The 54489-nt window shown below is 49.3% G+C and carries 55 protein-coding genes (1 of these 55 cut by a window edge); 6 read left to right on the plus strand and 49 right to left on the minus strand.

Annotation, left to right across the window (positions count from 1 at the left end; all coding sequences use genetic code 11):
* The 7 genes from trmD to DWZ76_RS08105 all read right to left on the minus strand — a co-directional run.
* Window positions 1-550: the 5' portion of a tRNA (guanosine(37)-N1)-methyltransferase TrmD gene (trmD, locus tag DWZ76_RS08075; protein ID WP_118472369.1), read on the minus strand. It extends 209 nt beyond the left edge of the window; 550 of the gene's 759 nt are visible here — the first part of the coding sequence; the start codon lies at window positions 548-550; its stop codon lies off the left edge, out of view.
* Window positions 551-615: 65 nt separating this feature from the next.
* Window positions 616-1128 carry a ribosome maturation factor RimM gene (gene rimM, locus DWZ76_RS08080; protein ID WP_106999918.1) on the minus strand — a complete coding sequence of 171 codons (513 nt, stop codon included), beginning with the start codon at window positions 1126-1128 and terminating at the stop codon, window positions 616-618.
* 203 nt (window positions 1129-1331) lie between these two features.
* Complete coding sequence (locus tag DWZ76_RS08085; protein WP_022360235.1) at window positions 1332-1559, minus strand: KH domain-containing protein; 228 nt, start codon at window positions 1557-1559, stop codon at window positions 1332-1334.
* 32 nt (window positions 1560-1591) lie between these two features.
* Window positions 1592-1831 (minus strand): 30S ribosomal protein S16, encoded by a 240-nt coding sequence (gene rpsP / locus DWZ76_RS08090; RefSeq protein ID WP_106999919.1) that lies wholly within the window; start codon window positions 1829-1831, stop codon window positions 1592-1594.
* 81 nt (window positions 1832-1912) lie between these two features.
* A complete protein-coding gene (gene ffh, locus DWZ76_RS08095) occupies window positions 1913-3280 on the minus strand; it encodes a signal recognition particle protein (RefSeq protein WP_118472370.1) in 1368 nt (455 codons plus the stop codon).
* Between the two features lie 15 nt (window positions 3281-3295).
* Entirely contained in the window at window positions 3296-3637 is a 342-nt protein-coding gene (gene ylxM / locus DWZ76_RS08100; RefSeq protein ID WP_118472371.1) for a YlxM family DNA-binding protein, read from the minus strand.
* A 121-nt stretch (window positions 3638-3758) separates the two neighbouring features.
* The gene (locus DWZ76_RS08105; protein ID WP_118472410.1) at window positions 3759-5123 is read right to left on the minus strand and encodes an MATE family efflux transporter; all 1365 of its coding nucleotides are present in this window, start codon (window positions 5121-5123) and stop codon (window positions 3759-3761) included.
* Between the two features lie 218 nt (window positions 5124-5341).
* Between DWZ76_RS08105 and DWZ76_RS08110 the strand changes: the two genes are divergently transcribed.
* The gene (locus DWZ76_RS08110) at window positions 5342-6421 is read left to right on the plus strand and encodes a Xaa-Pro peptidase family protein (RefSeq protein ID WP_118472372.1); all 1080 of its coding nucleotides are present in this window, start codon (window positions 5342-5344) and stop codon (window positions 6419-6421) included.
* Window positions 6422-6591: 170 nt separating this feature from the next.
* Here DWZ76_RS08110 and gatB read toward each other — a convergent pair whose 3' ends face one another.
* The 4 genes from gatB to aspS all read right to left on the minus strand — a co-directional run bounded on the left by gatB (window position 6592) and on the right by aspS (window position 11247).
* Window positions 6592-8028 (minus strand): Asp-tRNA(Asn)/Glu-tRNA(Gln) amidotransferase subunit GatB, encoded by a 1437-nt coding sequence (gene gatB / locus DWZ76_RS08115; protein ID WP_118472373.1) that lies wholly within the window; start codon window positions 8026-8028, stop codon window positions 6592-6594.
* A gap of 1 nt (window position 8029) precedes the next feature.
* Window positions 8030-9505 carry an Asp-tRNA(Asn)/Glu-tRNA(Gln) amidotransferase subunit GatA gene (gene gatA / locus DWZ76_RS08120; protein ID WP_118293516.1) on the minus strand — a complete coding sequence of 492 codons (1476 nt, stop codon included), beginning with the start codon at window positions 9503-9505 and terminating at the stop codon, window positions 8030-8032.
* A 41-nt stretch (window positions 9506-9546) separates the two neighbouring features.
* Window positions 9547-9840 carry an Asp-tRNA(Asn)/Glu-tRNA(Gln) amidotransferase subunit GatC gene (gene gatC / locus DWZ76_RS08125; protein WP_106999925.1) on the minus strand — a complete coding sequence of 98 codons (294 nt, stop codon included), beginning with the start codon at window positions 9838-9840 and terminating at the stop codon, window positions 9547-9549.
* 75 nt (window positions 9841-9915) lie between these two features.
* Window positions 9916-11247 carry an aspartate--tRNA(Asn) ligase gene (gene aspS / locus DWZ76_RS08130; protein WP_022360244.1) on the minus strand — a complete coding sequence of 444 codons (1332 nt, stop codon included), beginning with the start codon at window positions 11245-11247 and terminating at the stop codon, window positions 9916-9918.
* Window positions 11248-12157: 910 nt separating this feature from the next.
* On the opposite strand from aspS, the gene DWZ76_RS08135 reads away from it, so the two are divergent.
* Both DWZ76_RS08135 and purF read left to right on the plus strand, forming a co-directional pair.
* Window positions 12158-14257 carry a glutamine synthetase III gene (locus DWZ76_RS08135; RefSeq protein ID WP_118472374.1) on the plus strand — a complete coding sequence of 700 codons (2100 nt, stop codon included), beginning with the start codon at window positions 12158-12160 and terminating at the stop codon, window positions 14255-14257.
* A 174-nt stretch (window positions 14258-14431) separates the two neighbouring features.
* The gene (gene purF, locus DWZ76_RS08140; RefSeq protein ID WP_117795463.1) at window positions 14432-15856 is read left to right on the plus strand and encodes an amidophosphoribosyltransferase; all 1425 of its coding nucleotides are present in this window, start codon (window positions 14432-14434) and stop codon (window positions 15854-15856) included.
* A 244-nt stretch (window positions 15857-16100) separates the two neighbouring features.
* Here purF and codY read toward each other — a convergent pair whose 3' ends face one another.
* From codY to DWZ76_RS08170, 6 genes are all read right to left on the minus strand, one after another.
* On the minus strand, window positions 16101-16898 hold the full coding sequence (codY, locus tag DWZ76_RS08145) for a GTP-sensing pleiotropic transcriptional regulator CodY (protein WP_022360247.1): 798 nt from the start codon (window positions 16896-16898) through the stop codon (window positions 16101-16103).
* Window positions 16899-17041: 143 nt separating this feature from the next.
* Entirely contained in the window at window positions 17042-19111 is a 2070-nt protein-coding gene (topA, locus tag DWZ76_RS08150) for a type I DNA topoisomerase (RefSeq protein ID WP_118472375.1), read from the minus strand.
* A 9-nt stretch (window positions 19112-19120) separates the two neighbouring features.
* Window positions 19121-20353, minus strand: coding sequence for a DNA-processing protein DprA (dprA, locus tag DWZ76_RS08155; RefSeq protein WP_243017794.1), 1233 nt, complete (start codon window positions 20351-20353; stop codon window positions 19121-19123).
* A 278-nt stretch (window positions 20354-20631) separates the two neighbouring features.
* A complete protein-coding gene (locus DWZ76_RS08160) occupies window positions 20632-21306 on the minus strand; it encodes an ATP-binding protein (RefSeq protein ID WP_347561285.1) in 675 nt (224 codons plus the stop codon).
* Between the two features lie 363 nt (window positions 21307-21669).
* Window positions 21670-22365 (minus strand): hypothetical protein, encoded by a 696-nt coding sequence (locus tag DWZ76_RS08165; protein WP_118472376.1) that lies wholly within the window; start codon window positions 22363-22365, stop codon window positions 21670-21672.
* Between the two features lie 45 nt (window positions 22366-22410).
* Window positions 22411-22734 (minus strand): helix-turn-helix transcriptional regulator, encoded by a 324-nt coding sequence (locus DWZ76_RS08170; RefSeq protein ID WP_118472377.1) that lies wholly within the window; start codon window positions 22732-22734, stop codon window positions 22411-22413.
* Window positions 22735-23025: 291 nt separating this feature from the next.
* Between DWZ76_RS08170 and DWZ76_RS08175 the strand changes: the two genes are divergently transcribed.
* Window positions 23026-24210 (plus strand): recombinase family protein, encoded by a 1185-nt coding sequence (locus DWZ76_RS08175; protein ID WP_182431293.1) that lies wholly within the window; start codon window positions 23026-23028, stop codon window positions 24208-24210.
* Window positions 24204-24629: a hypothetical protein gene (locus tag DWZ76_RS08180; RefSeq protein WP_118472379.1), complete on the plus strand. Its 426-nt coding sequence runs from the start codon at window positions 24204-24206 to the stop codon at window positions 24627-24629. Before DWZ76_RS08175 ends, DWZ76_RS08180 begins: the two co-directional genes overlap by 7 nt.
* A 51-nt stretch (window positions 24630-24680) precedes the next feature.
* Here the strand turns inward: DWZ76_RS08180 and DWZ76_RS08185 are convergent, their stop codons facing one another.
* The 19 genes from DWZ76_RS08185 to DWZ76_RS08270 all read right to left on the minus strand — a co-directional run bounded on the left by DWZ76_RS08185 (window position 24681) and on the right by DWZ76_RS08270 (window position 42617).
* Complete coding sequence (locus DWZ76_RS08185) at window positions 24681-26084, minus strand: recombinase family protein (RefSeq protein WP_118472380.1); 1404 nt, start codon at window positions 26082-26084, stop codon at window positions 24681-24683.
* Window positions 26085-26089: 5 nt separating this feature from the next.
* The gene (locus tag DWZ76_RS08190; RefSeq protein ID WP_118472381.1) at window positions 26090-27307 is read right to left on the minus strand and encodes a recombinase family protein; all 1218 of its coding nucleotides are present in this window, start codon (window positions 27305-27307) and stop codon (window positions 26090-26092) included.
* A 139-nt stretch (window positions 27308-27446) separates the two neighbouring features.
* The gene (locus DWZ76_RS08195) at window positions 27447-28241 is read right to left on the minus strand and encodes an N-acetylmuramoyl-L-alanine amidase (RefSeq protein ID WP_118472382.1); all 795 of its coding nucleotides are present in this window, start codon (window positions 28239-28241) and stop codon (window positions 27447-27449) included.
* Window position 28242: 1 nt separating this feature from the next.
* Window positions 28243-28656, minus strand: coding sequence for a phage holin family protein (locus DWZ76_RS08200; RefSeq protein WP_118472383.1), 414 nt, complete (start codon window positions 28654-28656; stop codon window positions 28243-28245).
* A gap of 73 nt (window positions 28657-28729) precedes the next feature.
* Window positions 28730-30139, minus strand: a complete 1410-nt coding sequence (locus tag DWZ76_RS08205) for a hypothetical protein (RefSeq protein WP_118472384.1) — start codon at window positions 30137-30139, stop codon at window positions 28730-28732.
* 2 nt (window positions 30140-30141) lie between these two features.
* On the minus strand, window positions 30142-31251 hold the full coding sequence (locus DWZ76_RS08210; RefSeq protein ID WP_118293530.1) for a hypothetical protein: 1110 nt from the start codon (window positions 31249-31251) through the stop codon (window positions 30142-30144).
* Window positions 31244-33373 carry a hypothetical protein gene (locus DWZ76_RS08215; protein WP_207663645.1) on the minus strand — a complete coding sequence of 710 codons (2130 nt, stop codon included), beginning with the start codon at window positions 33371-33373 and terminating at the stop codon, window positions 31244-31246. Before DWZ76_RS08215 ends, DWZ76_RS08210 begins: the two co-directional genes overlap by 8 nt.
* Window positions 33374-33508: 135 nt before the next feature.
* Window positions 33509-33871: a hypothetical protein gene (locus DWZ76_RS08220; RefSeq protein ID WP_118293532.1), complete on the minus strand. Its 363-nt coding sequence runs from the start codon at window positions 33869-33871 to the stop codon at window positions 33509-33511.
* Window positions 33872-33885: 14 nt separating this feature from the next.
* Window positions 33886-36810 carry a phage tail tape measure protein gene (locus DWZ76_RS08225; protein WP_118472386.1) on the minus strand — a complete coding sequence of 975 codons (2925 nt, stop codon included), beginning with the start codon at window positions 36808-36810 and terminating at the stop codon, window positions 33886-33888.
* Between the two features lie 14 nt (window positions 36811-36824).
* Complete coding sequence (locus tag DWZ76_RS15055) at window positions 36825-36989, minus strand: hypothetical protein (RefSeq protein WP_176833757.1); 165 nt, start codon at window positions 36987-36989, stop codon at window positions 36825-36827.
* Window positions 36986-37366 carry a hypothetical protein gene (locus tag DWZ76_RS08230; protein ID WP_118472387.1) on the minus strand — a complete coding sequence of 127 codons (381 nt, stop codon included), beginning with the start codon at window positions 37364-37366 and terminating at the stop codon, window positions 36986-36988. Before DWZ76_RS08230 ends, DWZ76_RS15055 begins: the two co-directional genes overlap by 4 nt.
* A 19-nt stretch (window positions 37367-37385) precedes the next feature.
* Complete coding sequence (locus DWZ76_RS08235; protein ID WP_118472388.1) at window positions 37386-38009, minus strand: major tail protein; 624 nt, start codon at window positions 38007-38009, stop codon at window positions 37386-37388.
* A 2-nt stretch (window positions 38010-38011) separates the two neighbouring features.
* Window positions 38012-38329, minus strand: a complete 318-nt coding sequence (locus DWZ76_RS08240) for a hypothetical protein (protein WP_118472389.1) — start codon at window positions 38327-38329, stop codon at window positions 38012-38014.
* Entirely contained in the window at window positions 38326-38706 is a 381-nt protein-coding gene (locus DWZ76_RS08245; RefSeq protein ID WP_118293537.1) for an HK97 gp10 family phage protein, read from the minus strand. The genes DWZ76_RS08240 and DWZ76_RS08245 overlap by 4 nt, the downstream gene beginning before the upstream one ends.
* Before the next feature lie 4 nt (window positions 38707-38710).
* Window positions 38711-39055, minus strand: a complete 345-nt coding sequence (locus tag DWZ76_RS08250) for a phage head closure protein (protein WP_118293538.1) — start codon at window positions 39053-39055, stop codon at window positions 38711-38713.
* On the minus strand, window positions 39055-39327 hold the full coding sequence (locus tag DWZ76_RS08255) for a head-tail connector protein (protein ID WP_118472412.1): 273 nt from the start codon (window positions 39325-39327) through the stop codon (window positions 39055-39057). Before DWZ76_RS08255 ends, DWZ76_RS08250 begins: the two co-directional genes overlap by 1 nt.
* 59 nt (window positions 39328-39386) lie before the next feature.
* Complete coding sequence (locus tag DWZ76_RS08260) at window positions 39387-40562, minus strand: phage major capsid protein (protein ID WP_118472390.1); 1176 nt, start codon at window positions 40560-40562, stop codon at window positions 39387-39389.
* A gap of 14 nt (window positions 40563-40576) precedes the next feature.
* Complete coding sequence (locus tag DWZ76_RS08265; protein WP_118472391.1) at window positions 40577-41368, minus strand: head maturation protease, ClpP-related; 792 nt, start codon at window positions 41366-41368, stop codon at window positions 40577-40579.
* Window positions 41259-42617, minus strand: coding sequence for a phage portal protein (locus DWZ76_RS08270; RefSeq protein WP_118472392.1), 1359 nt, complete (start codon window positions 42615-42617; stop codon window positions 41259-41261). Before DWZ76_RS08270 ends, DWZ76_RS08265 begins: the two co-directional genes overlap by 110 nt.
* A 156-nt stretch (window positions 42618-42773) precedes the next feature.
* Between DWZ76_RS08270 and DWZ76_RS08275 the strand changes: the two genes are divergently transcribed.
* Window positions 42774-43130: a hypothetical protein gene (locus DWZ76_RS08275; protein ID WP_147353129.1), complete on the plus strand. Its 357-nt coding sequence runs from the start codon at window positions 42774-42776 to the stop codon at window positions 43128-43130.
* Here DWZ76_RS08275 and DWZ76_RS08280 read toward each other — a convergent pair.
* The 13 genes from DWZ76_RS08280 to metK all read right to left on the minus strand — a co-directional run bounded on the left by DWZ76_RS08280 (window position 43120) and on the right by metK (window position 54206).
* Window positions 43120-44712 (minus strand): terminase TerL endonuclease subunit, encoded by a 1593-nt coding sequence (locus DWZ76_RS08280; RefSeq protein WP_118472394.1) that lies wholly within the window; start codon window positions 44710-44712, stop codon window positions 43120-43122. The genes DWZ76_RS08275 and DWZ76_RS08280 overlap by 11 nt on opposite strands.
* Window positions 44712-45185 (minus strand): phage terminase small subunit P27 family, encoded by a 474-nt coding sequence (locus DWZ76_RS08285; protein WP_118293545.1) that lies wholly within the window; start codon window positions 45183-45185, stop codon window positions 44712-44714. The genes DWZ76_RS08280 and DWZ76_RS08285 overlap by 1 nt, the downstream gene beginning before the upstream one ends.
* A gap of 108 nt (window positions 45186-45293) precedes the next feature.
* Window positions 45294-45533: a hypothetical protein gene (locus DWZ76_RS08290; protein ID WP_118293546.1), complete on the minus strand. Its 240-nt coding sequence runs from the start codon at window positions 45531-45533 to the stop codon at window positions 45294-45296.
* A gap of 176 nt (window positions 45534-45709) precedes the next feature.
* Window positions 45710-46141, minus strand: coding sequence for a hypothetical protein (locus DWZ76_RS08295; RefSeq protein ID WP_118472395.1), 432 nt, complete (start codon window positions 46139-46141; stop codon window positions 45710-45712).
* Window positions 46142-46283: 142 nt separating this feature from the next.
* Window positions 46284-46502 (minus strand): DUF4314 domain-containing protein, encoded by a 219-nt coding sequence (locus tag DWZ76_RS08300; RefSeq protein WP_118472413.1) that lies wholly within the window; start codon window positions 46500-46502, stop codon window positions 46284-46286.
* Window positions 46483-46998, minus strand: coding sequence for a gamma-glutamylcyclotransferase family protein (locus DWZ76_RS08305; protein WP_118472396.1), 516 nt, complete (start codon window positions 46996-46998; stop codon window positions 46483-46485). The genes DWZ76_RS08300 and DWZ76_RS08305 overlap by 20 nt, the downstream gene beginning before the upstream one ends.
* 86 nt (window positions 46999-47084) lie before the next feature.
* Entirely contained in the window at window positions 47085-48029 is a 945-nt protein-coding gene (locus tag DWZ76_RS08310) for an amidoligase family protein (RefSeq protein WP_118472397.1), read from the minus strand.
* A 137-nt stretch (window positions 48030-48166) separates the two neighbouring features.
* Complete coding sequence (locus DWZ76_RS08315) at window positions 48167-48958, minus strand: hypothetical protein (protein ID WP_118472398.1); 792 nt, start codon at window positions 48956-48958, stop codon at window positions 48167-48169.
* Window positions 48959-49043: 85 nt separating this feature from the next.
* Complete coding sequence (locus DWZ76_RS08320; RefSeq protein WP_118472399.1) at window positions 49044-50783, minus strand: DNA cytosine methyltransferase; 1740 nt, start codon at window positions 50781-50783, stop codon at window positions 49044-49046.
* Window positions 50776-52008, minus strand: a complete 1233-nt coding sequence (locus DWZ76_RS08325; RefSeq protein WP_118472414.1) for a site-specific DNA-methyltransferase — start codon at window positions 52006-52008, stop codon at window positions 50776-50778. Before DWZ76_RS08325 ends, DWZ76_RS08320 begins: the two co-directional genes overlap by 8 nt.
* 2 nt (window positions 52009-52010) lie before the next feature.
* A complete protein-coding gene (locus DWZ76_RS08330) occupies window positions 52011-52490 on the minus strand; it encodes an RNA polymerase subunit sigma-70 (RefSeq protein ID WP_118472400.1) in 480 nt (159 codons plus the stop codon).
* Window positions 52491-52793: 303 nt separating this feature from the next.
* Window positions 52794-53153, minus strand: a complete 360-nt coding sequence (locus DWZ76_RS08335; RefSeq protein WP_118472401.1) for an HNH endonuclease — start codon at window positions 53151-53153, stop codon at window positions 52794-52796.
* Window positions 53154-53156: 3 nt separating this feature from the next.
* A complete protein-coding gene (gene metK / locus DWZ76_RS08340; protein WP_118472402.1) occupies window positions 53157-54206 on the minus strand; it encodes a methionine adenosyltransferase in 1050 nt (349 codons plus the stop codon).
* Window positions 54207-54489: the final 283 nt, after the last annotated feature.

A 54489-nucleotide genomic window follows, 5' to 3' on the forward strand; every position in this document is an offset into this window, starting at 1 on the left:
GGCGGGTGTATTGTGGATATTCCAGCAGATTGTCGTGAAATGACTCAAATTCCGCGGATACGTCATTATTTAACACACCAGGCACCAGACGGGAAATGCAGTCGATCATAACCATCGCCGGAAGCTCACCGCCCGTCAGGACATAATCGCCGATGGAGAGATAGTCAGTTACAACCAGCTCTAACGCGCGCTCATCGATCCCCTCATAATGCCCGCAGAGGAACACCAGATCCTCTTCTTCCGCCAGTTCTTCCGCGATTTTCTGGTTGAAAACCTGCCCCTGCGGAGTCAGATAGATCACGCGCGGACGTTTTCCGGTGCGCGCCGCCAGGTCTTCATATGCATCGTAAATCGGTTCCGGCTGCATCACCATACCGGCGCCGCCGCCATAGGGCGCATCGTCTACATGATGGTGTTTGTCCTTCGAGTAATCGCGGATATTGACCGCCTCAACCGAGATCAGCCCTTTGTCAATCGCACGCCCCGTAATACTTGTGTTCAGTCCCCCCATTACCATCTCCGGAAACAGGGTCAGAATATGAAAATTCATCCGTTTCTCCTATATTTATACAGCACTTTCACAACGGTACTTTCATTTTAGGATTTTCATTCCATTTACAGATCCAGCAGACCGTCCATGATATGAACCGTTACAGTGCCAGCCTCCAGATCAACATTCAGGATGCATTCCTTGATGGATGGGAAAAGGTATTCTTTGCCCTCAGGTCCTTCGATCACGTATACGTCGTTAGCCGCTGTCTGAAGGATATCCTTCACCGTACCGAACTCCTCACCCTCGTCCGTCAGCACTTTCAGACCTATCAGATCGGCAATGAAATTCTCATCCGGATTCAGTTTCACCGCCTGATCGCGGGTGATCAGAATATCCTTATTACGGAACGGCTCGCAGTCCTCAATCCGATTCATCTCTTTAAATTTAAGAATGACCATATTTTTGAAAAAACGCACCTGTTCCACGGTCACCGGCATTTTTTCTTTTCCAGTGTCGATATACGCTTTTTTTAATTTTTTAAAACGATTCACATCATCGGTGGTAGGAAATACTTTCACATCTCCTCGCAGGCCATGCGGGGACGTAATCACACCAACTCTCAGATAATCAACCATTCTGTAATCCTCCTGTATAAAATACATGAAAAAGAATGTGCCTTGGCACATTCTCGCGCCGAGCGCGGTCGCTTGCGACATGTTTCTGCTTCGCGCGAGTGCGCATCCTCGCGGAGCGTTTTTTATTTCATAGGACGCAATTTCCTATGAAATAAAAAAGCCGGACACCCTTTCAGGCAGCCGGCTTTTCAGCTTCGTCTGTATTACTGAATCTCTACAATAACTTTCTTGTCTTCCTTGGATGAAGCCGCCTTGACAACCGAGCGAATCGCTTTCGCGATACGACCCTGTTTTCCAATTACCTTACCCATATCGGCCGGTGCAACGGAAAGCTCGATTACAGTCTCGTCGTCTTTGACCGATTCTGTAACCACTACCTCGTCCGGGTTCTCAACAAGTGCTTTCGCGATAACTTCTACTAATTCTTTCATACCTTTGCACCTCACAGGTCAGTATGCTTGATTTACTGGATACCAGCGATCTTTAAGAGTTTACCAACAGTCTCTGTCGGCTGAGCGCCTGTTGCTAACCATTTCTTAGCAGCTTCCTCATCGAATTTCAGAGTGCTCGGCTCTGTGTTCGGATCGTAGATACCGATCTCCTCGATGAATCTGCCATCTCTCGGGGATCTGGAATCTGCAACAACGATTCTATAGAAAGGAGCTTTCTTCTGACCCATTCTTCTTAATCTCATCTTTACCATTTTAAATTACCTCCTGAAATTTTCCTTATTTCCTTAAATTATAAAATATAGCTAATGCACACTGCATCTACTAACACTTGTTTAAAACGGCAGCTTCATCTTTCCAAGCATACCGCCGAGTCCGCCAAGACCCTTGCGTTTTCCGCCGCCTGCCATACCCGGAAGCTGTTTCATCAGCTTTTTCATATCTCCGAACTGTTTTACCAGGCGGTTGACTTCTGCGATGTCCACGCCTGCGCCCTGTGCGATTCGTTTCTTGCGGGACGGATTCATCAGATCCGGGTTGCGCCGCTCTTCGGCTGTCATCGAAAGGATGATCGCCTCCACGCGTCCCATCGTCTTCTCATTTTCATCTAAATCCAGACCTTTAAGCTGTCCCATACCCGGCATCATGCTCATGATGCTCGCCATACCGCCCATTTTCTTGATCTGGTTCATCTGATCGAGGAAGTCATTGTAATCAAATTCTGCCTTCTTAATCTTGCGACCGAGTTCTTTTGCCTTCTCCTCGTCGATCACAGCAGATGCTTTGTCGATGATGGAAAGGACATCGCCCATGCCCAAGATCCGGGAAGCCATACGGTCCGGGTAAAACTGTTCCAAATCGGAAAGTTTCTCGCCCATACCGACATAGAGAATCGGTTTTCCGGTTACCGCCTTGATAGAAAGGGCCGCACCGCCTCGCGTATCGCCATCCATCTTTGTCAGAACCACACCGTCAATGCCGATTTTGTCGTTAAACATGCTCGCTACATTGACTGCATCCTGACCAGTCATGGCATCTACAACGAGAAGTGTCTGATAAACATCCACATTCTCTTTAATCTCAACCAGCTCATCCATCATCGCTTCATCGATGTGGAGACGACCGGCTGTATCGATGATAACCACATTGTTGCCATTTTTCGCTGCGTGCTCAAGCGCTGCCTTTGCGATATTGACCGGTTTGTGGTTCGTTCCCATCGCAAATACGGGAACACCCTGTTTTTCACCATTTTTCTGCAGCTGTTCGATTGCCGCCGGTCGGTAGACATCACATGCTACCAGCAATGGATTTCTTCCCTTTGCCTTGAGCTTTCCGGCAATCTTTGCCGTCGTGGTCGTCTTACCAGCACCCTGGAGACCTGCCATCATGATGACGGTAATCTCATTGCCCGGTTTTAACGCAATCTCTGTCATCTCGGAGCCCATCAGCTTGACCAGCTCGTCGTTGACAATCTTTATTACCATCTGTCCAGGATTCAGGCCATTTAAAACGTCTGTTCCAATCGCCCGTTCCTGTACAGAACTGATAAACTGTTTTACTACCTTGAAGCTTACATCCGCTTCCAGAAGGGCCATCTTGACTTCTTTGAGCCCGGCTTTTACGTCGCTCTCGCTGAGTCGTCCCTTGCCTGTCAGGTTTTTAAACACATTCTGCAGTTTGTCTGCCAAGCTTTCAAATGCCATCAAAAACCTCCCGCATTATAAATCCAATATCTCGTTTGAGATTCGCCCGATTGCCTCAATCAGCGCCTGATTCCGAGTCCGGCTGAATTCTTCCGTCAACCGATGAATCTCAGTTACTTTTTCCTTGGTTTTCTGGAACTTGGCAATCAGCCCAAGCTTTTCCTCATAACCAAGAAGTGTACGGTCACAACGCCGGATCAGATCATGCACACCCTGACGGGTAATGCCCTGTTCATCTGCAATCTCACTGAGGGATAGATCGTTAAATACCACATCCTCATATACACTTTGCTGATGCTTTGTCAGGAGTTCTCCGTAGAAATCATACAAAAGACCCTGTTCAACAATTTTTTCCATTCCTCATCACCTGTGTTATCATACACGATAATCTAATTGGTGTCAAGTATTTTTTCTTTACACCAATCAGATTATCAATCGAATTATTTTTTAATGACGTTCTGTTTATGTTTTTCAAATTCTATCCCCGCACCGGATGGCCATCTTCCTTCGGCATCTTCTTCGCCGCCCGCCAGAAGCAGATCATATGTGCCGTCGCAGTGACCGCCCAGGAGATTGGGTACGACAGATACAGGATCGCCAGCGACCGCTGCGCTGCAAATATGGTAAAGATCCAAATCACTCGCAGTCCGCAGGCGCCGGTCAGAGAGACTAGCGTCGGCAGGATCGAATACCCAAGTCCGCGGATGCTTCCGACCATCGTATCCATCACGCCGCACAGGAAATACGTCGTACAGATGATCGACATCCGGAGCAGTCCATAGGAAATAACGTCGGCGTCTTCTGAATATATCTGCAACAGCCACGGACCGCCGAGGTATGCTGCAAATCCAAGCACCAGTCCTACTGTCACAACGACGCCCTGGCAGGTGGCAAGGATCTTTTTGATCCGCGTGTATTTCTCCGCTCCGATATTCTGGCTCGTAAAGCTTAAATTGGTCTGGTACAGCGCATTCATCGAGGTATACACAAATCCCTCGATATTCTGCGATGCCGTGTTGCCTGCCATCGCGATCGAACCGAAGGAATTGACAGACGACTGAATCAGTACGTTGGAGATAGCAAAAATCGCTCCCTGAATACCAGCCGGAAGCCCTACCTTTATAATAAGAAGAAGTTTTCTCCGGTTGACTCCCAGCTTGGAAAGCGACAGTTTCATCGCGCCATCTGAACGCATCAGGCAGCGGATAACCAGAAATGCGGAAATACACTGGGAAATCACGGTTGCCAGCGCGACACCTGCTACATCCATCTGGAGCTGGGTAACAAAGAATACGTTCAGTGCCGCATTGATAACACCTGCCACGGTCAGGAAATACAGCGGACGTTTCGTATCGCCGATCGCGCGCAGGATTGCACTTCCGAAATTGTACACCATCGTTGCCGGCATACCGGCAAAATAAATCCGCATGTAGATCGTCGATTTATCGATGACATCGTCCGGCGTCCCCATCAGTTCCAGCCAGAAACGTGAGGTAAACAAACCCAAAAAGACCAGAAACAGCCCGCTTATCAGGCTGACCGTGATCGCCGTATGGATTGTCTCGCTCATGTCGCGGTCATTCTTCGCGCCATAATAGCGTGCCACCAGGACGTTCGCACCGATCGACAGACCGATAAAGACGTTAATGAGAAGATTAATAAGGGAACTGGTCGAGCCGACTGCAGCCAGAGACTGGCTGCCTGCAAAACGCCCCACCACGATCACATCTGCCGCATTGAAAAGAAGCTGAAGCACACCGGAAAGCATCAGCGGAATGGAGTATGTAAGTACCTTTCCGAGAATCGGACCATTGCACATATCCATTTCATAGGATTTCGCCATGTTTTTCATCCTTTCGTATCTTAAAAATAAAAGTCCTTTCATTTTTCGAAGGCTGGTCAGTTGATACTATTCTACCCCCTTTCCATGCGCTTTTCAAGCGTTCTTTTAATCGTTGACTTTTTCCCGGCGCGTTTTATAATAAGGGTAGATAATTTACGGCGTAAACTGTCTGGCATCTTCACAGTTACAGCCACTTTACTTATAAGGAGGACATCATGATGAACACACAGCGACTTGAGAAAGTTTTAAAGAAAATGGAAACAGAGGGACTCGAGCAGATGATTATTTCCGATCCTTATGCGATCTATTATCTGACGGGTCGTTTTATTGATCCGGGTGAACGTCTGCTGGCGCTTTACATTAACCAGTCCGGCAAGAATAAGATCTTTATCAATAACCTCTTTACCGTTCCGGAAGATCTGGGCGTAGAGAAATTCCGCTTCTCGGATACAGACGATTACCTGACTCCTCTGTGCGACTGTGTTGAGGCAGGCAAACCGCTCGGTATTGATAAAACATTTGCTGCCCGTTTCCTGATTCCGGTCATCGATCATTCGGGCGCTTCCTCCTACAAGGTCAGCTCCATCTGCATCGATGAGGTCCGTGCGTGCAAGGATGACGAAGAACGTGAAAAAATGCGTGCGGTTTCCGCAATCAATGATAAGGCGATGGCACAGTTCCGAGGTCTGATCCATGAGGGCGTGACTGAGGAAGAGATCGCTTCCAAGATGTTAGATATTTATAAGAGTCTCGGTGCAGACGGATATTCCTTTGAACCACTGGTTGGCTTCGGTGCAAACTGCGCGCTTGGACACCACGGTCCGGACAATACTGTTCTGAAAGAGGGCGACACCGTCCTGTTTGATGTTGGATGCAGGAAGGATGGCTATTGTGCCGATATGACACGTACTTTCTTCTATAAAAAAGTACTGTCTGAGAAGCACCGCGCTATTTATGAGACCGTCCGCCGTGCAAATGCTGCCGCAGAAGCAATTCTGAAACCGGGCGTTCCGCTCTGCGAAGTCGATAAAGCTGCCCGCCAGATCATCGAGGATGCCGGATATGGTCCGAACTTTACCCATCGGCTGGGACATTTCATCGGTCTGGAAGTACATGAGTACGGCGATGTTTCTTCTGCGAACACCAAGGTCGCTGAGGTTGGCAATATCTTCTCCATCGAACCAGGTATTTATGTAGAAGGCGAAGTTGGCGTGAGAATCGAGGATCTGGTGCTGATTACTGAGGATGGATGCGAGATTCTGAACTCCTTCAGCAAGGAGCTGGATATTGTAGAGTAATCACATCGCATCATTTATAACACGATTATAAAAAAGAAACTGTTACAGATGGTATTTCTGGTAATTCCGATTACAAATCACGAATCATCCAGAAAGCCAGCATCTGTAGACAGTTTCTTTTTAGTTTTCTTTAAAAGCTAATTATAATTTTCATTTATAAAAAGGCGTTTTTACGCGTTCAGCTTCTCCGTCATCATTTCATTCACTTTACCCGGATTTGCCTTGCCCTTCATCGCTTTCATCACCTGACCAACCAGAAATCCAAGTACCTTTGTCTTTCCACTCTTGTACTCTTCCACCGTCTTCGGGTTTGCGGCGAGCACATCGGAAACTGCCTGTTCCAGGGCACTGTCGTCATTGACCATGCCAAGTCCGTGTGCATCGACATAGGCGGACGGATCGACATCTTGCTCGAAAACAGCTGTAAATACTTCTTTTGCCGTGTTGTTATTGATCGTTCCGGCATCGACCAGATCGATGAGCTGTGCCAGATGCATCGGGGAGAACCACAGGCTTTCAGCGTCCTCTCCTTTTTCCTTGAGCAGGCGGCTTGCCTCGCCGATCAGCCAGTTTGCCACCTTCTTCGGTTTCTGGCAGAGGGTGGTGGTCTTTTCAAACATATCCGCCATCTTCTTAGACTCAGTCAGAATGCGGCTGTCATATTCAGACAGACCATATTCACTCTGGTAACGTGCCATTTTTTCCGGCTGCAATTCCGGCAGGGCGGCGCGGACAGATTCCAGCCACTCATCGCTGATGCAGACCGGCGGAAGATCCGGATCCGGGAAATAACGGTAATCTTTCGCATCCTCTTTGGAACGCATCGCATAGGAGTATTCCTTGTTGTCATCCCAGCGTCTCGTCTCCTGGATGACCTTCCTGCCCTCTTCCAGCAGCTCAATCTGGCGGGCGCGCTCGCCGTCGATCGCACGGGCAATCGCCTTGAAAGAGTTCAAGTTCTTCATCTCGGTTCTCGTACCAAATGTCTCACTTCCCACCTCACGAACCGATAAGTTGACATCGGCACGCATCGAACCTTCCTGCAACTTGCAATCGGATGCGCCCAGATACTGTACCAGCAGGCGCAGGCGTTCGAGGTAGGCAATAACCTCATCAGCACTCCGCATATCCGGCTCGGAAACGATCTCGATCAGCGGCACGCCGCTTCGGTTGTAATCAACCAGCGAGCAGTCTTCCCACTCGTCGTGAATCAGCTTTCCGGCATCTTCCTCCATATGAATTTCATGAATACGAATTTTCTTTTCACCGGCAGGCGTGTCGATCGGGATATAGCCGTCGTGGCAGATCGGGAGATACAGCTGGGAAATCTGGTAGTTCTGCGGGTTATCCGGGTAAAAATAGTTTTTCCGGTCAAATTTACAGAACTGGTTGATACCGCAGTTTGCCGCCAGACCGACAGACATCGCGTATTCAACAACCTTCTTATTTAAAACCGGCAGAGAACCCGGCATACCGGTACAAACCGGGCAGGTATGAGTATTTGGTTTTGCTCCAAATTCGGTGGAGCAGCCGCAGAAAATCTTGGTTTTCGTCGCCAGCTCTACGTGTACCTCCAAGCCGATGACTGTCTCATATTCTTTCTTCATCTTATCTGCCCTCCTTGTCTGTCATAACCGGAAGCTTCCATGCACCTCTCGCCTTTTCGTATGCAGATGCCGCGCCAAACAGCTTCTTTTCCTGAAAGCAGTCTGCAATCATCTGAAGCCCGATCGGAAGTCCCTTCGAATCCAGCCCGCACGGAACTGAAATGCCCGGAAGACCTGCCAGGTTGACCGAAACAGTATAAATATCGCCCAGATACATCTTCATCGGATCGGAAAGGCTGTCGCCCAGCAGCGGTGCCGTGGACGGCGCTGCCGGTCCCAGAATGACATCGTATTTCTCAAACGCCTTGTCAAATGCCTGTTTAATCAATGCTTTTGTGCGGAGTGCTTTCAGATAATATGCATCGTAGTAGCCGGAACTCAAAACGAACGAACCGAGCATGATACGGCGTTTTACCTCTGGTCCAAAGCCCTCGGAACGGCTCTTTTTATACATTTCATGTAAATCTTCATATTCCGGTGTGCGGTAACCGTACTTCACACCGTCAAACCGGGACAGGTTGGAGCTTGCCTCCGCCGATGCAATGACGTAATATGCTGGGATCGCATACTCAACCATGCCTAAATCAAAAAACTCCACTTCTGCCCCGCGTTCTTTTAACGCCTCAGCTGCCGCCAGAACAGCTTTTTTTACATCTTCATCGAGTCCTTCGCCCAGATAATCGGACGGAATTCCAATCTTCATCCCTTTTACCTCTCCAGTCAGAGCAGCGGTAAAATTATACGCCTCCCGCTTGACAGAGGTACTGTCCTTTTTATCATAGGAAGCGATCGTCTCCAGAATTGCCGCGCAGTCTGCGGTATCTTTCGCAATCGGTCCAATCTGATCCAGCGAGGAACCATAGGCGATCAGACCATACCTTGAAACCGTTCCATAGGTCGGTTTGATGCCGGTCACGCCGCAGAAGGAACTTGGCTGGCGGATGGAACCGCCCGTATCTGAACCAAGAGCAAAAAAGGTCTCTCCCGCTGCGACAGCCGCACACGAGCCACCGGAAGATCCGCCCGGTACATGCTCTGTATTCCACGGGTTTTTCGTCGGTCCAAACCAGGATGTCTCGGTCGTACTTCCCATCGCAAATTCATCCATATTTGTCTTGCCAAGCAGGATCGCACCGGCTTTTTTGAGGTTCAGCGCTGCCTCCGCTGAGTACGGAGGTACAAATCCCCTTAAAATTTTGGAACTGCACGTTGTCTCAATTCCCTCTGTACAAATATTATCCTTGATCGCCATCGGAACGCCCGCCAGCGGTCCGGTCAGGATGCCATCGTCAATCTGTTTCTGGATCTCATCCGCCTGTGCCAGTGCTGCCTCCTCGGTCAGCGTTACATAAGCATGAACTGTATCTTCATATTTATGAATCCGTTCCAGAGATGCCTGTACCGCCTCCCGGACGGAGATTCGTTTTTCTTTAATTTCTTTTCCCAGCTCCAGCGCTGTTAATTCTGAAATTCCCATCCTGATTTCCTCCATATTGCTGCCTGTATCTCTAATTCTTTTTACTCCACTGTCCTAGGCACCTTGTACTGTTTTTCTTTCTGCTCCGGTGCATTCGAAAGCATCGCATCTGATTCATCTCCATTTTCCACGACATCTTCGCGGAACACATTGTGAATGTCAAATACATGCGACATCGGTTCTACCTCCGAAGTATCAAGCTGATTCAGCATATCGATATACTCAAGCATCCGGCTCATGTCGCTTTTCGCTGCCTCTTTTTCCTCCGGGGAAAGGGAAAGCTTTGCTAAAATACCAACATAATCAATCATTTCATCGTCTATTTTCACTGCCATAAGTTCTGTTCCTTCCTATTATAATATGTGTTATGGACAAGCTCTTTGTTTCATAGGAAATTGCGTCCTGTCACGTTACGGTACCAGACGGCTCATATCTCTCGGGAAGAGCGAAACCTCACGGACATTCTCCTCTTCAAGCAGCTGCATCGTCATACGTTCCAGACCGATACCGAGTCCGCCGTGAGGCGGCATACCGTGTTTGAAGGTGCTTAAATACTGTTCCATTCCCTCGGTATCCATACCGCGTTTTTCAATCTTCTCCATCAACTCGGTGTAGCTGTGGATACGCTGTCCGCCGGTTGTGACTTCCAGTCCACGGAATAAAAGGTCAAAGCTGAGTGTTACTTTCGGGTCTGTCGGGTCATCCATCGCGTAGAATGGACGCTTCTTGGATGGATAATGGGTGACAAACACGAAATCGGCACCGTACTCTTCTTTAAAGTAGCGTCCAATCAGGTGTTCTTCCTCCGGCTCCAGATCGTATGGGTTTTTGATCTGGGTTCCATATTTTTCGGAGGCAAGGCGTTTCGCCTCGGTAAAGGTCACTGCCGGAATCTTCTCTACTTCCGGAAGTTTGACTTTAAGGATTTCCAGCTCCGTGGAATATTCCTTCTTTAAAATTTCCACCATATGCTGAAGAAATCCGGTTTCCATCGCCATGATATCGGTAAAATCATCGATATATCCCATCTCAAAATCCAGTCCGGTATATTCGTTTAAATGACGTTTCGTGTTATGCTTCTCCGCACGGAACACCGGACCAACCTCCATCACACGGTCAAACACGCCGACCATCATCTGTTTGTAAAACTGCGGACTCTGCGCTAACACCGCCGGGCGGTGAAAATAATCGAGTTTAAAGACGTTTGCTCCGCCCTCGGCTCCTTTTGCTCCGATCTTCGGGGAATGAATTTCCGTAAATCCTTCTCCATGCAGGTACTCCCGGAATGCCCGTGCGATTCCTTCCTGAATTCTGAAACGTGCGCGCTCCCGCAGGTTGCGGAGTGTCAGAGAACGCATATCCAGTTTGGCTTCCAGGGATGCGCTCATTTTCCATTTTGATACGGCAATCGGCATCGGTTCTTCCGGTTTCGAGAGGATCCGAACACTCTTTAAACGAAGTTCCATGCCTCTCGGCGCCCGCTCTTCTTTTCGGAGGACACCGGAAACTTCTACGAATGTTTCTTCTCTTAATTCAGCAAAATCCGCGTCGGTCACACCTTTTTCATAGACAGTCTGCAGCACGCCGTCACGTTTCCGGAGAATCACAAATGCGATATCTCCCATGTTGCGGACACTCATGATCGCGCCGTTTACCTTTACTTCCCGTCCTTCCATACCGTCTGCAAACACGGCTGCCAGATCCAGCACTTCTTTTTCCTTTTTACCTGTCATAAATTCCATCGCTGTTTCCTCTCTTTCTCTGCTTTTTGATATGTCCGGGACGGGAATAATGAAAAAGAATGTGCCTTGGCACATTCTCGCGCCGAGCGCGGTCGCTTGCGACAAACTACATCTTCGCGCGAGTGCGCATCATTGGCACGTTAGTGCCTTTTTGTGTAATAAGGGATTCCAAGGAATTTCCTATTACAAAAAAAGTCCCGGAATGACGTTCACTCACATCATTCCGGGACGGGATATTCCCGCGGTACCACCCGCATTTAAAAAGAAACGATTGTTTTTCTTTTTACTCTTTCGCTGCTTAACGCGCAGTCACGTGATGACCTACCTGCGGCGGCTGGCGGGGTGTCCAGTGTCGCTCTCAGTCATCCGGCTCCGGAGTGTTCCCTATTGTCCCGCTCCCTCCTGACACGGCTCTCAGCCGGTGGCCGCGTCTTTCTGTCGGATTCTTCGAAACAGAGTCTCCATCTTTGCCTTTTAAAAAAGTGGGCACGAATACCATGATTATCATGGCATCCTTGCCCACCCCGTTGGATTCAATTTTTTATGTTCAAACTATAAACTATTTTTCTGAGTTTGTAAAGAGGTTTTTTAATTTTTTTTCACGCAGTAATTCTGTATGGAATATGTCAGCTTCGCTGACCAGTATCACGCGCCAAGTCTCACGGATGTTCGACTTGAATAGAAGAAATCTTGTACAATATTCTCCCTTGAAACATTTTTTCAAAATTCGTGTGCAAATTGTATTGACATTCAGAATTTTTCGTGTATACTACTACACATAAAAGCAAGGGCGCTTCGAGATGATCGAGGTGCCCTTTTCTTTATGTAAAATGTGTCAGAGCACATTCATCTTACGTAGATTTAATCATCACAAAATCGCAGACATAAAACCTGAAAGGAGACATGAGTTATGAAAAAAAACATCCCTGAACTGTATGGAAGTCTTGTATTCAACGACAAAGTCATGAAAAGCAAATTGCCGCGAGATGTTTATAAGGCACTCCGCAAAACGATTGAAAATGGCAGCCATCTGGATCTCGACATTGCAAATGCAGTCGCAGTTGCAATGAAGGAATGGGCCGTTGAAAATGGTGCAACTCACTTCACACACTGGTTCCAGCCGATGACCGGCATCACTGCTGAGAAGCACGACAGTTTCATCAACCCGGTTGGCAATGGCGAAGTTATCATGGATTTCTCCGGCAAAGAGCTGGTAAAGGGCGAACCGGATGCATCCAGTTTCCCATCCGGCGGACTTCGTGCCACCTTTGAGGCAAGAGGTTATACAGCCTGGGATCCAACCTCCCCGGCATTTATTAAAGACGATACACTCTGCATCCCGACCGCATTCTGTTCCTACAGCGGCGAGGCACTTGATACCAAAACCCCTCTTCTGCGTTCGATGGAAACCATCAACCGCGAGGCGCTGCGTGTCCTGAAACTCTTCGGAAATGAAGATGTGACCCGCGTTGTCTCCACCGTTGGTCCGGAACAGGAGTATTTCCTGGTTGATAAAGAACTGTTTAATAAGAGAAGCGATTTGAAGTTCTGCGGAAGAACTCTGTTTGGCGCACCAGCTCCGAAAGGTCAGGAAATGGATGACCACTATTTCGGCGCTCTCCGTCCGAGAGTTTCCGCTTTCATGAAAGAACTGGATGAAGAGCTCTGGAAGCTCGGTATTCCGGCAAAAACCAAACACAACGAGGTAGCTCCAGCGCAGCATGAACTTGCCACCATCTACACGACTACCAATGTGGCAGTTGACAACAACCAGCTCACTATGGAAATCATGAAACGTGTGGCAGAGAAACATGGCCTTGTGTGCCTGCTCCATGAGAAACCATTTGAGGGCATCAACGGAAGCGGTAAACACAACAACTGGTCTTTATCGACCAACACCGGCGAAAACCTTCTTGATCCAGATCGCGATCCGGCAAAGAACTTACAGTTCCTTCTCTTCCTGTTCGCAACGATCAAGGCAGTCGATGTCTACGGCGATCTGCTCCGCGTATCAGTTGCAACTGCTGGAAATGACCACCGTCTGGGCGGCAACGAGGCACCGCCAGCTATCGTGTCTATGTTTATCGGAGATGATCTGGAAGCAGTTCTCGATATTGTGGAAAAAGATCTCGAGTCTGAGGCAAAAGAAGTCCAGACCATGAAGCCGGGCGCAAAGGTTCTGCCGCACTTTATCAAAGATACAACCGATCGCAACCGTACTTCTCCGTTTGCCTTTACCGGCAATAAATTCGAGTTCCGTATGCCAGGTTCCGCTCTCTCTGTATCGGAACCGAACATTGTCATCAATACAGCCGTAGCTGAAGTTTTAGGCGAATTTGCAGACCGTCTGGAAGGTCTTTCAGGCAAGGCTCTGGAGGCAGAAATCCATCTGCTCTTAAAGGAAGTGCTGCGTGATCACCGCCACATCGTATTCAACGGCAACGGTTACACCAGCGAATGGGTAGAGGAAGCTCACAAACGCGGACTCTTCGACCTACCGAGCTGCGCAGAGGCATTTCCGCGCCTGATTGCTGAGAAAAACGTAGAACTGTTCCTGAAACACGGCATCTACACCAAGGAGGAACTCTTCTCCCGCTACGAAATCAAGGAAGAGAACTACATCAAGACCATCAACATCGAGGCAAAGACGATGCTTTCGATGATGAAGAAGACCTTCCTGCCGTCCGTCCTCTCCTACTGCAAGGAGCTGGCTGAAACCGCCGCAAAGACAAAGGCAATCCTGCCGGACGCACCGATCAGCGCCGAGAGCAAACTGCTTGAGAAGCTGTCCGGTCTCTACACCGAGATTTCCGAGAAAACCGAAGCACTGGCAGAGGCTGAAAAAGCGGCAGAATCCATGGAAGATAATATCGAGAAGGTTACATATTTCCACTATACGATTCTTGCCAAGATGGATGACTTGAGAAGCAGCGTTGATACCGCAGAAGCCCTGATTCCGGATTCCTTCCTGCCGTATCCGACTTACGATGAACTGCTGTTCTCCGTATAATCTGACATGTCAATATTATGACTTGATTGAAAAATCGAGAAAAATGTGTTATGATTTGGCTGCAAAATATTGGTATATTGTCTTTTATACTGATATTTTGCAGTCAATTTTGGGTTCTTATCCCTGTTATTTTCTTATCATTCAGGTATCTTGAATACAAAGGAGGTTTATATCATGAGGGAGTCACTCACATACGAAACCGGGCTTCGTGAGGAATGCGGCGTATTTGGAATGTTTGACCTGGAGGGCGGCGATGTTGCCAGAGATATGTACTACGGACTCAGCGCACTCCAGCACCGCGGTCAGGAGTCATGCGGCATCGCAGTCTGTGACACGAACGGTCCAAAGGGCGTTGTCAACTGCTACAAAGGGCTGGGACTTGTCAATGAGGTATTTCATGAGGAGACGTTAAAACGCCTCGGCGGCAATCTGGGAGTTGGTCATGTCCGCTACTCCACAACTGGTTCTTCTACCATCGAAAACACACAGCCACTGGTACTTAAGTATTTTAAGGGAACACTCTGTCTGGCGCACAACGGAAACCTGGTAAATGCGTTTGAGATGCGCCGCCAGCTTGAAGAAACCGGCGCAATCTTCCAGACGACGATGGATTCAGAGGTAATCGCGTTCCACATCGCCAGAGAACGTCTGGCTGCCCCGACCGCTGAAGAGGCAATCAAACGGACCGCGGCAAAAACACGTGGCGCTTATGCCCTGATTATCTCCAGCCCGCGCAAGCTGATCGGTGTTCGTGACCCATTTGGTCTGCGTCCTCTCTGCCTCGGCAAAAAGGGAAATGTCTGGATCATGGCATCGGAAAGCTGTGCCATCACCTCGGTCGGCGGCGAATTTATCCGTGATATCGAACCGGGTGAGATCGTGACCATCACCCGCGACGGCGTTTTTTCTGATAAAAGCCTGCAGCAGGAAAAACGGGCGCACTGCGTTTTCGAATACATCTATTTTGCCCGCCTCGACAGCCACATCGATGATGTGAGCGTCTATGAGGCAAGGCTGCGCGGCGGCGCGGCTCTCGCACATTCCTTCCCTGCCGATGCCGACCTCGTCGCCGGTGTACCGGATTCCGGCCTGACCGCCGCGATGGGATATGCGAAGGCATCCGGCATTCCATATGAGATTATTTTCCATAAAAATAGCTATGTCGGCAGAACATTCATCAAACCGACCCAGGAAGAACGCGAAAATAGCGTCCGTATCAAGCTTAATATTCTGGAACCGGCTGTCAGGGGAAAACGCATTGTCCTCGTCGATGACTCCATCGTGCGCGGTACGACGATGAAAAACCTGATCCGCATGCTCAAAAAAGCCGGGGCGAAGGAGGTTCATGTGCGCGTCAGCTCCCCGCCATTCCTCTTCCCCTGCTATTTCGGCACCGATGTCCCCTCCAATAAACAGCTCATCGCCAGCAGCCATTCCGTCGAAGAAATCTGCCGGGAGATCGGTGCGGATTCGCTTGGATATATGCCGATTGAAGATCTTGAGGAGATGGCAGGCGGACTGCCGCTCTGTACGGCATGTTTCACCGGAAACTATCCGATGGATGTGCCGGATGGGGAGATTAAGGATGCATTAGAATAAATATTGCGCAAATGAAAAAGAATGTGCCTTGGCACATTCTCGCGCCGAGCGCGGTCGCTTGCGACATGTTTCTGCTTCGCGCGAGTGCGCATCATTGGCACGTTAGTGCCTTTTTATGTAATAGGGAATTCCAAGGAATTTCCTATTACATAAAAAAGGGCTCTCACCGAGTCCTTTTTTATCCCTCACACTTTTTCACGTTTTGTCAAAACTTTTGTTTTTGTTTAAAATGTCTTATATGTTTTTATACATTGGATGACGGACGGTTGTTCTGCGCTTTTAACGCTTTCAACTCGTCAAATACAACATCGTTCAGAACCTTAATGTAGGTTCCCTTCATACCGGACGAACGGGACTCAATAACGCCTGCACTCTCAAACTTGCGGAGTGCATTGACGATAACGGAACGGGTAATGCCGACTCTGTCTGCAATCTTGCTGGCTACCAGAATGCCCTCGTTGCCTTCCAGCTCATCGAAGATGTGGGTAATTGCTTCCAGTTCGGAGAAGGACAAGGTGCTGATCGCTGATTTAACGATCTGGATCTTTCTTGTCTCCTCTGCATTCTCCTCGTTGACAGAACGCATCATCTCAAGTCCGACAACAGTGGTTCCGTACTCACTCAGGATGATATCGTCGATGTCGTACTGTGCATCTGATTTGTAGATGAACAGAGTACCCAGTCTCTCACCGGATATATCAATAGGCGTGATGATCGCCTGATACTTCTTCACGTTCTCCTCGGCGAATCCCAATGTGGCAAGGTTGACATTTTCCTTCGTTGACAAAACGCTTAAAAGGCGTTCATTCAACATACGGTCAACAAAACCGCCGACCTGATCCTTGATCAACTCTTCGATCTCATCCACACCCTCATGAATCGCAACTCCGAGTACTTTACCTTTCTTGCTGATTACGAGAATATTGGATTCCAGTATGTCACTGAGGACTTCACAAATGTCATTGAACACAACCTTATGAGAATGGTTGTTGTGCAATAACTTATTAATTTTTCTAGTTTTGTCCAGTAATTGAACGCTCATTTTACCAGTTACCTCCTTTGCCTTTATCGTAAATTAGAATTCGATCCTAACCTGTAAGAATTGTAACACGATTTTCGTATAATAGCAAGAGTTTTTCTGTATTTTTCATTTTTTTTAATAATTAATATCTATTTCAAGAGTTTTTATGAGTTTTTTACAAAACCGCAGGCTTCGTTAGAACAAAGAAGCTTATTTCCCTTTTCGAGCATAATATGTCCACATTTCGGACACATTTCTTTTGACGGTTTCTGCCAGGTCATAAAATCGCAGTCCGGGTTATTTTCGCAGCCGTAATATCTTCTGCCCTTTTTCGATTTACGGATGACAATCTCACCACTGCATTTCGGGCACTTCACGCCGATCTTTTCCAGGTACGGCTTCGTGTTTTTACAGTCTGGGAATCCCGGGCAGGCAAGGAATTTGCCGTGCGGACCATACTTAATTACCATGTTGCGCCCGCACTGGTCACAGATCACATCCGTCACCTCGTCAGCAATCTTGACGCTCTCAAGCGTCTTCTCCGCTTCTTTAACCGCCTTGTCAAGATCCGGATAAAAGTTTTCGATAACGGTCTTCCAGCCGATCGTGCCGTCCCCGATGCTGTCGAGCAGGTACTCCATATTTGCCGTAAACTGCAAATCGACGATGGATGGGAACGCCTTCTTCATCATCCGGTTGACTACCTCGCCAAGCTCCGTCACATAGAGGTTCTTATTTTCCTTCGCTACATAGCGGCGCGCGATGATTGTCGTGATGGTCGGTGCATAGGTACTTGGCCGTCCGATGCCCTGCTCTTCCAGCGCCTTGACGAGCGACGCCTCTGTATAATGTGCCGGTGGTTGTGTAAAATGCTGTGCCGGTTCTAACTGGTTTAAATCCAGCTTCATGCCTGCTTCCAGCGACTCGTTCAGAACGCCGTCGGTCTCCTTATCCTCGTCCTGTGAATAGACGGACATGAAGCCGTCAAATTTGATTTTGGACGCCGACAGGGTGAAAAGCTCCTCTCCGGCTGCTACCTTGACGGAGGTTGTCTCGTAAACCGCCGGGCGCATCCGGCTCGCCGTGAAGCGCTTCCAGATAAGCTGGTACAGACGGAACTGGTCTCTGGAAAGCTGTTCTTTTACCTGTACCGGCGTCAGTGTAATGTCGGTCGGACGGATCGCCTCGTGTGCGTCCTGGATCTTGGCGTCTGATTTTGCCGCCGCCGGCGCCTCGGACACGTAACTTGCCCCAAACTGGTCGCCGATATAGCTTCTCGCCGCCGCATCTGCCTCTGCCGCGATGCGGGTGGAATCGGTACGCAGGTAGGTGATCAGACCGATTGTGCCGCGTCCCTTGATATCCACGCCCTCATAGAGCTGCTGGGCAAGGCGCATCGTCTTCTGCGTTGAGAAATTCAGCGTCTTGGATGCCTCCTGCTGCAGCGTACTGGTCGTAAACGGGATCGGCGCCTTCTTCACGCGTTCGCCCAGCTTCACATCGCGCACTTCGTACTCACAGCCCTCCAGACGCTTCATAAGCGCCTCCACTTCCTCTTTGCTGTGAATTGCCTTCCTGCCGTCCTTATCGCCGTAATAATGGGCGGTCAGCTTCTTTCTGGAGCCATGTACGTGGAGCTGTGCATCCAGCGTCCAGTATTCTTCCGGTATAAACGCATTGATCTCTTCCTCACGGTCGCAGATCATACGCAGCGCGACCGACTGCACACGACCGGCGCTGAGTCCTCTCTTGACCTTCGCCCAGAGAAGCGGGCTGATGAGGTAACCCACCATACGGTCAAGCATACGTCTTGCCTGCTGTGCATCCACCAGATTTTCATCGATGGCACGCGGCTCTTTTAAAGATGCCTTGACGGCGTTTTTTGTAATCTCATTGAAACTGATACGGTAAACCTTTTTATCTTTCTGTTCATCCAGCTTTAATGCTTTCATCAGGTGCCAGGAGATCGCCTCTCCCTCGCGGTCCGGGTCAGTTGCGAGATAAATCTTATCCGCTTTTTTAACCTCTTTACGAAGACGCGCCAACACATCGCCCTTTCCCCGGATGGTGATATACTTCGGCTCATATCCATGCTCTACGTCCACTCCCAGCGTGCTCTTAGGGAGGTCGCGCACATGACCGCCGGAGGCGTCCACCTCATAGTTGGAACCCAAAAATTTTTTAATTGTCTTGACTTTCGCCGGAGACTCTACAATAACCAGATTTTTTGCCATAACAGACCTCTATACAATCTTCCTAACGTAATATTGATTCATTGGCTGCAGGATCAATCCCTGCATTTCCAGATTTAAAAGCGCAGTCATGCATTCCCCTGCTGTCACCCCACAGCTTTTCATGACCGCTTCCAGATGTTTCGGTTGTGAATCTAGGCAACTATACACCATTTTTTCCGACTTGGCAAGTGCATTTACTGATTTTATTGTTTTTTTACAAGAATTTTTACATTTTATATGGAAGAAATCCAACACATCCTCCGGTTTCGTCACGATCCCCGCTCCCTGTGCAATCAGCCGGTTGCAGCCCTCACTGAGCGGATCGATGCGCCGTCCCGGCAGCGCAAATACCTCTTTTCCCTGCTCCAGCGCCAGATCCGCCGTAATCAGGGAGCCGCTTCTTTTTCGTGCTTCCACGACCAGCACCAGATCGGAAAGTCCGCTGATGATCCGGTTCCGGATTGGAAAATGGGATGCCGTCGGCGGTACACCCGGTCCATATTCTGACAATATGCCGCCTTGTTCACGGATGCGCGCATGCAGTCGGATGCCGGATGGCGGATAACAGGTGTCAATCCCACAGCCCATCACGGCATACGTCAGTCCGCCGCCATCCATCGCGCCCTTATGCCCCGCCTGATCGATCCCCAGCGCCATGCCGCTCACTACCTGCACGCCGTTTTCTGCCAGAATCCGGCCGAAATACTCTGCCTCCTGTCGTCCATACGGCGTACAGCTGCGCGCCCCGATGACTGCCGCGGATGGTTTCGCATCTTCTGGAAGCATTCCACGCACAAACAGCCACATCGGTTTATCATAGATATGCATCAGGCGCTTCGGATATGCCGCCTCACCGCACAGAATGAAACGTACCCCCTGTTCCTCCAGCCTATCGTATTCTTCCACGCGCTGTTTGAAGAGCAAAACCGCTTCCTCCAGCCCCTTTTTCATAGCCTTTCCGAGAAAGGAACATATAAACGGATCCAGTTTCTTCCTATTATATAAAACCCGCTCATAGATTCCCTCAAAACTGCCGCACGATTCATATAATTTAGCCGCCGTCACCGCGCCGATTCCATCCACTCTCGATAACCAGTAGGCATGGATGCGCTCACGGTCGGAATACTGCATATTTTCTGTCAGAAGCACTTTTTTATGCGGCTGTTCCTGTATTTTTCCATATAGTTCCTGCATAGAAAGCTGAGCATTCTGTACATTGCTATCTTCTTTTCCTATTTCCATATCTTTCCCCCTATATATGTCAGATCGACTGCCTTTTACCTTCAAGAATGCCTCGGCATTCTTGCTGCGAGATGCGCGTCATGCAAAGCATGACATACTTCTTTTGCGCATCTTAAGCAATCCTGCCGGAGGCTATATCAGATGGGGGATTGGCTCCCACCACTGATACTAATTTGCTTCTCGCCACCTGAAGAGGTGGGAGTCATCTCACATCTGATATAACAATTACAACCCTTGTTAAACTTTTTATTCTTTCAATCTTTTAGACATGCTTCTTTTCAGAGACTCCCCCAATATTTTTTTTCAAAACTCCGGAATCCTATCGCCTCCGCTAACTGCGTCCGCCCGATCTCCGCCTGTCCATCCAGATCGGCAAGTGTGCGCGCTACTTTTAAAATCTTTCCGTGTCCCCTGGCACTGATTCCCTGCTGCCGTTCGACCTTTTCCAGAAATACCACATCTTCCCCGGATAGACGGCAATACTTTTCGATCTGGCGGCGTGTCATCTGGCTGTTGTAGGAGATAGATTCGTCTGCAAACCTCTTTTCCTGTCGAGCGCGCGCCTCCATGACGCGGGCACGCATGACAGCGGAGGAATTCCTCTGCTCCGTCTGTGGAAAACTCCCCTCATCTATACTCTTCTCTGAAGCCATCATACCCAAATCCTGCCGCGGTACTTCCACCCCAATATCGATCCGATCTAAAAATGGTCCCGAAACGCGGTTCAGATACCGGCGGATCTGGGTTGGAGTACAACGGCATTTTCCCAAATCTGGGAAAAAACCGCATTTGCAGGGATTCATCGCCGCCGCAATCATCGTTTTTGCCGGAAATACAACCGTCTGGTTGAGACGGGAAACCGTGATGCTTCCTTCCTCCATCGGCTGACGCAGCAGATCCAAAATTTTCGGCTGAAACTCCGTTAACTCATCTAAAAAGAGGATTCCCGACAGACGAGCCGTTCAATAACAATTATCGAAACGCTTTCACCTGAAAAAGTCATATACGACCATATTTCAAAAGCTATCCCCACGGGGTACTATCTTCTACCCTGGGGACGGGGCAATTACCCCGTTTTACCCCATCACAAAGCAGAGGGGTAACATAGCCTTATTTCAAACATAAACTGGGATTTTTTTGTGAATACAAAATCAGAAAAAGAATATGAGTTTCTTCTATAATAAAAAAGAACTTATAAAATGGTTTGAGGGCTTGGTCATCAAATTGTAACCTTACCCTCATTTATTATACACCACCAAACACCTGTTTGGAATCTTTTTTTTGTTTCTATTTCGTTGTATTTTTTGTGAACAGCCTTACTGCTCTGCTCGTTCCGGGGCGTAGACAGTGAAAAGGTCAATGTAGTCATCCTCCGAAGTCGGACCTTCCTCCATGTCATACCGCACATAGTAATCCCGAATCATGTAACCTCGGTAAGGGTCAGATAAGGTATAAAGCTCTCTGGTAGAGAAATCAACCAGGCAATATCCCGTGGTACCAAGTCTGCTGTCATCGCCATTGTTCTTCTGATCTACATAGAACTCCACCACTTTGTCCAGGCAAGTCTGGCAAAGGGAATCCTTCAGCTTATCGAAGTTCACCTCATCTTTGGCTTTGTAGTAAATCTCCGCATCGCTATAGCCACGGTTCGACATTCCAGTAATCATCACACTTCCGCAACCCTCGCCATAAGAATTGACCCTCGTACTCGTGCCACTTTGACCGAACACTTCATTTCCGTCATCGTCAAAAGCTCTGACTTCGGTATCACTTATAGACAGGTCGTTCAGATGGATAATTCCTATCGAGTCCTTTTTGCCATAATACGACATAAGACTGCCACCTCCGTTGCCGCAGATGGAACAGTCCTCTTGACCAATATTGGACTCTACGGATAATTCATATTCTGGTTTTTCTGGCTGGATTGCAGACTCCGCAGATGCACTGGATTGTCCGCAGCCACAAAGCAGACAGGTCATAAGCATTGTAAGGAAAAAGGTTTTCCGTTTCATGGTGTCCTCCAAACGAAATAAGGACAGCCGCAACATCAGCCATCCTTACTTTCTTACGATTCCTTGCATATATGCTTCTACCAACGCCTTCTCCTGCTTGTTCATAGCATTCCAGGTGGTGAGAAGGCGTTTCTGCTCTTCTGTCAAATTTGGCAGTTCATCGTCCTCCGAGAAAAATTGAGCAAGGGTCATATCCAGCCCTTTGCAAATTTTCTCCAATGTCTGTATGGTTGGAACACTCTGCCTATTCAGCAGTGTGGAAATCGAAGATTGCGAGATGCCAGATTTCTGGGCAAGGCGGTATCTGCTCATTTGCTTCTGTTCACACAACTGTTCTATTCTGTCAATGATATAGTTCTCAGCCGACAAGTAATCTACACCTCACTTCCGAAGTCTTTACCCATATTGTACTTGGAAATGGGGTTTCTTATTAGATTGCCACTGACGAACTACTTTACTTTGGAGTTGCGATATATGTAGGTAAAAAAATAAGGTTGCGATTCCAGTATAGCATAATGCTATCGGCGCGAAAATACTTTCGCACAAAATACTTCGGTATTGCTATGCAAGTTGATACGCAATGCCGAATTAGATATAATTTTCTTTGGCTCTGCTATGCAGGGTACGGTACTGGTAACGACCCACCAGGATAGGAAGGGGGTGTTTCAACTGAAAGGGAAATTAGAGTTGTCTGCGAAATGGCAAGGGTCATCAAAAGCCGAAAAGCGAAAGGCTGCAAAGAACCGTATTAAAAACGCTTATGATAATGAAGCGGAGGTAGAGATCGTACCTGCCGTGTCCGAGCTGGAGGCGGACAAACCAAAAATCATACGGGTTGCAGCCTACTGCCGAGTCAGCACTGATGAAGATGCCCAGGCTGGTAGTTATGAATTGCAAGTCCAATACTATACCGAACTCATCACCAGAAACCCGGACTGGGAGTTAGTAAAAATATATGCCGATGAGGGTATCTCCGGCACAAATGTCACCAAACGAATGCAGTTCCAGGAAATGATACGAGATTGCTACGATGGAAAAATCGATCTGATTATCACAAAGTCCATCAGCCGCTTTGCTCGTAACACCTTGGACTGCATTTCTTATGTCCGACAATTACGAAGCCTTGAACCTCCTGTGGCAGTATTTTTTGAAAACGAAAATCTGAATACCACTGACCGAAGGAACGAGGCTTTCATCGCCATGCTCAGTAGCGTGGCACAGGGTGAGTCAGAGAATAAATCCGAAGCTATCAAATGGTCAATCAAGCGGCGGTTTCAAAAAGGACTGCCACTCTGCCCGACTTGGGCACTCCTCGGCTATACCACAGACGATGATGGAAATATGAATGTTGTGGAAGACGAAGCCGCCGTGGTTCGCTTCATCTATGAGAACTATTTGGATGGGTGGAGCGTTAAAGAAATCGCTGATGAATTGACACGGCTCGAAATCCCCACTGTCAAAGGAGTGGGGAAATGGAGTGCCGGAACGCTCTATAGTATGCTCCATAATGAACGCTACTGCGGCGATGTCGTTATGCAGAAAACCTACACACCAGACTGTTTATCCCACCGTTCCGTAAAGAATCGTGGTCAAGAACGCAAGTACATTATGCGTGACCACCATCCGGCTATCATACCACGAGAGCAATGGGATGAGGTGCAGGAATGCTTAAAGATCCGGCGGAGAAAGCACAAAAAGCAAATCCGCCAGGATACGTCCGTGACTCTCCAGTTTATTAGACGCGGGCGAATGAAAGGATATCTTGTACTTGACCCGCACTGGTCAAAACGTGATGTACCAAAAATCCAAGAAAAACTACAAAAGAGAGGTAATGTAAAATGTTAGAAAATTTCCAGGTAATCGAGATCAAAAAGACTGTAGCAAAGAAAGAGGCTCCGCTGAATGTTATCGTGGAGCCGAAACGCATCCGCTTTGTCAAAGCTGTCGTTGAGGTGCTGGGCTACCCAGCGTATGTCCGCTTCCTGTTCAACCTGGAAACCCGCCAGTTCGCCGTACAGGTCGGCAAAGGCAATGAGGGCAACACGGTCAAGTTCTCTAAGGCAAAGGAGGAACAGAAAACCGCTGTCCTCTTCCAGAACGAACCGATGATGGAAGTAATCCGTGGTGCTATGAAGGAATGGGACCCGGAAACCAAGTATATTATGACTGGCGTTTACTCCAAGGAGGATAAGGCGGTCATTTTCGATCTGGCAAAGGGTATCCCTTATGCCCGGAGACACCTTAAGAAAAACATCGAAGAATAAGCACTAAAATAGTAGCCCTCCCACAACGGTTTGGGGGTGGGCTGCTACCCTTTATTCTGTCACTTCGACCGCAAGCTGTGTCCCGTCAAGGAAATGGAACTCCAGCTCGCCGCCATGCCGGACAATCACATAGTCCAGAACCTTGCCGACCAGCAAAAGGTCGATTTCTTTCAGTGGTTTCATCTTGGTAAGCTCCAGCATCTGCTTTGCCCTGAAGCGTTCCAGAGCGTTGCCGTTTTCAGCCTGTGCTTTCCAAGTTTCTGTGAACTCTGCCCGGTTCTCCAGAATGCCATTCCACGCCATGACAAAAGCCACTTGCAAATCCGATTCTTTCAAGTTCTCGCTGTGGCAAGTGACCACACCTTTTTCTCGATAGCGGTTGCCACACTGCCAGACCTTGTAAGTGTTGTTCAGGCGGTACCAGGTACGCCGCCAGAAAACCTTGCCGCACTCTCCGCACAACACTCGGTTGGAAAAGGGCTGCTCATCTGTGTAACGCCCCATCGTCCGCAGACTGTGAGCTGTCATATAATTCTGCCGCCGTTCCAGTTCAAGCTGAACCGCATCCCAATACTCTGGGTCGATGATAGCTTCATGGTCACCCTTGACATGGTACTGTTCCAGTTGACCTTCGTTCTTCACGGTCTTTTTCGTAAGGTAATCGGAAGTGAAAGTCTTCTGCAGAATGGCATCGCCCATATATTTCTCATTCCGTAAGATTCCAAAAATCGTGCTGGCCTGCCACTTTGCTTCGCCCATGCATCCCGGAATTCCTTCATCCCGAAGGCGGCGGCTGATAACATCAGGATTGATGCCGTTCATGAACTCCGTATAAATCCGGCGCACAATCGCCGCCTGTTCCTCGTTGATGACCAGATTGCCTTTCTCGTCCTTGTCGTAGCCCAGAAAACGGTTCGTGTTCAGATGCAGAACCCCCTGTTTGAAAAGGGACCGGATACCCCACTGGCAGTTTTCCGAGATGGAACGGCTCTCGTCCTGTGCCAAGGAAGAAAGAATGGTGAAAAGCAGCTCACCAGAACTGTCCATCGTGTTGATACCTTCCTTCTCAAATTGGATTCCGATGCCCAGGTCTTTTAGCTTTCTGGAGTAATTCAAGCAGTCCTGCGTGTTACGGGCAAAACGGCTAATGGATTTTGTGATGATCAAGTCGATTTTTCCGGCTTCGCAGTCTGCAATCATGCGGTTGAAATCATCTCTGCGTCTGGTGTTGGTGCCGGAGATGCCTTCATCAGCATAAATGTCAGCCAGTTCGTAGTTCGGATTCCGATTGATGTATTCGGTGTAGTAGGTCACCTGGTTTTCAAAGCTGTTGATCTGCTCTTCATGGTCGGTGGAAACTCGGCAATAAGCAGCCACCCGGATTTTTCGGTCTGTCACAGTAGCTCGATTGCTCAGGCCACGCCGTGCAGGAATGTGTACGATTTCTCTTGCCATATAAATCAGTCCTCTCTTTTGAATGCGTCATATTCATCTTTGGGGTAAGCGGTAAACCGCCGCATCCCATATTCATCTTCATATTGAACCGCTACAATCGGCTCTGTAATCTCACCCCAGTCGTTTGCCACTTCTGCAGGTAGCCAGATTCCCTTGCAGGCATCCTTGCCGACCTTGAGGTTTGTTTTGCAAGCCCAGTATTCGTTTTTGCCCTTGCCCCATTTATGAATCAACTTCTCACCGCAAATGGGGCAGTATATCAGATTGGAAAGTGGGTAGGTATTTCGGCTACTCCGTGGCTTGTCCGGCTTTGGAGGGGCTGGCTTTTGCAGATGTTCGCTCCGTTTCCGCAAAATTTCCTGCACCTTGTCCCACTGTTTAGGCGGTACAATGGGTTGGTGGTTCTCTGCAATGTACCACTGGTCAACCTGTCCTTCATTCTTGCGTTGCTTGCGGCGGCTGTCCCTATAGGTCTTTTGCAAAATCAGATCACCCTTATAGGAAACATTATGGAGAACACGGAACACCGCCGTGTCATCCCAATCCCCACCAGCACACCCTGGAACACCATTTTTATTGAGGTATTGCTTAATCTTGCTGGGCCAGATGCCTTGCTCCGCCAAGTCGAACATCTGCCGCACAACTGCGGCTTTTTCCTCATCAACTACGATGTCACCCTGGGCATTGGCTTTGTATCCGAAGGTGCTTTCCAAACCGTGGGCAGGAATTCCACTTTCAAATTTTCGCTTATAGGTCATCTTCGCATTAGCGGATGCGCCTTCACTCTCGGCCTGGGCAAATGCTGCAAGGATGGTCAACATCAACTCACCTGCGCCGGACAGCGTGTTGATGTTCTGAATTTCAAAAAAAATACCGACACCTATGCTTTTCAGTTCTCTGGTGAACTTGAGCACAGTTTCGGTATTTCTTGCGAATCGGGATATGCTTTTTACTACGATTAAATCTATATTGCCAGCCCTGGCATCCTCTATCATCTTCTGAAATCCGGGGCGGTTTTCCTTATAGCCAGAAATGCCCTGGTCAGAGTAGATGCCAACGAACTCCCATTCTGGATTGGCGGTAATAAAGCCTTTGAAATAGGTGGTCTGGTTTTCCAGGGAGTCTTCCTGTTGAAGACTGTCAGTGGATACTCGCACATAGGCGCAGACCTTTTTCTTCTGCTGGTGTACTGCCTTCGTGGGCTTGATTACCTTAATTCTCATGCTCTGTTCCTCCTTCCTTTTGTGGTAGTCTATATATCACTCTACGCCGCCGATTAGTCAAGCAATAGCCGTGCTATTTTTCGGTGAATTTTTGTGTGTAAAAAAGGAAGCCCGGCAGCTCATGCCACCGGGCAAAACCTTACAGCTTGATTGCGTAATCGAGGGAAATCCAGCCGTTACGCTTGTCCGCATAGGACTTCAGAAGTCCCCACTTGGTAGCACCAAGACCGGTCGCTTCCTCAACGATTGTGAACACCCCAGCCCCAGTGAACTTGTACCACTTGGCATAGTTCGTACCAGGACCCTTGCGGATATTGAGGTCGGAAATCTTGACCCGAACCTTATACGGCACTTTGCTGGTTGTTGGAGCAGACGGGGTGGTCTGCTGACTGCCACCTAGATTTGCAGTGACCCTCGCTGCCAGATCACCAAGCCTTGCATAGAGCCAGTTGCCCGGACAGCTTTTGTTCGCAAACCAGCGGTGAACCGTCAGCACCATCTCATCGGTTTTCAGCTTGTAGTTCAGAGTCGTATTCTTGTCCCCAAGCCAGAGCAGTTTCTTCTTACCGTTCCGCTTGCAGACATCGGTGCAGAGCTTCACCAAAGATTCGTACACTGCAGTATTCATCGCATACGGCTCAGACATATCACTGGCACACTCGATGGTGATGGCTCTCTGGTCATTGGCGGCACTGGAAGAACACCAGCTACGGTTCTTCTCTTCCACGCAAAGGGAAATCTGACCGTCCTTGCCAATGCCGTAGTTACAGCTTGCCTGTCTGGACGGACTGGTAAAGCAACCGCAGATGCTCTCGCAGGAGAGCTGACCCACCACGCAATGTGGCGTGATGCGGTCAATGCTGTGGGTTCTCTGCCCAGAATGATTCGGGCTGAGTTTGGTATAGGATACTAGGGAACTATTTGTGTAAGCCATATTATTCATCCTCACTTTCCGAGCGGTCATGGAGCTGCTCTAAAACGGTCTTGATCTTTTCCGGCACAGGCAGACCAAGGTGCGCCGCATTCTCCAGAAGGCTCACGCCCTCATTGGAGATGTAGAAGAAAATGACTGCGGTTCGCAGAACACTGCCGGTTCCGATGACCTGCACGTCAAGAATGTTTGCAATCCCGACCAGCAGGAAAATCAGTACCTTCCGGCAGATGCCCCGGAACCCCACTTCACTGGAGAGGGTCTTATCGTTGATGGCACACATCACACCCGTGATGTAGTCGATGACTACAAAGGCAATGAGGGCATAAAGCAGGCCATCGCAGCCACCGAGAAAGTAGCCGAGCCACCCTCCAATGGCAGTGAAAATAAGCTGAATCGTGTTCCAGAATTCTTTCATGGTGTTTGTCCTCCTTAAAATTGGTATAAAAAAACACCTCCGCAGAGATGCTTAGTTTCAATGTTGCAAAGGATCATTCCTCTGTAATGGTATATGTGATTTTCATGGTCTTATCTGCAGTCTTGATAACTGGAGAACTGAGGTTATTGATAGTGGCAAGATACGGAGTGAACAAATAAAGTTCACGATATAGGTCGTAATCTGATGAATACCGATACATCCACTCTCTAACTGCATACGTCTTATACCTGCTCATCTGGTTTCTCCCCCACTCAATACGACTTGCATCAGGGGTGCCTTGGAGATAAAGTTTTGGCTCACCGTCCAGGAAATACCAGCCATTAATCACAATGTCATCATCCACAATATAAGTCCAGATACTTGAAGAATTATATGTGATATTCGGCACCAGTTCGATATTTGCCACATTAGTTGTATCAATACGGTAGACTTTTGTTTCTGTATAACACATCAACCATTTACCACTCATTCCAAAACTATAAAATTCTCTGATACCACTGGGAGCTACAATCTTCTGCGTGGTGCATTTATCGCCATCAATACAATCCATGTACCACTCATAATTTACACGGTCATAATATTCTCTACCACTACTGGTGTAACTGTACTTAAGGTTTTCACATCTAACTAATCCATACCACTTTCCATCTGTTCCATGATACAGATAATTCCAAATGTCGGAATTGTTACTATAAGGTTCGTCCGTTCCATCCTTGCTCCCGCCACTGTAATGACAATATCTCGGATAATGATTCAATTCGATGGATGTTTCCTCACTAGCTTCACAGGCCATGCGCGTCAATGGTCGGTCGATCAATGTTGCATGAAGATAATCATCCTGAATTTTTCTAAGCGTTGCTTGTGTAGAGTTATTGTGGGTTGTCATCTCCAATCTATATCCTTCACCAATATAAATGCGCTTATTGTCTCGCAAACAATATGGCTCATAAATATTGTTTACATTTGTCGACCAGGTTCCGATACGAACCATGTAATTCCCATCATATTGTGTCCCTTTTCCGGCTAGTGTATTGGATAAGCAGATTGCTGAAATGGTTCCGTTTGCCTGGGATGTCGCAAAATCCCATACAAAGCGGTATCCACCATCAACCACTTTGCTCTCTGTGAGGTTTCGGCTTCCCCTTCGAATATCCTCGGTATTGTTTGCATCATCCGATGCATAGCCGATTAGCGGATTATTCATTGGTGCATAGATATTATCCGCCTGCTCTTCTATCGCATTCTGATATAAAAGGATACCACCCATAATGTTTTTCTTTATCGGCAACATCCAATTATCTCCACTAGAATTATTAAATCCAGTACTGTTATACAGCATTCCTCTAATATTGCAGTTTAGAACATCCATTACCGCTTCGGTCACCAAGTTGGTATCTTCGTAATGTTCCACTCTTCCAGTATGAACATCTGTAAGTTCTATTACGCTTTTTCCTTTTAGCATTATTATTCCTCCGCATTCAGATAGTCGGTTGTGACAGATTTTAAATAACCATCCGCACCGCTGATGATAAACCGATATTTCAATTGTCCTGTGGTAGCTTTCTCCGCCCATGAATCCACGCTGATAGCCTCCAGCGCAACCTTTGACATTCCAGATTTTTCCTCGGACAGCTTTGCCCACACCGCATTGGTACAACTCCACCAAGATTCTCCATTATCAAAAGAAACCGCAAACAATACCTCATCGGAACAGTCTGCTGTCACTTTCTCAATTCCGAGGATCGTGGAATCTGACATATTAATATTCTCAGAGTAAAGCACTTGTGGGATTGGTATCCCTGTATAATTTACTTTCAAATCTGGGAAGAGATTCTCAGAATCATGCCAATAAAGTATGGTCGGGTCATGTAGCGTAATGAGCAGTTTTCCATTTGGGATATCCTGCGTACCTTGCGTTTCAAATAACTCAGCCGTAAGTTTTGTTTCCACCAACTTAACAAGTGCACCATCTCCTACGGTATAAAGTGCGCCATCTACATCTGAAATAAGATACCTTCGATTGTACGGATCAAGAAAAACAGGTGCATGATCCATATATTCAAAGCCGTTCCCATTTTCATCCTTTGGCCTAAAAGAAATAACCTTTCCTGTAAGGGCGGTAAAGGGTATCGTGCTATTGCCAGTTACAAGGCAAGAATCTGCCAGATAACTACTGTTAGTCGGAATTGTATCGAAGTAGACACAGATTTCCCCAGTATCAAAGAGAATAGCATCCCAGACCATTTTAGTTTCATCATTCCGCTTACCGTGTACAGAATAGCCTTCCCACCGAATTCGGAGGAAGCGATATGTCCCCCAGATTGTGCCTTCCTCTCTTCGGAGTGTCATAAGATCCGTATCTCGGCGGACAATTTTAAGCTGCTCTACATTCTCCCCAAAGCCAATCCATGAGTTGCCACTGACATAAAGAGTGGATGCCACTTTCCCTTTATACTGAAACCAGGCAGCCCCCTCTACCGTATCTGTTCCATCATCCTGCAGTGAATTATTACGAAGAATCTCCATGTGCTCCGTGCTTTTCAGAAGATCTTCAATCCTTCCATAATCAAACATTGCTTACCTCCAGTTCTTCTATATCTGCCATATCTCCAATCCCCATAGAAAATGCTGCAAGCCGCCCACGGTTAATTTTCTGATTCTGCCCAGAAACTTGTCTACTGAAAGACGTTTTCAGTTTTACCGCATCTCCGACCTGTTCTGTTAATTCGCTGAATGAAAGATTGCCTGGGTACAGCACCTCCATATTGATAAATGGAAACGTTTCAAATGGCTGAATTGTAAGTGCTGTCAGGCTATCGAAGTTTTCGGTCGGAATCACAAGCTTCAGCATCCGGCCACGGTCGAGGCGGATACTGCTATTCCCAGAGAGGGCATAGTCCTTACGAAGCCTAAACACATCCTCGGCAAGAACATATTCTTTCTTGTAATTCATCTTCTTTTTATCATCCGTTTCGACAACATCACGAACGATTGGTGCAAAGAGTCGAAGCGTGTCCTTCATAGAGCGCATTGGCATTCCGATTAAAGAGATCGATGCCACATGGTCATTTAATCCTGTCTTTTTCGGTGACAGGAAATGTACCATAACAACATCCTGCAACGTGTGCGTTGGCATTGAGGAAAGAAGGAGCTTCTTCATTGTCTCTTCTGCCGTGATTTTTCCATCCCAGCGTTCCTGCACACCAAGTCCTTGACCCGTAATAGTTGCCATAATATTCTGTGCTTCGATATGACCAGCTCCATTTTTCATGGAAATCAACACCTCAAAGGTATGAAGCTGATTCGCCGTAAGCTCCATAATTGGATAATACAGGGTCAGCAAATGCTTGCCGCTTAGCCACGACTCTTTCGGATGGAATTCTTCCACCTCATGCCCATCCAGCACATAAAAAACAGAGAGTTCTGTTTTTCCATCCTCATCCCAGGATAGCGGAAACGAAATCACTTTCTTATTTTCAACCGTTGTTCCATTGTCATCAGTCGTTGTTCCAAGATCGATAGTTGTTTCTGCTGTAAGCGTTCTTGTATCTGGATTACTCTCCACTTGAAGAATTGCTTGAGCATGGAATTCTGCATTAGTCTCATCGCCGGATGCAAATTCCATATTGATAATCGATAGCTTTTCCGCACCTACATCCAATGCCAATGCATTAGCGAAAGTGTATATACTCAGCTTTGTCTCTCCAATAGAATTAATAAGACCTGTGATGTTCTTATCATTTTTGCTCTTGGCTGCTGCCAGTCTTGGATTCTTTCCAACACATTTCACAGTCTGTTTTCCATTGATTTTCGTGTAAATGGATGTAATTGCAGATTGTTTGGTTTCATCTGCATGACCACCCGTAAATCGAAGCACATCACCAAGATCAAGCGCAGGATTTCCAATCGTATCTGAATCAAACGGCACGTATTCCACTGATGTGATAACATCAAGTATTGCATTGATGATACGTTTTCTTGTTTCCTCCAGCCCAAACTGTAAAAGCGGATTAACACCAAGATTCATCGTCAGCCCATCATCTGGAGATTTCGCATAGTACTCTGCTTTTTCTGTCCTTTTATTCGTGGAACTAACCGCCGTATATCTCGTAACAAAATCTGAAAAACTGCTACTGAAGCGGTGCCGGATATCAACCGCCATGACTGCTGTATTTCCATAGGCAGAAAGATTTAGTCTGCCGAAACGATCAATAATCGCAAAGCACCCAAGTGTCTGTGCTAAATAATAAAGAAAATCGCGCCAAGATTCTATGTCATTATCCTGGTAGATGCCAAGAAGCTCAGTGCCGTTTGGCATAGCTTCAATCTCCTCTTTTGTCTGGGCAAGTTCTATATGGCAGGCTTTTGATAAAAGAGAAAGGAACTCGTAAGGATACGCACTGGACAGCCCCTTACTGAAATTCTTATCCAAATTTAACATTCCATCGTAGGCTTTTAATTCCAAGGTCTTGATGCATCGGTTTGCTTCAGCAACATAAAACACACCCATCGGTACTTCTTCCTCTGTTTCATCTTCATATACCAGATGGAACGACAGTCTGATTTCTGCTTCCTCCAGAGTATAGCGGTCAATGTCCAAATAAAGGCTGATTCCCATTTCGGCTGCATACACCGTTCCAAGTTCAATTTCTGTGTTTCCACAGCACTGCCGATTGATGTAACCGGAACCTTTCACAATGTCATCATTTCCAAACTCATAGGTCTGATTTGTCTTTGTCGTGATGCTGCCCGTCCAGTAAAATGTACGGGTGTTTTTCTGCACCGCGTCCATGAATTTATCGCTGACTGGATACATCAAAACACCCCTTTCTTAGAACTCATTCAGCGTAAAGGATACCTTCCACAGTCCTTTGTAGGAGGTGTCCTTTTCCAGCTTTGCTTTATATCCCGTGATATACATCTCGGCTTCTTTCTGTTCCAGCGTTTCCGTATCAAAGAATCGAACGCTGATCTTTGCTTTCTGCTTATACACGGTCAGCTTCTTTAGCCACCGTGGAGTTACAGAAAAATCAACGGATATGGTGTGAACGCCGGAACGCACCACATCCCGCTGGGTAGTCCCAGCTTCTGTTTCGCCGGAGGAATCCGCCTCCACATCGTCCATCGCAACATCGTAGGAAGTTGGCAAAGGAAGATCCTCACCATCAAAAACGAGATACTGTATAAATGCCATCGGTGCACACCTCCTTATCTGCCGCCGGAACGAAGGCTCTGACGCTTCTGGGCATCCACGATCACTTCGTCCAGCAGGTTATTTCCCAGATAGACTGGAATAGAAATCATGCCTGTGTTCTGGCTGCCCATACCATCCAGTATCTCACGGATACCAGAAAGCAGACTGGACACAGTTCCATCAGACACACCGCCATTGGTACTGCTGCCGCCAGCCATCTGCAGTGCAGATACCTGTGGATTGATGACCATGTCAGCAGCTACCCCAGACACAGCCTTCTCTACCAGACCACGGCTCTTTTCGATGCCCTTTGCCAGACCAGACATGAAGTCCGGCATCCAGCTCTCGTAATCCGTCAAAGGTCCTTCGTCCGGGATCGAGAAATGCAGAACGGAACGAATCTTATTTGCTACTCCTGTCACGGCATCGGTAACTGCGCTGATGCAGGACTTGATACCGTTGACGATGCCCATGACCAGGTCTTTGCCCCAGTTGAACGCCTGGGATGCAAGCCCCTTCACATAGCCGACCGCTTTCTCAAAGCCGGAGTGAATGACCGTGTAGATCTGACCGATGATGCTGCCGATGGCGGATTTTACATTGTTCCAGATACTCGTGATGACCGACTTGATCGTGTTCATCACAGAAGAAATCATGGATTTAATGCTGTTCCAAGCCGAGGACACTACACCCTTGATGGCGTTCATCACTGTGGTGACTGCATTTTTAATGGCATTCCACACAGTCGTGACTACACCTTGGATTGCTGTCAGAACTGTAGTAACTACGGACTGAATTGCCGTCCAGACGGTCTGGAATACATTCTTGATGCCCTCCAGCACAGGGGTAAGGAAAGCAACGATGCCGTTCCAGATTTCCTGTATCTTCTGGGACACAGCCGTGAAAGCCCGCTCGATCAGAATACGGATGGCTTCAAATATGGTCTCGAATAAATACCGAAACGCCTCCAGTAGCGGAGAAATCGTATCATAGATGCTCTGCCATACAGAGGTGATCGTATTCCAGATCGTGGTCATTACACCGCTGATGCTCGTCCACGCCGCCGTGAACACCCCCGTGATGCCTTCCCATAGAGTTGTGAAAAATCCAGAGATCACCCCCCATACCGTCTGGGCAATACCAAGGATGGACTCCCATGCCGTAGACAGGAACGAGGTGATGGCATTCCAAGCTGTGGTGACCGCCTGCTTGATGCCCTCCCACAAGTTGATCCAGAACTGCCGGAACCCCTCGCAGTTATTCCAGAGATAAATGAAAGCTGCAACCAGAGCGGCAATCGCTGCAATAATAAGAGTGATGGGGTTTGCCAGCATGGTCAGATTCAGCGCGGCAAAGGCTCCCTTCACCACATTGATGGCTCCAGCAATCTTCGGTACGATGGTCATAATCGTACCAATGGCACTGACCACCTTACCAATCACTATCAGCACAGGTCCCAATGCCGCCGCAAGCAATGCCACGGTCATTACGACCTTCTTCGTGCCTTCGCCCATACTGTTAAGCCAATCCACGAACTTCTGAATCCAGCCAACAATCGTGCGGATCGCAGGCATGAGCAACTCGCCAAAGGAAATGGCAAGCTCCTCAAGCTGAGATTTTAAGATGGTAAGCTGACCTTCCAGGTTATCCTGCATGGTTGTAGCCATCTTTTCTGCGGTACCGTCACAGTTGGTGATGGCACTGTTCAGCTTTTCAATATCGCTTGGTGCAGCATTCATCACGGCAAGGAAGCCGGACATCGCATTTTTGCCTACCAGAGCTTCCGCATTTGCAGAACGCTCGGATTCGGACATCTGGGAAAATGCTACTCGGCAATCCGCCAGAATATCTCCAAGGCTTCTCATGCTACCATCCGCATTGGTGGTCTGAACCGTCATCTCGCCAAAGGCAGCACCAGAGAATTTGACCTCGCCAGTGAGGTTTGTCAGCATAGTACGCATGGCAGTACCAGCCTGGGAGGACTTGATACCCGCATTCGCCATCAAGCCGATGGCTTCCGCTGTGTCCTCGGCAGTGAATCCCAACGCACCCGCAACAGGCGCACAATACTTGAAAGTTTCGCCCATCATGCTAACGTTCGTATTCGCATTGGAAGACGCTGCTGCAAGAATATCAGCAAAATGCCCTGAGTCTGCGGCAGACAGACCCAGGGCGGTAAGTGCGTCAGTAACGATATCAGATGTGGTTGCCAAGTCCTCGCCGGACGCTGCGGCAAGGTTCATAATGCCTTCGATGCCATCCAGCATATCACCAGTTTTCCAGCCGGCCATCGCCATGTAATTCATTGCTTCGGCGGCTTCGGCTGCGGAGAACTTCGTCTTAGCACCCATCTCTCTGGCTTTATCCCGCAGGGCTTCCAGATCGGAACCCGTAGCCCCAGACACCGCCGCCACCTGGCTCATGGCACTGTCGAAGTCAGCGGCGGTCTTTACTGCCGCTGTACCAAGGGCGGTAACGGCACCCGTGACGGGGAGGAGCTTCTTTCCGGCAGATTCGATGTTGGAACCTACCGTCTGTAGCTTTTCACCCGTGGCAGAAATCTTCTGCAGGGCAGTCGCAGATTGATTTGCCTGTTCTTCCAGGCGTTTCAGCTCCTGCTCGGTTTCCACGATCTCACGCTGGAGTCCATCATACTGTTCCTGGGTGATCGTACCGTTCTTTAGAGCTTCGTTTGCCTGTTCCTGAGCGGTTTTCAGAGTCTGGAGTTTATTCTTCGTTTCCTCCACAGCTTGTCCGAGCAGCTTATGCTTCTGGGCTAACAGTTCTGTATTGCTAGGGTCCAGTTTCAGAAGTTTCTCTACATCCTTAAGCTGGGACTGCGTGGACTTGATTTCTTTGTTTACATTTGCGAGGGCCTTGGTAAGCCCGGTAGTATCACCGTTGATCTCAACCGTGATGCCTTTGATACGGTTTGCCACGCAAGGTCACCTCCTTAGAATCTATCCATATCTTCCTGGCTGGCAAGCTGCGGATATTTGTAATCGTCATTGCTGCTCTCGGCATACATATCATTCACCAGACCTATCGACAGCAGGTCCAGGTCACGAATAGAGATGCCAAGCTGTACACACCGCAAAAGGAACAGCGGCGTTGTCATTTCGCGCTCACTTTTGCGAAGTTTTTTTTAGACTCAACCTCAGACTGTACATTCAATCCCCAAAGCTCGATGATCTCCGGCAAGACTTGGTAGATGGAGAAGGTGTTAAACTCGTCCAGCCAATCTTCCGGGGAGTCCGGCACAGCCGTGGGGTCTGCGTGTTTCGCCATAACAAAAGCAATGTTCTCGAACATCTCCAGAGAGAAAAGGTCAAGGCTGGACTGCTCCTCGCTGGAGGAATCCACAGCCTTCTCCAAATCACGGAGGTCTTTGTAAATATCACGATGGAATTTCAGACGATAGATACGGGGAATCGCCGCACTCGCCTTAAACATCACATCCTTGCCATCAATATTGATTTTCTTCGTCATTCCCATGATCCTTTACCTCCTTCACTTAAGAGCCGGACTTCGTAGAAGCAGACTTAGCTGCAGGCTGAACTGCGGCCTGTGCCTCGGCAGTCGGCATATACACAGATTTGTACCAGTCATTGTAGACCGTGGCATCCGTGGTGTTACCAGTCTTGGCCTTGACCATACCGTTCGCCAGCGGCGTGGCCTTGATAGTCAGCGTTTCCGTCTGGACTTCCTTGCTGTCCTCATTGGTCTTACCCTCAATGCCCGGACGGGATGCAGAGCAGTTATAGAGCACATGGCGAATGTGTTTCTGGTCACCATCGAACTCGAAAAGCAGGGCGAAGGATGCCAGCTCGACCTCAGAGTTCTCGATGAGGACACCCTTGGCATCTAGCTTTTCCTTCAGAACATCCGTCCGAAAACTCTCCGGGATCATGGCAAGCTCCAGATCGCCGTCATAACCCATGTTGTTATTGATGACATAGTAGGCCACACCGTCTGCATAGAAGTTCTCCGGCTCGCCATTTGCATCCAGAGAAATGGATACGGAACCGGGCATCGGGGTCGGTGCAGCGTAAGACACTGCTCCGTCCTCTGCAATCGTCAGCAGGGCGTAGTGTGCATTTTTAAGGTTGAATTTGACCTTATTGTTCTTATCAGGCATAGTTAAACCTCCAATTCATAAAGCACCTCGTACAGACCCTCACTGGCGATCCATACTTCGGTCTTGTTGTAAAACAGTTCATGTTTAGAAAGCACCGCCTCGATACGGGCTTCCAGTGGCGGATCTTTCTTATCCGTGTATAGCTCCAGATTCAGCCGGGAAATAGCAAAGTACACGATGCCATCTGCGGCAAAGTTATCCGAACCCGGATACAGAAAAATCAAAAAAGGAGGGTCTGGTGACTCTCCCTCGGCAAAATGGTCATACGCATGGGGAAGACCCATCTCAGTGACCATTGCTACTACTTCTTCACAGCTCATCCAGACAGTCCCTCCTTAATCCTATCTTCCAGGTCACGGATGCCTTTTTCTTCGGCAGCAGCGATATGTGGCCTTGCGGCAACCCGACCACCGCCACGCTTGGCATGACCGTGTTCCAGCAGATGGGCAATCTGATAGCGATTGGCAGAATGAACGGTCATCTCCAGCTTAGTGGAGGTTTCCGTCTGCTTTGATGCCCGCCAACTCTTGCTGTAGGCCCCGGTGTCTTTCGGAGCATGGGCTTCGATTTCATCTTTTACGGTCTTGGCAGAGTGCCGCACGGCTTTCTTCATCGTGTCAGTAGCAAGGTCTGCATATTCCTCCAGACCTTCCACGATAGCATCTGCCAGACCGTCAACAGGCACACTCCTACCCATTCCATCACCTCCGAACCTTGGTGGCAGTCAGCTTCAGCGTTTCGTGTCGGAACTGAAAATCATCCACAAGTGTAATGTTGTAAATACCGCCCTCAAACAGAATACGGTAATGATCGCTGTCCATATCCTTGAGTGCCGCACAATAACGCACCATGAAAGTATAGCTATCTGAAGCTACGGTCTGTCCTGCAACTTCCTGCTCCTGTCCGGCTGTCTTACCAGTGGCAAGATTCGCATAGGCATAACAGGAATAGTACTCTTTCCAGACTGCCGTATGATTGCCAATGGTATCCGTTTCTACGATATTTTTCTGAATAGTGATGCGGGAACGCATCTTGGAAATCTCCATCAGAAGACCTCCTTTCGGCTTCCACCTAACAAGCCCCGAAGCGTAAGTGCCAAATCGTGATAGTCTGCTTCTTCTCGGTGTTCGTACATATAGGCGGCTGCATATAGGATTGCTACATCACCAAGGGCAGAGTTATTCAGTACGGCAATATCCGATGTCATCAGTACATCCATGCACAGCTTTTTTGCGGCGGTTAAGATGTTCTCTATCAGCTTGTCATCGTCATTGTAATCAACCCGGAGGTATTGTTTCGCATCCTTCAATGAAACCATATCAATCACCGCCTCTCCATAAATGTAGGGGTGATGCCACAAGACACCACCCCAGAGGATCATTTTTCAGACAGCTTCATGACCTGCACAGCTTCCGGCAGGATCAGCTTACCGTCCACGCGCTCCTTAGCAACAAAGCCAATCATACCGTTGCCAGCGAACAGCTCATTGAGCTGCTTAAAGGAACGGGTACCACGGTCACCGATGTTGTAATACTTGTAATCACCAAAGGCGATGGCATCGGTCGGGGCATAGGCAGAGGTGCGGACGCTGTAGCCGAGCAGACGGTCAGGCTCACCCTGCTGATAAGACGGCTGCCAGATATACGCACCGTTGTTGTCCTTCAGCTTGCGGAGCTGGGCAAGGGTTGCATCGTTCATGATGAAGGATGCGTTCTTGCGGTAAGGACGCTTCAGACCGTAGGCAAGGTCGAGCATATCATCGGACTTGATAGTTGCGGTCAGAGTCTTGAACAGTTGACCGCCCTTGTTCGCATCAAAGATACCAGTCGGCTTGCCAGTACCGTCACCGTTGAGGAATGCATCTTCTTCCGCATTGGCCAGAGCCTTGCCGAACTCGGTGATGATATAGCTTTCCAGATTGAAAGCGTTGTCATAGAGCAGCTCCTCCGTAACCTTGATGGCAACGTGCAGCTTGAACGCATCCAGGAAGGTCTGATCGAAGGTGGCATCACCGAAGGTCAGTGCACCGCCCTCCTCAATCCATGCAGCGGCAGGCTTGGTGGCGGCAATGTTGATCTTGTGCTGGCCGGAGGTGGTGATGTGGGTTGCAAGACCACGCATGATGTTCTCCTCATTCAGCACATCAATCAGACGGCGGTCATACTCTTCGGGAACCAGATAACCACCATCTGCATCCACGCCTTCCTGCAGAAGATTGGATACCAGGCGGAAGTTGGTACGCATAGCGGTGAGCATGGCCTGTTTATAGGCATCGGACGCACGGCCCTTCTTCTCCTCACCAGTGGATGTGGCCGTATAAGGCTTTCCAGTGATAGGGCTGTTGACGGGCTTCGCCAGTTCAGCCTCACGCTGCTCAATACGCTGGGCACGGTTGATGGCTTCGGTCAGAGAATCGAACTCCGTCTCCATGTTCTGATAGGTGGTGTGATCCTCTGCGGACAGCTTGCCCTGCTTGTCCTCGTGAGTGTCCAGGAACTGACGCATCTGACCCAGCAGGTCAGCACGGTTTTTCAGCATTTCAGAAATAGTCATTTTGAGTACCTCCATTAAATCATTTTTTCGTAAACAGTAAGACGTTCTCGGAGATCGGTGGTAGATACACCATCATCTTCGGGAACGTCTTTCGGATTGGGGATGTGCGCTTGTTCAGCGGCAGTCTTGGGCTTGCCATACTTCACAGCCATCTTGTTCATAAGCGCGTTTTCTACGCTCTTACTGGAAAACAAGACAGATGCAACCGAGGCATCCACGGCTTTATCATCCGCGGGTTCCGTATCACTCTGACCCAAGATGCCATCTGCAAGCCCAAGCTCTACAGCTTTATTGGCATTCATCCAGGTTTCTGCATCCATGAGGTGGGACAGCTTGGCACGGGACTGACCACTTTTGATAACATAGGCGTTGAGGATGGACTCCTTCACCTCGTCCAGCATGGCAATGGCCTGCTCCATAGCGGTGTAGTCACCCCATGCACCCGTTGCCGGATTGTGAATCATCATCATGGATACCGGGGACATGAGAACCGAGTCACCAGCCATTGCCACAACGGATGCAGCAGATGCCGCCATGCCATCAATCTTCACCGTTACCTTGCCCGGATACTCCTTGAGCATGGTGTAGATCTGTGCGGCGGCAATGCAGTCACCGCCGGGGCTGTTGATCCAGACGGTCACATCACCCGTGCCAGCCATTAGATCTTCTTTGAAAAGCTGGGGCGTGACATCATCATCAAACCAACTTTCCTCTGCGATGGTTCCGTTCAGAGTCAGAATCCTCTGTGCCGGAGTCGTTTCCGCCTGTTCCTGGTTCGTCCAGTTCCAGAACTTCTTTGTTTTCATCGGAATTTTCCTCCTTTCCGTCCGCTGCGAAGATACCCGCATCCTCCAGCTTGGTCATGTTGCCGTTGATAAGGTACAGATCACCACCGAGTTCGGCGGGGATGCGGTCGAGATTTTCAAGTTCACGGATGTCGTTTGCAGACATCCAGCCGTTCTGTCGACCGATGGCGTAGCCGTTCATACGGCTCTGGTAATCACCACGGAGCAGACCATCCACATTGAACTTGATAAAGTAGGTGGACTTCTCTTCTGCAGTCAACAGAGAACGCATCATGTTCTGCTCCCATCGGGAAACCCAGGGGTCCAGTGTATATTTCACGAACTCCAGCGACTGCTGCTCAATATTAGAAAAGCTTGACTTTTCCAGGTCACCGACCATGTGCGGCGGCACTCGGAAAATTCGAGCTATCTCATTGATCTGAAATTTTCGGGTTTCGAGGAACTGTGCTTCGTTGGGCGAGATGGAGATAGGCGTGTATTTCATGCCTTCCTCCAGCACCGCCACCTTGTTAGAATTGGCACTACCGCCGAAGGTCGCATTCCAGCTCTCTCGTACCTTGCCAGGGTCTTTCAGCACACCCGGATGTTCTAACACACCGCTGGGGGCAGCACCATTGGCGTAGAACTTACTGCCATATTCCTCTGCAGCGATGGCAAGACCGATAGCGTTCTTCGCCATTGCAATCGGGCTGTATCCAACCAGACCATCAAACCCCAGACCAGGAATGTGAAGGACATCCTTTGGCTGAAGAACGACCGTGCTGCCTTTCATGGTATGGGCATCATCGGAACTAAGCTGGTACTCGTAGTAGAGCTTACCGTTCTCATCTCGGTCAACCGTCATTCGGTCAGGCATCAGCGGGTATAGACCGATGATCTCATTCTTGCCGTTGCGGATGATCTGTGCGTATGCGTTGCCCCAGAGAAGCAAGTGCGTCATAAGCGTTTCCCTGAACGCAAATGATGTCATTTCCGGGTTCGGCTCATCATGGAGTAAAAAATACAGCGGATGGTCAAGAGCTTTCTCCTTACCACCGCTGTCGTTGTATTTGTAGATATGAACAGGCAGGCTTGCTACTGCTTCCGATAAAATTCGTACACAGGAATACACCGCTGTCATTTGCATGGCAGAGCGTTCATTGACTCTCTTGCCAGAAGTCGCTGTTCCCAGGAAGAAGCTATACGCACTTCCACTGGTTCGGTTGGTGGGGCCAGCCCTGGAACGGAACAGGCCACTGAGGATACCCATATCAATCCCTCCTTGATCACATTTGATGATGCACCGTCAGAAGCGATGTATAACCGTGGTCGGTTATGCAGCCGCTATATGATTTTTCGGCGGTTAAATACATACTGCAAAGTTTCTGATACAATGAAATCAAACGATAAATCGGAGGATTCCAAGATGAAAAACTTTGAAGATATGGACAATAAAGAATTTGCTTTTGCCTGCCTGGACGAGCTAAAGAAGGCTGGAAAACTGAACACAACAGCACTTGCTACCATGACCAATTCAGGTGTGTGCCACAACCTATTCCACAGCAGTCATTTTCCCGTACTGCTAGAAGTTCCAAATGAATGCTCGGATGAAGAACTGCGGTCGCTTTGCCATGTGGGAAACAAGCGGCGTTACTACCAGAACCGCATCACCGCAGAGGGGCGAACTTTCGTGGTAACAAACCACTGGTATGGTCCTGGGCGTTCCATGCCAGATAACCGCACTCCATTTCTGGAATGGGTATCTGCACTCACTAAAAACTGATGATGCCGCGCTCGTCATAAACACTGCCGGAAGTACCACCGTTTCGGATACAACGGTCAAGCCCCATGATGAGGGCAACGATACCATCGATCTTTTCCACAGAGCGTTCCTTGTCCGGCTTGATGTTACCCGCTGGGTCCTGACGCATGACCACATTCTGTGCCATCCATTTCAAAACAGGATTGCCGCCATGAACGATATTTCCCTCCATCAGCAGCTTGTACAGTTCCTTGGACGGCGGGGACATATCCTTAAAGCCCTGCCCGAAAGGAACCATCAGAAAGCCTTCGTCCTCAAGGTTCTGCACCATCTGGGTCGCATTCCATCGGTCATAGGCAATCTCCTTGATGTGGTAGTGTGTACCCAGATCCATGATGAACTGCTCGATGAATCCATAGTGGATCACATTGCCCTCGGTAGTGTTGATGTACCCTTGGCGTTTCCAGACATCGTACAGCACATGGTCACGCCGACAGCGAAGCTCCAGCGTTTCCTCCGGCAACCAGAAAAACGGAAGTACGATGTACTTCTCATCCTCTGTCCTGGGTGGAAAGACCAGAACAAAAGCGGTAATATCCGAAGTGCTGGAAAGGTCAAGACCCGCATAGCAGTCACGCCCCTCCAGAGCCTCCACATCAATGGGTAGCTTTCCACGATCGTAAATATGCTCTGGAATCCAGACCACTGTGGAGTTCGTCCACATATTCAAGCGGAGCTGTTTGAACACATTCTCTTCTGCCGGATTTTCCAGAGCGTTCTTGTAGGATTCCCGTACTCGTTCCACTGAAATGGTGTGTCCGAGGGAAGGATTGGCCTTGTACCAGTTCGCTTCATCATTCCAGTCATCGCCCTCCGCCAAGCCATACACGACCGGGTAGAAGGTGGCATCCTTCTTCCGACCGTTCTTGATGTCCAGGGCTTTGGTGTGTAATTCATAGCAGATACTCTGCTTATCCGTACCGGCCGTAGTAATGATGAAGAACAGTGGCTGTTCACGGGCATCGCCGGAACCTTTGGTAAGGACATCGTAGAGCTTACGGTTCGGCTGTGCGTGTATCTCATCAAAGACCAGACCCGATACATTTAGGCCATGCTTGGTGCCGGTTTCAGCAGAAAGCACCTGGTAGAATCCAGCGTTGCTGTAGTTAACGATACGCTTGGTGGCGGCGGTAATCTTCGACCGCTTCATCAGTGCTGGGGACATCTGAACCATCTGCTTTGCCACATCGAAAACGATGGATGCCTGGTTTCGGTCACACGCAGCACCGTAGACCTCAGCACTTGCTTCACCGTCTGCATATAGCAGATAAAGGGCAATCGCCGCAGCCAGCTCGGACTTGCCCTGTTTCTTCGGAATTTCGACATAGGCGGTAAGGAATTGCCGCTTGCCATCCGCACGGACAATGCCGAAAATATCCCGGACGATCTGCTCCTGCCAGGGAAGGAGCAAGAACTTCTGCCCAGCCCACTTGCCCTTGGTGTGGCAGAGGTTCTGGATGAAGGTCACGGCTCGGTCGGCTTTCTTTTTATCATAATGGGACGTCGGGAGCATGAATGGAGAAGGTGTGTATTGGAACGCCATCACGAATCACCTCCCAGCAGAGCTTCCATCTCATCGGTAGGATCGGTGTTACCCTCACCGCCAACAATACGGCTCCGGGCAGAGGGTGTCAGACCAAACTGCTCACAGAACTTCAGCATTATTTTCATATTTGTCTGGGCGATGGACACCTGCGGTACCTGTTGGAGGTAGCCGTTGGGAGTACGCACCATCGTACCGTGCTGGCTGATGAATTCCTCTGCTTCCTTCCAACGAGCGTATGCCTGACAGTATCCGGCAAACGCCGCCATATCCATTTCGGTCAGCAGACCCATCTGCTCCAGCGTTTTGCCCATACGCTTCCATTCCTTCTTGGCTTCATCTTCCAGCCAGGACGGGCAACGAGGGGCTTTCTTCGCGGGCTTCGGCTCATTGGGATTGAGCGGTCTGCCGCCAGGATTGCCCTCTAGCACCTTCAGTGCGGTCGGCTTTGGTTTTCTTCCTCTCTGTGCCATCGGCTCCACCTCCTTTCGCAAAAATGGCAACAAAAAAAGACCCATTTCAGAGTCCTGTAAATATCCGTATACGAGAAACAGACCCTTTCGGGTGCTGTTCTCTGCTGTTTAGTTGTACTCTTTCAGCAGGATTGCAAGAGCGGTCTGGGTGGTTTCATCTTCCGGCTCGATGTCCCAGCCCCTGTCGTAGTTGGCGGTAATCTTGCCGTTGATGCGAATCTCCAGCTTGGAAATCCGTCCCTCATCGATGCCCCACTCGCTGCCTTCTTCGTAGTGCTTGACCCAATACTTGCAAGCGATGTAACTGCCGTCCTTCTGGGGTACTCCAATCGTTCCTTTGCTCCACATAATGCTTTCCTCCGTTTTTCTGGTGTTTTCCCTTTCGGTAGTAGCATATTAACTCTAAAACACACATATATCCAGGGAATCCGGCATCATATAGTACACAAATAGCAGCAAGAAAAATCGGGTAGATCGTACCCATAACGACCAAAAGAGCCGGCCGGCTCTTTGGTACTGTCAGCTTAGTTTATGCTGAAAAGGTAGCCGTGCAGCTTTTCATGTTCTCCCTTGAGGTAGTCCATGTTGCCGCTGATTTCATCCAGCCCCTCCAGCTTGCAGCCGTTCTGCTGGAAAAGCCATGCGGTATCAACCGCACTACTCCAGCCGGAAGAAAAGGTGAATTTCTCAATACCGTACTTCCGCAGGGTGGTGACCAGCAGTTCCACATCCTTGTCCCAGACAACATCGTTGATGTCCAGGAGTTCGTTGCCATTCTCTCTGGCTTTGTCGTACTCTCGCCAGATGCGAGGTGCGGCACCGCCAAGGCTGGCAATGCGTTCCATAAGGGCTTTGTGTTCGGCTCGGATGCTATCCTTGCCAGCATCATCAGCGGCATCATACTGCTTTTTCAGCTCGGTTTCCTGCTGGTAGATTTCTTCAAAAATGTTCTTCATGGTGGTATCCTCCGGTTTGTGTGTTTTTCCCTTTCGGTAGTAGCATATTACCTCTGAAACACACATATATCCAGGAATATCGGAGCCATAATGTACACAAACATTTTAGCAGAAATCAGTGTATATTATGGCTCCGTGATCCTTAGATCTTCTGGCAACGGTCGATGCCATATAGGATATTCAGACTGCCGCCGTTGTCCCAAGCCACCATGATGGAGCCGGTATCATCGACCCCTGTCACCGTGCCGCAGGTCCCGATGGGTGGGGCCTGCTGATCGTCCATTTCCAGAAGCCGGACACGGCATCCCACAGGGTAGCGGTGGCGAAGGTCTGCCAACTGCTCAGTGGTTATAAATCGCATCATACCTATCCGCCCCCTTCATGAATTTGTCTGCCTGCCAAGCATCGGCGCTGTCTGCTACTGCCTGTTTGAGAATACGGTCATCAAAGCCGAAACGATGATAACCTTCCAGGCAGGTGTCGAAGTAACGCTGCCGAGGACACCCCAGCTTGCGCTTGCCCTGCATGATATAAATGAGGGCATCGACTTTGGTGATTTTCTCACCATCAACCAAGGAGTGCATCTCGACCGTGATCGTCTTTTTCTCATAGAAGTCAGGATACCCCTCGTAGCGGTCAAGCCAGGATTCATCCCGTTCGCTGATCTTCCAGACCAGCAAGGGAACCGTATATCCCTTTTTCGGCTCTACCGTGAGGTAGTTTCCACTCTGGCTTCCTTTGAACAGGAGTCGGTAGTCGGTCAGCACTGCCGTTCCAACATAGACTGCATCGGGGCAACGCTGGGCCATTTGTGCTACTGACAAGTTGCTGCCGTAGGCTAAGTAGTATTTGCTCATTTCGTTTCCATCCTTTCTGAAGGGCTTACCCTCCTACCACCTTAAGACCGCCGAAGCGGTCAGAAGGGGGCCTGAGGCTAAGTCCTTCAAGCGGCGCGCCCGTGACGGAAAGCTGTGTCACCGTCCAGGTTGCGTGTCAGAATTTCTCTCGCCGTGGCAAATTCCTCGCCAATGAATCCCAGCCGGAGAAGCCAAGTTCGCATAGCGTATTTCGGATTCTCGACCTGCGGTTCTTTTGGGCTTGCACTTTTTACCGTCTTTGCCATCTGGCTCAGTGCAAGGCAAAGCTGGATGTAGCTTTTCAGCTCTCCGGCGTGAAGCCCACCCCTGCGCTTGCTATCCGCATTGGCAAATTGGAAGCATCGGAATTCGATGGTACCGTGGGTGAAACAAGCGTGGTAATTCAGCATTCTGTATCGGCTGTGGTTGTAATGGGCGTTTCGGTTTTCGTAGCGGTTGTTGGCGTACCAGATGTCCGCCAAATCTTCCATAGTCTTCGGCTTGCAACGGTTCAGCCGTCCAAGAAAATCCGGGTCAACCGTCCGGCAGTAGTTGCTGATACGGTTGCGGTCAAGCCGAAGGGCAGAAATCAGAAGGCTCTCATGGCTTGCCATGATGTTTGCCAGATTCCGCAGGCTGTTCGGTGTGTGGTCATCCAGTCCAATGTGTATGTGGACTCCGCACATATGGGCTGGGTCGCTTTTTGCACCCTTGTGCCGGAGCTGGCGGAGGATTTCCTGCAAGTCCTCAATGTCATCGTAGCGAAGGATGGGCGTTCCCATCTCGGTTCGCTCATCATCGTGCTGTGCCTGAATGCTGGAATCCCGTGTGATTTTCCAGGTGCGACCCTGGTTGTCTTTGCAACTCCAAGCCTTGTAAGCTCCGCCAAGGTAGCGAACCGTGTCTTCGGTGTGGAAGTAGATTGCGATGGTCTTGCAAGCCTGCTCCCGTGTGATGTTGTACATCTCCACCTCAACGCCGATGGTCTGCTTTTTCATTTCTTCAATCTGGGTTCTGGTCTTTTCGTTCATAATATGTACCGTCCTTTGCGTGTTTGTTTTCCCTTTCGGTAGTCACATATTCGCTCTATAAGCACATATTATCAAGTTAATAACGGGGCATAATGTACACAATCATTCAGAGCAAAAATTGTGTACATTATGGCGTTTTAGTCCTCTTCGACCTCCGCCTTTGCAGCCTTCGTAGCCGCCCGTTTTGCCTTCTGGTCAGCCTTGAATTTCTCGGCTTCCTCATCGGTGCGGAAAGCAGAATGACCGACTAACTTCTCCATCAGAACCTTGCGGGTGTCTTTGCTATCCTTGCCGCCCAAGCCAAGCTGGATGAGCCAGATGCGGAAATAGTATTTTTCATTCTCCGGCTTCTGCTCGGCAGGACTGACTCGTTTGGCTTCCTTGGCCTTGGCAAGCATCGCCGCTGCCAGCTCCGTGTAGGCTTTGCTACACTCCGGCTCATTGGAAAGCGGAAAGATAATGATCACCGCCGTGTCGGAAAAGCTGATGCCCCTGGTTTCGCCCAGGTTCGCCCAGAAAAGGCTGAGGAACTCATCCTTGGTGGTTGGCAGATTGTCCTGCAAAGCCGCCACCAGCCCCTCGCTGACCGCCACACCAGCCCGACCAGTTGCCTTGTTCAGAAGGTACTGCTTGCTGTGGAGCATGAATACCAGATTCTTGAGCTGGACACCATCCATATCCTCGATGGGGAGGTTGATGTTCAGATACTCAATGGTCGGCTCTGCAAAGCTGTTCTCCTCCAGGAATGCCCGGAACTCGGCGTTTTCCTCTTCCGTTTCGGAAGTGATGACTCCATCCCGGTCAATGAGGTAGGGACCGACTGCATAAGCGAAGCTCGGTGGTCCCATGTAGCGGAGTTCCTTGCCGGAATACTCTGCGATGGCTTTCGCCATTGCTTTTCTGTCAGATGATACTGTTTCAATTCGCATAATGTATGCCTCCTTTGCTTTGGGTAGTACATTAATCACTCTGAAGGGCATATAAGTCAAGCGAATCGAGCGATCTTTATCATCTTTATTCTTCGTTGCCGTTCAGCACCCATGCGATGCCGGAAAGCACGAAAAACACACAGGGAAGAGCCACGCCATTGCCCCACATCTTATACTCTGCGGCATCGGCATGGGGAGCTTTCAGCCATTTGATGATCTGGTTTCTGGTCTTGGGTTTCGTACTGCTACCCATAACCCTGCGATGCGTTTCCCAGATTTCCGTCCAGGTTTCGATGTCAGACTCTGTAGGCTCCGGCGTTCCGAGGTCGAAACACCACCAGTCCGCAAAGCCCTGTAATCTGGCACACTCGGTCGGAGTCAGGCGGCGGACGAAGAACACAGGTGGTTCATCCTCGCTGCCGGACACGACTGGGGCATCCTTATAATCTCTGGAGAGCAAGGTTGGGGAAGTATCCTTGGTGACCTGGGCGTAGTAACCTGTGGTCATGGCATAGACAGCGTGGCGGTCTGCAGTATTCAGAGTAAACGAAACATCCTTATTGATGCCGTCCCCCTGGGGACCGTTCTTTTCTGCTCTGCCGATCATGGAACCCTGCAGGGCATAGCTTTCCACGATGGCGATGCCGCCCTGGTTGCAGGATGGATTGCCACAAGCTCGATCCAGCGTCCGAGAAGTATCCGCTTCATAAATCCCACTGTGGGGATTATCCGAAAGCATGGAATTGCTCTGGTCGGAACAGATGCCAAAAGCTCTCGGAACGAATAATGCCTGGTCGTTATTGCAGGAAAGGGTCGCTGACTTGTCCTCCTGGATGAGCGCACCTTTGCCACCGCCCTCACAACCACTGCGGATCTTAAGGGTCTTGGGCGTTTCCACCACAAAGGGCTGGTTGTTGCCACCCATTCCATAGGTGGCCGAAACCGTCTGTGCAGTTTCCAGTGGTCCCTTATACCGTGTGTCCTGTGAATGGTTCTCGAACACAAGCGGCGGATGATGGGATTCAGCCCGGAGGGTGCAGGTGACCTCATGGGTCACATCCATGCGGTTGCCGCCCTGGTCGTTTAGGACGATACCGTTTCTGCAGCGTTCGCCTGTCTCTCCAGAGCAAGGCGAAGCACCTCTGGCAGTTCTTTGCCACGCACGAAAGCTCTCCGCAGAATACCCTGACACGCCTTCGGACTCAAATAATACTTTTCCGGCACACCCGCTAGCAAGATCTGCGACAAGGAAGATGCGGCGTCTTCGCTGGGGGACTCCCCAGTATTGAGCATCGAGAGTTCTGTATGCAAGGCTCCATCCCTCTCCCATATAAATGTCGGCGTAGGGCCATCGGTTCTTTTCAGGCATAGGCACCTCGGTTCCCGGACAGACAACGCCGATGACCGCTTCGAGGACGGCTTTGAAGTCCTCGCCTTTGTTTGAGGAGAAAGCCCCTGGGACATTCTCCCACACGATGAATCGTGGATATTCTCCATTGGTCGCACACCTCATTTCTTTTATGATTCGGATTGCCTGGTAAAATAGGCTGGATTGCTTACCATCCAATCCGGCTCTCTTGCCCGCGATGGACATATCCGTGCAGGGAGAGCCGAAGGTGATAATATCGACAGGCTCGATCTCACCGCCGTTCATGCCGGAGATATCACCATAGTGTTTCATAAAGGGCAGGCGTTTGGTGGTCACCCGGATGGGGAACGGCTCGACCTCGGATGCCCACAGCGGCGTAATGCCGGAGAGCAAACCGCCGAGCGGGAACCCACCAGAGCCATCAAACAGACTGCCAAGAGTTAGATCCTTATTCATGGACAGTCACCTCCGCATACGGCAGCTTGCTACCATCACGAATCACAAAAACACCGTCCGAAGAACCAACTGCTTCGATATAGCGGTTGACGATGACATCCACGAACTTCTCATCCAGCTCGATGCCGTAACAGATGCGGTTCGTTTCCTCACAGGCCATGAGTGTGGAGCCGGAACCGAGGAACGGGTCAAGCACGATGCAGTTGCTCATGCTGGAGTTCTGGATGGGGTACGCCATCAGAGCAACAGGCTTCATGGTCGGATGCTCCTTAGAAGATTTCGGACGGTCATACTCCCAGATGGTGGTCTGCTTGCGGTCGGCATACCACTGGTGCTTGCCGCCGAGCTTCCAACCAAACAGGCACGGCTCGTGCTGCCACTGATACGGAGAACGACCAAGAACCAGGGCGTTCTTCTTCCAGATACAGCAGCCGGACAGATAGAACCCAGCATCGTGGAACGCCTGCCGGAAGATCAGTCCCTTGGAGTCCGCATGGAATACATAGATGCTTGCATCCGTTTCCATGTTCTGCTCAACATTCACAAACATGGCGAACAGGAATTTATAGAAATCCTCATCGGACATATTGTCGTTCTTGATCTTCCCAGCGGTTTCCTCCACATTTACATTGTAGGGCGGGTCCGTCAGAACCAGGTTGGCTCGGCGGCCTTCCATCAGCGTGGTGTAGGTTTCCGGCAAAGTGGAATCACCGCAGACCAGACGATGCCGACCAAGGAGCCAGACATCTCCGACCTTGGACATCGTAGGCTTCTGCAACTCTGCATCCACATCGAAATCGTCCTCTTTGATATCTTTGTTGTGTACCTTGGAAAAAAGTTGCTCGATCTCCGGGGCTTCAAAGCCAGTGAAGTCCGTATTGAAATCTGCCGACTGCAAATCCACGATGAGGTCAGCCAGGAGCTGTTCGTTCCAGGCACCTGTGATTTTGTTAAGGGCGATATTAAGAGCCTTGACCTTGTTCTCATCCTCGATGTGAACCATCACACACTGGACTTCGGTATAGCCCAGATCCTTAAGAACGGTCAGACGCTGGTGACCGCCGATGACCGTCATATCATAGTTGACGATGATAGGCTCCACATAGCCAAACTCCTGGATGGAGTTCTTGATCTTCTCATATTCCTTATCGCCAGGCTTGAGTTTCTTGCGGGGATTGTAAGCTGCCGGACGGAGTGCATCCACCGACAGAGTTTTCCATTCCATGCTCATGCGTTTTCCTCCTCTGTCACGGCAGGGCTTTCATACGGCTCTCTGCCATCTTCCTCTCTCCAGAACCTGTCACGGACATAACAGGCATGGGAGCAATATTTTCTGTTTCGGTTGCCATAGGCAGTAAATGTTTTGCCACAGTAGGCACACTGCTTTTCGTAGTAGGCGGTTGGCTTTCGGTTGATGTCAGCCTGATGCGCCGCCCACCAATTCCTTCTGCATTCATCTGAGCAGAATTTTCTCTTCCGGCCGGTGGCGGGCTGTTTGATTTCCTTACCGCAACACTGACACGCTGTTCCGGCTTCCATCTGCTCTTTCATATTGAAGGTGAGTTCCGTAGCGAAACCATCCAGCCCGTGGCTCTTGCAATAGTTGCGGACGATGTCACGGGAAAGACCGACAACCGAAGCAATGGCTCGGTAGCCTGTGCCACGAAGTCGCAGGTCACGGATCTGTTTTGCCTGAAATTCAGTCATTGCTTCACATCCTTTCGCTAAAAAGTGAGTTAAAAAAAGACCATAAAACCACTGTTTCCAGTAGGGTTTTACAGCCAAATAGCAAACAAATCAGCAAAAAGCACCGCTACCGCCCAGCTAGAAAAAGATAGGCGTTCTCGGTGCTTTCGCTATTTTTTATGAAATTTTCGGTTCCGTTCTGGGGGTGCTGGGGTATCCCCCCTATTAAATTCTGCGATTTTACACGCTTGAGGGGACGCCGGTCTTTCCGCACCCCGATAACAGAGATTTGACCCGCCCCTGGGGTGCAATGGTGGTGTGCAATCAGTAGCGGAACTCCTGGTATCGATCCTCGGTCATCGTTTTCGTATCGTGGCAACGCTTACAGAGCGATTGCCAGTTGCTTCGATCCCAGAACAGTTTCTGGTTTCCTCGATGGGGAACGATGTGATCAACCACTGTGGCACGAACATACTTTCCTCTTGCAAGGCAACGGACACACAATGGATGGGCTTGGAGAAAGGCTTTGCTTTCTCTCTGCCATCTGCTGCCGTACCCACGCTTGCCAGCGGAGCGTGTTGCTTCCGGGTGCAGGGCTTTGTGTTCCTCGCAGTACATCGTACCGTAAGGAACGAGCCTTGCACAGCCGGGGTGTTTGCATGGTGTGTTCGGACGATGCGGCATGGATCATTCCTCCCAGGGAAGACCGGGCTTGCCGAAATGTCCGTAGGCACTGACCTGGTTGTAATCCACATCCAGCAAGCCCAGCTCCTTGATAATGCCAGCTGGAGTCAGATCATAGTTTGCTCTGATCCAGTCCTTGATCTCACCAAGGGATACACGCTCAGTACCAAAGCACTCGACTGCCACAGACACAGGTTCAGCCATGCCGATAGCGTATGCCAACTGCACCTCGCACTTACGCACCTGTCCAGAACGGACGAGGTCTTTGGCGATCTTCCTTGCCATATACGCTCCGCTCCTATCGACCTTGGTAGGGTCTTTGCCGGAAAACGCACCGCCACCGTGTCTGCACATACCACCATAGGTGTCAGCGATAATCTTTCTGCCAGTCAACCCGGAATCTGCAAAAGAAGAACCTACCACGAAACGGCCGGTCGGATTGACCAGTTTCTCGAAGTCGGTGTTCAAATCGTAGTCCTGGGCGGCAGTTTCCATGACCGCTTGCACCAGAGGACGAATATCCATAACGCTGGTGTCCTCCCGGTGCTGGGTGCTGATAAGAAATGTGGTAATGCGACCTGTGTCATAATCATAGGAAACCTGTGCTTTCGCATCCGGCAAAAGCAACGGAGATTTCAGCTCACGCAGTAGTTCAAGAGCGTGTGTCGCTACCGCATAGGGAATCGGCAACATCTCTGGAGTTTCATCGGTCGCATAGCCGAACATCATACCCTGGTCACCAGCACCAGAATTACCATCGACACCAAGAGCGATGTCCGGGCTCTGCTTGCTGATGTACACAGTCACACGGTACTCTTCCGGATCAGAAAGACCAATGCGAAAAAGTACCTCTGTGACCAGAGCTTTATAGTCCGGCTCATAGCTGGAAGTGATCTCTCCGGCAATGATGACCTCATAATCTTTAATCATGCACTCTGCTGCCACACGGCTGTTTCTGTCATGGGACAGGCAGGTGGCAACAATGGCATCCGAAATCTGGTCGCAGATTTTATCCGGGTGTCCGCATGAAACCTGCTCACTCGTAAAAATCATAGAAAAAATCCTCCTTTCGTATGTACGGATGCGTGAAAGGATGAAAGACGCATCCGGCCAAGAAAAAAGAGCCTACGGAAAACTCCGTAGACCCTCTTTGCTTTTCTGGCGATTATAATAATAACACATCGAAATGGAAAAGTCAGTGCAAGACCAGTGCAAACTTTTCAGCACAATAAAACGCCCTACAAACTGGAATTTGGTGTGTGCTTTATAAATTTTTTCCAATACACTCAAGTTCGTTCATGGAATCCTTATTTTTTTCAAGTTCATCTCTGGCTGT

This window comes from Clostridium sp. AF35-15, from assembly GCF_003477745.1.
Taxonomy (GTDB): domain Bacteria; phylum Bacillota; class Clostridia; order Lachnospirales; family Lachnospiraceae; genus Otoolea; species Otoolea fessa.

What these genes read in the sequence shown, in the direction of transcription:
- rimM (WP_106999918.1), bottom strand. Translation starts at nt 1,128, where the DNA reads ATGGTTGATTATCTGAGAGTTGGTGTGATTACGTCCCCGCATGGCCTG.
- DWZ76_RS08085 (WP_022360235.1), bottom strand. Translation starts at nt 1,559, where the DNA reads ATGAAAGAATTAGTAGAAGTTATCGCGAAAGCACTTGTTGAGAACCCG.
- rpsP (WP_106999919.1), bottom strand. Translation starts at nt 1,831, where the DNA reads ATGGTAAAGATGAGATTAAGAAGAATGGGTCAGAAGAAAGCTCCTTTC.
- ffh (WP_118472370.1), bottom strand. Translation starts at nt 3,280, where the DNA reads ATGGCATTTGAAAGCTTGGCAGACAAACTGCAGAATGTGTTTAAAAAC.
- ylxM (WP_118472371.1), bottom strand. Translation starts at nt 3,637, where the DNA reads ATGGAAAAAATTGTTGAACAGGGTCTTTTGTATGATTTCTACGGAGAA.
- DWZ76_RS08105 (WP_118472410.1), bottom strand. Translation starts at nt 5,123, where the DNA reads ATGGCGAAATCCTATGAAATGGATATGTGCAATGGTCCGATTCTCGGA.
- DWZ76_RS08110 (WP_118472372.1), top strand. Translation starts at nt 5,342, where the DNA reads ATGAACACACAGCGACTTGAGAAAGTTTTAAAGAAAATGGAAACAGAG.
- gatB (WP_118472373.1), bottom strand. Translation starts at nt 8,028, where the DNA reads ATGAAGAAAGAATATGAGACAGTCATCGGCTTGGAGGTACACGTAGAG.
- gatA (WP_118293516.1), bottom strand. Translation starts at nt 9,505, where the DNA reads ATGGGAATTTCAGAATTAACAGCGCTGGAGCTGGGAAAAGAAATTAAA.
- gatC (WP_106999925.1), bottom strand. Translation starts at nt 9,840, where the DNA reads ATGGCAGTGAAAATAGACGATGAAATGATTGATTATGTTGGTATTTTA.
- aspS (WP_022360244.1), bottom strand. Translation starts at nt 11,247, where the DNA reads ATGGAATTTATGACAGGTAAAAAGGAAAAAGAAGTGCTGGATCTGGCA.
- DWZ76_RS08135 (WP_118472374.1), top strand. Translation starts at nt 12,158, where the DNA reads ATGAAAAAAAACATCCCTGAACTGTATGGAAGTCTTGTATTCAACGAC.
- purF (WP_117795463.1), top strand. Translation starts at nt 14,432, where the DNA reads ATGAGGGAGTCACTCACATACGAAACCGGGCTTCGTGAGGAATGCGGC.
- codY (WP_022360247.1), bottom strand. Translation starts at nt 16,898, where the DNA reads ATGAGCGTTCAATTACTGGACAAAACTAGAAAAATTAATAAGTTATTG.
- topA (WP_118472375.1), bottom strand. Translation starts at nt 19,111, where the DNA reads ATGGCAAAAAATCTGGTTATTGTAGAGTCTCCGGCGAAAGTCAAGACA.
- dprA (WP_243017794.1), bottom strand. Translation starts at nt 20,353, where the DNA reads ATGGAAATAGGAAAAGAAGATAGCAATGTACAGAATGCTCAGCTTTCT.
- DWZ76_RS08165 (WP_118472376.1), bottom strand. Translation starts at nt 22,365, where the DNA reads ATGAAACGGAAAACCTTTTTCCTTACAATGCTTATGACCTGTCTGCTT.
- DWZ76_RS08180 (WP_118472379.1), top strand. Translation starts at nt 24,204, where the DNA reads ATGTTAGAAAATTTCCAGGTAATCGAGATCAAAAAGACTGTAGCAAAG.
- DWZ76_RS08185 (WP_118472380.1), bottom strand. Translation starts at nt 26,084, where the DNA reads ATGGCAAGAGAAATCGTACACATTCCTGCACGGCGTGGCCTGAGCAAT.
- DWZ76_RS08190 (WP_118472381.1), bottom strand. Translation starts at nt 27,307, where the DNA reads ATGAGAATTAAGGTAATCAAGCCCACGAAGGCAGTACACCAGCAGAAG.
- DWZ76_RS08195 (WP_118472382.1), bottom strand. Translation starts at nt 28,241, where the DNA reads ATGGCTTACACAAATAGTTCCCTAGTATCCTATACCAAACTCAGCCCG.
- DWZ76_RS08200 (WP_118472383.1), bottom strand. Translation starts at nt 28,656, where the DNA reads ATGAAAGAATTCTGGAACACGATTCAGCTTATTTTCACTGCCATTGGA.
- DWZ76_RS08205 (WP_118472384.1), bottom strand. Translation starts at nt 30,139, where the DNA reads ATGCTAAAAGGAAAAAGCGTAATAGAACTTACAGATGTTCATACTGGA.
- DWZ76_RS08210 (WP_118293530.1), bottom strand. Translation starts at nt 31,251, where the DNA reads ATGTTTGATTATGGAAGGATTGAAGATCTTCTGAAAAGCACGGAGCAC.
- DWZ76_RS08220 (WP_118293532.1), bottom strand. Translation starts at nt 33,871, where the DNA reads ATGGCATTTATACAGTATCTCGTTTTTGATGGTGAGGATCTTCCTTTG.
- DWZ76_RS15055 (WP_176833757.1), bottom strand. Translation starts at nt 36,989, where the DNA reads ATGACAACGCCGCTGTTCCTTTTGCGGTGTGTACAGCTTGGCATCTCT.
- DWZ76_RS08230 (WP_118472387.1), bottom strand. Translation starts at nt 37,366, where the DNA reads ATGGGAATGACGAAGAAAATCAATATTGATGGCAAGGATGTGATGTTT.
- DWZ76_RS08235 (WP_118472388.1), bottom strand. Translation starts at nt 38,009, where the DNA reads ATGCCTGATAAGAACAATAAGGTCAAATTCAACCTTAAAAATGCACAC.
- DWZ76_RS08240 (WP_118472389.1), bottom strand. Translation starts at nt 38,329, where the DNA reads ATGAGCTGTGAAGAAGTAGTAGCAATGGTCACTGAGATGGGTCTTCCC.
- DWZ76_RS08245 (WP_118293537.1), bottom strand. Translation starts at nt 38,706, where the DNA reads ATGGGTAGGAGTGTGCCTGTTGACGGTCTGGCAGATGCTATCGTGGAA.
- DWZ76_RS08250 (WP_118293538.1), bottom strand. Translation starts at nt 39,055, where the DNA reads ATGGAGATTTCCAAGATGCGTTCCCGCATCACTATTCAGAAAAATATC.
- DWZ76_RS08255 (WP_118472412.1), bottom strand. Translation starts at nt 39,327, where the DNA reads ATGGTTTCATTGAAGGATGCGAAACAATACCTCCGGGTTGATTACAAT.
- DWZ76_RS08260 (WP_118472390.1), bottom strand. Translation starts at nt 40,562, where the DNA reads ATGACTATTTCTGAAATGCTGAAAAACCGTGCTGACCTGCTGGGTCAG.
- DWZ76_RS08265 (WP_118472391.1), bottom strand. Translation starts at nt 41,368, where the DNA reads ATGAAAACAAAGAAGTTCTGGAACTGGACGAACCAGGAACAGGCGGAA.
- DWZ76_RS08270 (WP_118472392.1), bottom strand. Translation starts at nt 42,617, where the DNA reads ATGGGTATCCTCAGTGGCCTGTTCCGTTCCAGGGCTGGCCCCACCAAC.
- DWZ76_RS08275 (WP_147353129.1), top strand. Translation starts at nt 42,774, where the DNA reads ATGAAAAACTTTGAAGATATGGACAATAAAGAATTTGCTTTTGCCTGC.
- DWZ76_RS08280 (WP_118472394.1), bottom strand. Translation starts at nt 44,712, where the DNA reads ATGGCGTTCCAATACACACCTTCTCCATTCATGCTCCCGACGTCCCAT.
- DWZ76_RS08285 (WP_118293545.1), bottom strand. Translation starts at nt 45,185, where the DNA reads ATGGCACAGAGAGGAAGAAAACCAAAGCCGACCGCACTGAAGGTGCTA.
- DWZ76_RS08290 (WP_118293546.1), bottom strand. Translation starts at nt 45,533, where the DNA reads ATGTGGAGCAAAGGAACGATTGGAGTACCCCAGAAGGACGGCAGTTAC.
- DWZ76_RS08295 (WP_118472395.1), bottom strand. Translation starts at nt 46,141, where the DNA reads ATGAAGAACATTTTTGAAGAAATCTACCAGCAGGAAACCGAGCTGAAA.
- DWZ76_RS08300 (WP_118472413.1), bottom strand. Translation starts at nt 46,502, where the DNA reads ATGCGATTTATAACCACTGAGCAGTTGGCAGACCTTCGCCACCGCTAC.
- DWZ76_RS08305 (WP_118472396.1), bottom strand. Translation starts at nt 46,998, where the DNA reads ATGAGCAAATACTACTTAGCCTACGGCAGCAACTTGTCAGTAGCACAA.
- DWZ76_RS08310 (WP_118472397.1), bottom strand. Translation starts at nt 48,029, where the DNA reads ATGAACGAAAAGACCAGAACCCAGATTGAAGAAATGAAAAAGCAGACC.
- DWZ76_RS08315 (WP_118472398.1), bottom strand. Translation starts at nt 48,958, where the DNA reads ATGCGAATTGAAACAGTATCATCTGACAGAAAAGCAATGGCGAAAGCC.
- DWZ76_RS08320 (WP_118472399.1), bottom strand. Translation starts at nt 50,783, where the DNA reads ATGAATAAGGATCTAACTCTTGGCAGTCTGTTTGATGGCTCTGGTGGG.
- DWZ76_RS08325 (WP_118472414.1), bottom strand. Translation starts at nt 52,008, where the DNA reads ATGGAATGGAAAACTCTGTCGGTGGATGCACTCCGTCCGGCAGCTTAC.
- DWZ76_RS08330 (WP_118472400.1), bottom strand. Translation starts at nt 52,490, where the DNA reads ATGACTGAATTTCAGGCAAAACAGATCCGTGACCTGCGACTTCGTGGC.
- DWZ76_RS08335 (WP_118472401.1), bottom strand. Translation starts at nt 53,153, where the DNA reads ATGCCGCATCGTCCGAACACACCATGCAAACACCCCGGCTGTGCAAGG.
- metK (WP_118472402.1), bottom strand. Translation starts at nt 54,206, where the DNA reads ATGATTTTTACGAGTGAGCAGGTTTCATGCGGACACCCGGATAAAATC.